Annotated in this window: 60 protein-coding genes (1 of these 60 only partly in view); 38 read left to right on the top strand and 22 right to left on the bottom strand. The window is 44.6% G+C overall.

Features of this window, described 5'->3' with window-relative positions; translation table 11 throughout:
* From QUB11_RS03755 to QUB11_RS03695, 13 genes are all read left to right on the top strand, one after another.
* Positions 1 to 642 carry the 3' portion of an MT-A70 family methyltransferase gene (locus QUB11_RS03755; RefSeq protein ID WP_333389830.1) on the top strand. It extends 12 nt beyond the left edge of the window, so only the last 642 of its 654 coding nucleotides appear in the window; its start codon lies off the left edge, out of view; the stop codon is at positions 640 to 642.
* A gap of 93 nt (positions 643 to 735) precedes the next feature.
* Positions 736 to 1347: a hypothetical protein gene (locus tag QUB11_RS03750; protein WP_333389828.1), complete on the top strand. Its 612-nt coding sequence runs from the start codon at positions 736 to 738 to the stop codon at positions 1345 to 1347.
* Entirely contained in the window at positions 1344 to 1592 is a 249-nt protein-coding gene (locus tag QUB11_RS03745) for a hypothetical protein (RefSeq protein WP_333389826.1), read from the top strand. Before QUB11_RS03750 ends, QUB11_RS03745 begins: the two co-directional genes overlap by 4 nt.
* A gap of 108 nt (positions 1593 to 1700) precedes the next feature.
* Positions 1701 to 2051 carry a hypothetical protein gene (locus tag QUB11_RS03740; RefSeq protein WP_333389824.1) on the top strand — a complete coding sequence of 117 codons (351 nt, stop codon included), beginning with the start codon at positions 1701 to 1703 and terminating at the stop codon, positions 2049 to 2051.
* Positions 2052 to 2286: 235 nt separating this feature from the next.
* On the top strand, positions 2287 to 2511 hold the full coding sequence (locus tag QUB11_RS03735) for a hypothetical protein (protein WP_333339171.1): 225 nt from the start codon (positions 2287 to 2289) through the stop codon (positions 2509 to 2511).
* 14 nt (positions 2512 to 2525) lie between these two features.
* Entirely contained in the window at positions 2526 to 2915 is a 390-nt protein-coding gene (locus tag QUB11_RS03730) for a hypothetical protein (protein WP_333389823.1), read from the top strand.
* A gap of 32 nt (positions 2916 to 2947) precedes the next feature.
* Entirely contained in the window at positions 2948 to 3190 is a 243-nt protein-coding gene (locus QUB11_RS03725; protein ID WP_333176174.1) for a hypothetical protein, read from the top strand.
* Between the two features lie 9 nt (positions 3191 to 3199).
* Positions 3200 to 3439, top strand: a complete 240-nt coding sequence (locus QUB11_RS03720) for a hypothetical protein (protein WP_333176172.1) — start codon at positions 3200 to 3202, stop codon at positions 3437 to 3439.
* A gap of 54 nt (positions 3440 to 3493) precedes the next feature.
* Positions 3494 to 3751, top strand: a complete 258-nt coding sequence (locus tag QUB11_RS03715) for a hypothetical protein (protein ID WP_333176170.1) — start codon at positions 3494 to 3496, stop codon at positions 3749 to 3751.
* A 34-nt stretch (positions 3752 to 3785) separates the two neighbouring features.
* A complete protein-coding gene (locus QUB11_RS03710) occupies positions 3786 to 4154 on the top strand; it encodes a DUF7694 domain-containing protein (protein WP_333389821.1) in 369 nt (122 codons plus the stop codon).
* A 1-nt stretch (position 4155) separates the two neighbouring features.
* Positions 4156 to 4473: a hypothetical protein gene (locus QUB11_RS03705; protein WP_333389819.1), complete on the top strand. Its 318-nt coding sequence runs from the start codon at positions 4156 to 4158 to the stop codon at positions 4471 to 4473.
* 81 nt (positions 4474 to 4554) lie between these two features.
* Complete coding sequence (locus tag QUB11_RS03700; protein WP_333389816.1) at positions 4555 to 4692, top strand: hypothetical protein; 138 nt, start codon at positions 4555 to 4557, stop codon at positions 4690 to 4692.
* Between the two features lie 90 nt (positions 4693 to 4782).
* A complete protein-coding gene (locus QUB11_RS03695; RefSeq protein WP_333389814.1) occupies positions 4783 to 5013 on the top strand; it encodes an HNH endonuclease signature motif containing protein in 231 nt (76 codons plus the stop codon).
* 146 nt (positions 5014 to 5159) lie between these two features.
* Here the strand turns inward: QUB11_RS03695 and QUB11_RS03690 are convergent, their stop codons facing one another.
* The 6 genes from QUB11_RS03690 to QUB11_RS03665 form a co-directional block, all read right to left on the bottom strand.
* On the bottom strand, positions 5160 to 5372 hold the full coding sequence (locus QUB11_RS03690) for a hypothetical protein (protein WP_333176160.1): 213 nt from the start codon (positions 5370 to 5372) through the stop codon (positions 5160 to 5162).
* Positions 5373 to 5858: 486 nt separating this feature from the next.
* Complete coding sequence (locus QUB11_RS03685) at positions 5859 to 7190, bottom strand: Rieske 2Fe-2S domain-containing protein (protein WP_333201309.1); 1332 nt, start codon at positions 7188 to 7190, stop codon at positions 5859 to 5861.
* 137 nt (positions 7191 to 7327) lie between these two features.
* Positions 7328 to 10318: a DUF3854 domain-containing protein gene (locus tag QUB11_RS03680; RefSeq protein WP_333389812.1), complete on the bottom strand. Its 2991-nt coding sequence runs from the start codon at positions 10316 to 10318 to the stop codon at positions 7328 to 7330.
* A gap of 261 nt (positions 10319 to 10579) precedes the next feature.
* Positions 10580 to 11101 carry a hypothetical protein gene (locus tag QUB11_RS03675; RefSeq protein WP_333389810.1) on the bottom strand — a complete coding sequence of 174 codons (522 nt, stop codon included), beginning with the start codon at positions 11099 to 11101 and terminating at the stop codon, positions 10580 to 10582.
* Between the two features lie 2 nt (positions 11102 to 11103).
* Positions 11104 to 11346, bottom strand: a complete 243-nt coding sequence (locus tag QUB11_RS03670) for a hypothetical protein (RefSeq protein WP_333054223.1) — start codon at positions 11344 to 11346, stop codon at positions 11104 to 11106.
* Between the two features lie 357 nt (positions 11347 to 11703).
* Positions 11704 to 11979, bottom strand: coding sequence for a hypothetical protein (locus QUB11_RS03665; RefSeq protein ID WP_333176150.1), 276 nt, complete (start codon positions 11977 to 11979; stop codon positions 11704 to 11706).
* Between the two features lie 198 nt (positions 11980 to 12177).
* On the opposite strand from QUB11_RS03665, the gene QUB11_RS03660 reads away from it, so the two are divergent.
* From QUB11_RS03660 to QUB11_RS03640, 5 genes are all read left to right on the top strand, one after another.
* Positions 12178 to 12525 carry a hypothetical protein gene (locus QUB11_RS03660; RefSeq protein WP_333139828.1) on the top strand — a complete coding sequence of 116 codons (348 nt, stop codon included), beginning with the start codon at positions 12178 to 12180 and terminating at the stop codon, positions 12523 to 12525.
* On the top strand, positions 12522 to 13151 hold the full coding sequence (locus tag QUB11_RS03655) for a hypothetical protein (protein ID WP_333139826.1): 630 nt from the start codon (positions 12522 to 12524) through the stop codon (positions 13149 to 13151). The genes QUB11_RS03660 and QUB11_RS03655 overlap by 4 nt, the downstream gene beginning before the upstream one ends.
* Entirely contained in the window at positions 13148 to 13333 is a 186-nt protein-coding gene (locus tag QUB11_RS03650; RefSeq protein WP_333139824.1) for a hypothetical protein, read from the top strand. Before QUB11_RS03655 ends, QUB11_RS03650 begins: the two co-directional genes overlap by 4 nt.
* Positions 13334 to 13509: 176 nt before the next feature.
* Entirely contained in the window at positions 13510 to 14385 is an 876-nt protein-coding gene (locus QUB11_RS03645; protein ID WP_333176146.1) for a 3'-5' exonuclease, read from the top strand.
* A gap of 48 nt (positions 14386 to 14433) precedes the next feature.
* Entirely contained in the window at positions 14434 to 17313 is a 2880-nt protein-coding gene (locus QUB11_RS03640; RefSeq protein ID WP_333389808.1) for a DEAD/DEAH box helicase, read from the top strand.
* Positions 17314 to 17320: 7 nt separating this feature from the next.
* Here QUB11_RS03640 and QUB11_RS03635 read toward each other — a convergent pair whose 3' ends face one another.
* The 5 genes from QUB11_RS03635 to QUB11_RS03615 form a co-directional block, all read right to left on the bottom strand.
* Positions 17321 to 17686 carry an HNH endonuclease gene (locus QUB11_RS03635; protein ID WP_333054229.1) on the bottom strand — a complete coding sequence of 122 codons (366 nt, stop codon included), beginning with the start codon at positions 17684 to 17686 and terminating at the stop codon, positions 17321 to 17323.
* A 63-nt stretch (positions 17687 to 17749) separates the two neighbouring features.
* On the bottom strand, positions 17750 to 18058 hold the full coding sequence (locus QUB11_RS03630) for a hypothetical protein (RefSeq protein ID WP_333054230.1): 309 nt from the start codon (positions 18056 to 18058) through the stop codon (positions 17750 to 17752).
* Positions 18059 to 18093: 35 nt separating this feature from the next.
* Positions 18094 to 18600: a hypothetical protein gene (locus tag QUB11_RS03625; RefSeq protein WP_333054231.1), complete on the bottom strand. Its 507-nt coding sequence runs from the start codon at positions 18598 to 18600 to the stop codon at positions 18094 to 18096.
* Between the two features lie 227 nt (positions 18601 to 18827).
* A complete protein-coding gene (locus QUB11_RS03620) occupies positions 18828 to 19565 on the bottom strand; it encodes a PEP-CTERM sorting domain-containing protein (protein ID WP_333389806.1) in 738 nt (245 codons plus the stop codon).
* Positions 19566 to 19761: 196 nt separating this feature from the next.
* Entirely contained in the window at positions 19762 to 20112 is a 351-nt protein-coding gene (locus tag QUB11_RS03615) for a hypothetical protein (RefSeq protein ID WP_333054233.1), read from the bottom strand.
* An 843-nt stretch (positions 20113 to 20955) separates the two neighbouring features.
* Here QUB11_RS03615 and QUB11_RS03610 point away from each other — a divergent pair.
* The gene (locus QUB11_RS03610; protein WP_333054234.1) at positions 20956 to 21960 is read left to right on the top strand and encodes an NADP-dependent oxidoreductase; all 1005 of its coding nucleotides are present in this window, start codon (positions 20956 to 20958) and stop codon (positions 21958 to 21960) included.
* Between the two features lie 228 nt (positions 21961 to 22188).
* On the opposite strand, the gene QUB11_RS03605 is transcribed toward QUB11_RS03610, so the two are convergent.
* Positions 22189 to 22920, bottom strand: coding sequence for a tetratricopeptide repeat protein (locus tag QUB11_RS03605; protein WP_333054235.1), 732 nt, complete (start codon positions 22918 to 22920; stop codon positions 22189 to 22191).
* 242 nt (positions 22921 to 23162) lie between these two features.
* Between QUB11_RS03605 and QUB11_RS03600 the strand changes: the two genes are divergently transcribed.
* From QUB11_RS03600 to QUB11_RS03590, 3 genes are read left to right on the top strand one after another with little or no spacing between them, the layout of a single operon-like run.
* Entirely contained in the window at positions 23163 to 23471 is a 309-nt protein-coding gene (locus tag QUB11_RS03600; protein ID WP_333054236.1) for a nucleotidyltransferase domain-containing protein, read from the top strand.
* A complete protein-coding gene (locus QUB11_RS03595) occupies positions 23468 to 23809 on the top strand; it encodes a HepT-like ribonuclease domain-containing protein (protein WP_333139756.1) in 342 nt (113 codons plus the stop codon). Before QUB11_RS03600 ends, QUB11_RS03595 begins: the two co-directional genes overlap by 4 nt.
* A complete protein-coding gene (locus QUB11_RS03590; protein WP_333139754.1) occupies positions 23806 to 23940 on the top strand; it encodes a hypothetical protein in 135 nt (44 codons plus the stop codon). The genes QUB11_RS03595 and QUB11_RS03590 overlap by 4 nt, the downstream gene beginning before the upstream one ends.
* A 251-nt stretch (positions 23941 to 24191) precedes the next feature.
* Here QUB11_RS03590 and QUB11_RS03585 read toward each other — a convergent pair whose 3' ends face one another.
* Complete coding sequence (locus QUB11_RS03585; RefSeq protein WP_333139752.1) at positions 24192 to 24674, bottom strand: Hsp20/alpha crystallin family protein; 483 nt, start codon at positions 24672 to 24674, stop codon at positions 24192 to 24194.
* 263 nt (positions 24675 to 24937) lie between these two features.
* Positions 24938 to 25300 carry a DOPA 4,5-dioxygenase family protein gene (locus QUB11_RS03580; RefSeq protein ID WP_333139750.1) on the bottom strand — a complete coding sequence of 121 codons (363 nt, stop codon included), beginning with the start codon at positions 25298 to 25300 and terminating at the stop codon, positions 24938 to 24940.
* A gap of 132 nt (positions 25301 to 25432) precedes the next feature.
* Here QUB11_RS03580 and QUB11_RS03575 point away from each other — a divergent pair, with 132 nt between their 5' ends.
* Positions 25433 to 26704 carry an alpha-L-fucosidase gene (locus QUB11_RS03575; protein WP_333389804.1) on the top strand — a complete coding sequence of 424 codons (1272 nt, stop codon included), beginning with the start codon at positions 25433 to 25435 and terminating at the stop codon, positions 26702 to 26704.
* Positions 26705 to 26738: 34 nt separating this feature from the next.
* Here the strand turns inward: QUB11_RS03575 and QUB11_RS03570 are convergent, their stop codons facing one another.
* From QUB11_RS03570 to QUB11_RS03560, 3 genes are read right to left on the bottom strand one after another with little or no spacing between them, the layout of a single operon-like run.
* On the bottom strand, positions 26739 to 27653 hold the full coding sequence (locus QUB11_RS03570) for a GIY-YIG nuclease family protein (RefSeq protein ID WP_333389802.1): 915 nt from the start codon (positions 27651 to 27653) through the stop codon (positions 26739 to 26741).
* Complete coding sequence (locus tag QUB11_RS03565; protein ID WP_333389800.1) at positions 27643 to 27768, bottom strand: hypothetical protein; 126 nt, start codon at positions 27766 to 27768, stop codon at positions 27643 to 27645. Before QUB11_RS03565 ends, QUB11_RS03570 begins: the two co-directional genes overlap by 11 nt.
* 53 nt (positions 27769 to 27821) lie before the next feature.
* On the bottom strand, positions 27822 to 28577 hold the full coding sequence (locus QUB11_RS03560) for a site-specific integrase (RefSeq protein WP_333389799.1): 756 nt from the start codon (positions 28575 to 28577) through the stop codon (positions 27822 to 27824).
* A gap of 654 nt (positions 28578 to 29231) precedes the next feature.
* Here QUB11_RS03560 and QUB11_RS03555 point away from each other — a divergent pair.
* From QUB11_RS03555 to QUB11_RS03530, 6 genes are read left to right on the top strand one after another with little or no spacing between them, the layout of a single operon-like run.
* Positions 29232 to 30770, top strand: coding sequence for a class I SAM-dependent DNA methyltransferase (locus QUB11_RS03555; protein WP_333389797.1), 1539 nt, complete (start codon positions 29232 to 29234; stop codon positions 30768 to 30770).
* Positions 30770 to 31837, top strand: a complete 1068-nt coding sequence (locus QUB11_RS03550) for a hypothetical protein (protein ID WP_333389795.1) — start codon at positions 30770 to 30772, stop codon at positions 31835 to 31837. Before QUB11_RS03555 ends, QUB11_RS03550 begins: the two co-directional genes overlap by 1 nt.
* Positions 31830 to 33209, top strand: a complete 1380-nt coding sequence (locus QUB11_RS03545) for a restriction endonuclease subunit S (protein ID WP_333389793.1) — start codon at positions 31830 to 31832, stop codon at positions 33207 to 33209. The genes QUB11_RS03550 and QUB11_RS03545 overlap by 8 nt, the downstream gene beginning before the upstream one ends.
* A 46-nt stretch (positions 33210 to 33255) precedes the next feature.
* Positions 33256 to 33948 (top strand): histidine phosphatase family protein, encoded by a 693-nt coding sequence (locus QUB11_RS03540; protein ID WP_333389791.1) that lies wholly within the window; start codon positions 33256 to 33258, stop codon positions 33946 to 33948.
* A gap of 18 nt (positions 33949 to 33966) precedes the next feature.
* Complete coding sequence (locus tag QUB11_RS03535) at positions 33967 to 37146, top strand: HsdR family type I site-specific deoxyribonuclease (RefSeq protein ID WP_333389789.1); 3180 nt, start codon at positions 33967 to 33969, stop codon at positions 37144 to 37146.
* Positions 37143 to 37841, top strand: a complete 699-nt coding sequence (locus QUB11_RS03530; RefSeq protein WP_333389787.1) for a SprT family zinc-dependent metalloprotease — start codon at positions 37143 to 37145, stop codon at positions 37839 to 37841. Before QUB11_RS03535 ends, QUB11_RS03530 begins: the two co-directional genes overlap by 4 nt.
* Before the next feature lie 425 nt (positions 37842 to 38266).
* On the opposite strand, the gene QUB11_RS03525 is transcribed toward QUB11_RS03530, so the two are convergent.
* From QUB11_RS03525 to QUB11_RS03510, 4 genes are all read right to left on the bottom strand, one after another.
* A complete protein-coding gene (locus QUB11_RS03525; RefSeq protein WP_333389785.1) occupies positions 38267 to 38878 on the bottom strand; it encodes a DUF4276 family protein in 612 nt (203 codons plus the stop codon).
* Positions 38879 to 38882: 4 nt separating this feature from the next.
* Complete coding sequence (locus QUB11_RS03520; RefSeq protein ID WP_333389783.1) at positions 38883 to 40031, bottom strand: ATP-binding protein; 1149 nt, start codon at positions 40029 to 40031, stop codon at positions 38883 to 38885.
* A 6-nt stretch (positions 40032 to 40037) separates the two neighbouring features.
* Positions 40038 to 41681 (bottom strand): Eco57I restriction-modification methylase domain-containing protein, encoded by a 1644-nt coding sequence (locus QUB11_RS03515; RefSeq protein WP_333389781.1) that lies wholly within the window; start codon positions 41679 to 41681, stop codon positions 40038 to 40040.
* Positions 41663 to 42618, bottom strand: a protein-coding gene (locus tag QUB11_RS03510; RefSeq protein ID WP_333389779.1) for an IS630 family transposase whose coding sequence is annotated in 2 segments (ribosomal slippage) — positions 41663 to 42279 and positions 42279 to 42618 — 957 coding nt in all. Because the reading frame shifts where the segments join, the coding sequence is not laid out codon by codon here. The genes QUB11_RS03515 and QUB11_RS03510 overlap by 19 nt, the downstream gene beginning before the upstream one ends.
* A gap of 546 nt (positions 42619 to 43164) precedes the next feature.
* Between QUB11_RS03510 and QUB11_RS03505 the strand changes: the two genes are divergently transcribed.
* A complete protein-coding gene (locus QUB11_RS03505) occupies positions 43165 to 44595 on the top strand; it encodes an MFS transporter (RefSeq protein WP_333389777.1) in 1431 nt (476 codons plus the stop codon).
* Positions 44596 to 45635: 1040 nt separating this feature from the next.
* Positions 45636 to 47993, top strand: coding sequence for a polysaccharide biosynthesis tyrosine autokinase (locus tag QUB11_RS03500; RefSeq protein ID WP_333200334.1), 2358 nt, complete (start codon positions 45636 to 45638; stop codon positions 47991 to 47993).
* Positions 47994 to 48364: 371 nt separating this feature from the next.
* Here QUB11_RS03500 and QUB11_RS03495 read toward each other — a convergent pair whose 3' ends face one another.
* A complete protein-coding gene (locus QUB11_RS03495) occupies positions 48365 to 50824 on the bottom strand; it encodes a CBS domain-containing protein (RefSeq protein WP_333200336.1) in 2460 nt (819 codons plus the stop codon).
* Between the two features lie 269 nt (positions 50825 to 51093).
* Here QUB11_RS03495 and QUB11_RS03490 point away from each other — a divergent pair, with 269 nt between their 5' ends.
* The 7 genes from QUB11_RS03490 (at position 51094) to arsC (ending at position 56086) form a co-directional block, all read left to right on the top strand.
* On the top strand, positions 51094 to 51768 hold the full coding sequence (locus QUB11_RS03490; RefSeq protein ID WP_333200339.1) for a HEAT repeat domain-containing protein: 675 nt from the start codon (positions 51094 to 51096) through the stop codon (positions 51766 to 51768).
* Positions 51769 to 51945: 177 nt separating this feature from the next.
* Positions 51946 to 52200: a hypothetical protein gene (locus QUB11_RS03485; protein WP_333330615.1), complete on the top strand. Its 255-nt coding sequence runs from the start codon at positions 51946 to 51948 to the stop codon at positions 52198 to 52200.
* 97 nt (positions 52201 to 52297) lie between these two features.
* Entirely contained in the window at positions 52298 to 52657 is a 360-nt protein-coding gene (locus QUB11_RS03480; protein WP_333389775.1) for a metalloregulator ArsR/SmtB family transcription factor, read from the top strand.
* Between the two features lie 116 nt (positions 52658 to 52773).
* Positions 52774 to 53802: a PstS family phosphate ABC transporter substrate-binding protein gene (locus QUB11_RS03475; protein WP_333389773.1), complete on the top strand. Its 1029-nt coding sequence runs from the start codon at positions 52774 to 52776 to the stop codon at positions 53800 to 53802.
* 37 nt (positions 53803 to 53839) lie between these two features.
* Complete coding sequence (gene arsB, locus QUB11_RS03470) at positions 53840 to 54991, top strand: ACR3 family arsenite efflux transporter (RefSeq protein WP_333389771.1); 1152 nt, start codon at positions 53840 to 53842, stop codon at positions 54989 to 54991.
* A 6-nt stretch (positions 54992 to 54997) separates the two neighbouring features.
* The gene (arsH, locus tag QUB11_RS03465) at positions 54998 to 55654 is read left to right on the top strand and encodes an arsenical resistance protein ArsH (RefSeq protein ID WP_333389769.1); all 657 of its coding nucleotides are present in this window, start codon (positions 54998 to 55000) and stop codon (positions 55652 to 55654) included.
* A 36-nt stretch (positions 55655 to 55690) separates the two neighbouring features.
* A complete protein-coding gene (gene arsC, locus QUB11_RS03460) occupies positions 55691 to 56086 on the top strand; it encodes an arsenate reductase, glutathione/glutaredoxin type (protein ID WP_190732266.1) in 396 nt (131 codons plus the stop codon).
* Positions 56087 to 56270 lie beyond the last annotated feature (184 nt).

Raw genomic sequence — 56270 nt, 5'->3', positions numbered from 1 at the left:
AAAGTTGACGACAAAATTGGACAACTTAAGTTATCGATCGCCATCAATCTAATCCCAAATCTCCCCCCGGTTCCTTGCAAGGATTATCGCTTGATAGTTGCGGACCCGCCTTGGGATTTCCATTTACGAGAAACAGACCCCAGCCACCGGGGGCGGTGTCCGTATCCTGCGATGACTGACCAGCAGATTTTGGATATGCCGATCGGTGCGATCGGAGGTGATGATTCCTATATCCTTCTCTGGACAACGAACAATCACCAATTCTTAGCCTTCAAATGTCTCCTAGCGTGGGGATATGAACATAAAAGTACCTTCACTTGGGAGAAGGTGACGATCGCTGGAAAACCCCACATGGGAATGGGGCATTATGGTCGCAACTGTACCGAGCAGTTATTAATAGGAACCAAGGGTAATGCTCCTAGCATGAGTACACTCGGATTGACCAATGTTCCTAACATCATTCGTGCCCGTCGCCAACAACATTCAAAGAAACCTGAAGAGTTTTGGGTTCTTGCCAATACTCTTGGTCAGAGACTAGAAAATTGTGAGAGGTTAGGCAAATTATCCCAGCCGTCGAGGATTGAACTATTTGCTCGACAACAACGCCCTAACTGGGATTCCTGGGGCGCTGAGGTTAATTAATTTACCAATGGGAGAGACAACATAACTCTCTCCCATTTGTGCTTCGCTCTACGGTTTTGATTCTTATTTACCATTTGCAGGGGAGTCAACGACATGATAAGCATTGATAACGATCGACTAAAAGCTTTGATGATTGACAAGGATACCTACATCCTTCGAGTCCAAGGTTACAAATACTTGGCTGCTGAAAACTCTTCAGAAACTGTGCTAAGGAATTATATCGAAGTCCTTAAGTTTCCCGGTGACATAGATGTTATAACCTTCACCGGTGAAGGGACACAGCTAGTAGGGTATCTGTGCAGAACCCATGATTTATCTAACCCCAACCCTGATTTGTGGGATGTCCCTAAGTTTATCCCGTTTGATGACCAGTTTTATGATGAGAAACGGGCTACTTACTTTGGTGATACAGGCTTTGAGTTTGCTAAAAAAGAACTAGACAAACTTTCTAAGCCTCGTCTGGCTAAAGGTATTAAACGCTACTTGATTAAGAATTATTTGCGAACAATAACCGCGTTTTTGCAAATGTACAATCCTTGTGGAGAAGGTTTGATTACTGTAGAAGAAGTTGAATTTTTTGCTTTCAAAGCACCAGATATATTGGAGGCAGATGGAGGTGGTAATTATTTCAAATTAAATTTGACTGCCGATGAAGATGACAAAACTACTGCTTACTATATGCTTTCAGGGAAATACCAACGATGAATACAACCATTGAATTGCCAGAGATTGCTGAAAACGGATTTATTCTTGTGACTGACTTCTTTGCATATCAGCATGAGTCGATCGCAACTGCAATGACAAATAGTGGGATTCCGCATGAGATAAAGTTTCATCCATTCGATCCTGATGCGCTCTGGAAACAAGGCGCTTTCAGAGTTTATGTTGCCCCAGAACATCTCAAAATAGCCACAGATTTGTGTATGTCAATCGAATTTGGTAGCAAATAATAGTGTAATAACTGGGTCGCTCCCAGTTTCCTCCCAAGCCAGAACACAAATAAGCGTGCTTCGCTGCGGGATATTGATTGATTTTCTAGATTGTTTACAGGAGCCAAAATGTCACGATTTTACGTTTTAATTAACTCAACAGGAATTCAAGAAGTAGCAGCAACTGAAGTTCCCAAACTCCCAGAACTTCAAAAACTTGTAGGAATTCCAGGGCAAGAAGCTTACTTGGAGCCTGTTTATCAGTGTTATTCTGACCCATTACTCGCGGTTTTGTGTGATGAGGAATTCTTGCGGAAGGCTCATCAGCCAACTATGCTTACTCCCAACCGGGTTGTCCTTCAGGGACAAGTTCTTGTTGTGGCGATCGATCCACAAATTGAAGATTTCTGTCTGTTGACTCAGCAGCAGGTAGAGCTTGTGAAACGAGAAACCAAACTTTATCAAGTAAATTTACGTTAGCCCTAACAAATCATGCCCCTAATTCTGGGGCGTGATGGAAACTCAAAGACAATCAAACTGTACAGGTCTAATTGCTATCACTTTGACTGCTACTGCTACTATCTATTTGCTATAGATAGAGACACAGAATATCAGGAAGCTTATCAAATCGGCATTCAAATCGAAGAATTTGAAGGCAATCGTAAAAAGTCACAGTAATGCTTCGCTGTAAGGTAATGTTGTTTTTTTCAATGCTATGAACTTAAAAGAATTAGTTCGGTTTCTGAAATATGAAGCCGATCTCGCTACCTTTTTCCAGACTTCTGCCAATTACTACCAGCAAAATCAAACACTACCTTCGGAAACTGAAAGTCAGAAAATCAAGGTAGCTTTAGCCGTCAGCGATCAAAAAGAAGGTCAGCAGCCAAAGAGTAATGATCCACTCTATCAACAAGCCTATCAAATCGCTCAGTCTATTTAATTGGAGCTGATAAAATGGAAGGCATTAATATTTGGTCTGGTTCTGATATTGGGATTGGTGCAGCCTTGACCAATCCCACAGAGCTAGCTTTCCGAAAGAACAAAATCAAAAATCATTACCCGGTAACATTCATGGGCGTGAATTTCCGTGATGCTGAATCTGCCTATCAAGAGTACAAAAGCCCTGATATGCAGGAATCGATCGAGATTATGACGGAAATTATTGTGTGCAAATTACAGCAACATCCACGACTGTTTGAAGAAATTACCAAACGAGACGGTGTTGAATGGCTTAAGCGATGCCGTCACATTGTTGGAATCAGAAATAGTCGCTGGGAAGGCTACGGATTGGAAAGCAATTTCATTCTGTGCTTAGTATTTGCCTATCAATTGTGTAGTGAATAGCGCGATTGCCGGGTCGCTCCCGGTTTAAAATTATGTCTAAGCCTAAGTCTGAAATCAAGTTTGCGATTCTTAAGGCGAGTTATTGGGTTGGCGATGCTACTGAATATGGCTGCGTTTACTGGCTTCTCGAAATGAAAGGGAAATGGACTGAAGATTTTGAAGCAGCCCATTTCTTTGATACTCGATCGGCTGCTGAATTACGCTTAGCTGAGGAGAATCAGGCGTCTGAAAATCCTCATTGTTCCATTATTGAGGTTGAACTATACCGGGATTAAGAACCAGCAATGAAAAGTACATTTTACTGGTCAAACTGGAAATTTACAGTCGAAAGCTCTTGTTATTATGACGATTCACCAGGGAATGTATTTTACTTAGAAGTAATCGTTATGCCAGAGCTTGAATTAGTAGCTAAGTCTGAACTCAAAGGTTGGAATCGATCGCTAGCCGAACAAGCAGCTAAGTCAATGGTTGTCTGTGAGAACAAAATTGATGAAAATTATTACTTGAAAACTCTTTTTAGCTAATAATGCTTCGCGTTGAGGTTTTGAGTGAGTTTAATCAGTTAAGGAGTAAGAGTCATGACAATCACAGTCGAACAAATCAAGTCAATAATTGCGGGTGCTGAAGAAAATCTGCGACTTTTGCAGAAACAGCCAGAGTATCAGGCGCTCGAACAGAGCGAGAATTTTGTCACACAAAATGAATTAGGTTTGGCGGATGCTATTCAGGCACTGAGTGAAGTTTATCAGGCAATTACTGAATCTGAATGCGATTTAGTCAATCCTCCAGAACCAGCTACAGATTCTCGCGATCCGTTTGATTTACTAGGATACTAATACGCGCTGTCGCCGGGTCGCTCCCGGCATCTTCATGAAAACTAAAACTGTTGAATGGAATCCCCCGACTGCTGAAGAATTGCCATGTAATTGGTCAGTTCAGGCGATCGGACCTGATGGCGGAGCTTATAGAAGTCGTGACGGTTTGGTTGTAATAATTTCTTGTTCGATTGAAAAAGACGGTTATTCGTGGGTTCATGTCTCCCTGTCTCGTAAAAAATCAGTTCCAACTTGGATAGATTTGGTCAAAGTCAAAGACATTTTTTTGGGTGCAGAGGCTTTAGCAATTCAGATTCTGCCTGCTCGATCGGAATGGGTAAATGTTCATGAGTTCTGTCTGCATCTTTATCAATGTCTCGACCAACGACCAATTCCCGACTTTCGTAAACTAGGAACTATCTAAAATGAAACTCGATCCAACTGACATGAGAACCTACCCCGTTCAAGAGAAACCGTGCAAAACTTGTCCGTTTAGTGGTGAAAAACCATTACCTCTCTCTCCATCAGATTTGGCAATATACTACGAAAACTTGATGGGAAACGGGCAACACATTTGTCACAGCACGAATAACACCAAAATCTGTCGCGGTGGTAGGAATATACAACTGAAATGGTTGTGTGCAATAGGAATGTTAGATGAGCCGACTGATGAAGCTTTCAACGAAGCAGTAGAGTGGGCATTGAACAATAAGGAATCAGCAACGTCAACAACCCATGACTAAATTTTAGCAATCAATTCAAGCTTTATGAACTGAAAAATAACCTTGGGCAGATTAATCAAAAATGCCCGGTTGTATCAATCTATGAGTCAAACGGAACTGGCTGAGGAATTGACCGATGCGCTACGCGCCCGCAAGCTACGAACAGGAAGAAACGTAACTTTCTGTGAAGTCAGCCGAACAGTGGCAAGTGTTAATCCCGGCTCTGGCAGCAGTTTTTGAAGCTTATATAGCCTGGTTTCAGAAAATTCATAACTCAACCCATACCCAAACTTTAGACCCATCTCAAGCCATTTTCCCAATTTATCTACCATGAGTTACAAAGTTGTTTACTTGCACCGGGTTATCGCCGAACAATCGATCGGGCGCAAACTCCGACCCGGTGAAGTTGTCCATCATCTTGACCATGACAAAACCAATAACTCACCAGACAATCTGGTGGTTTGTTCAAGCGCATCAGTGCATCGCCTGTATCATCTCCAGTCTGCGAGGCAGAGAATGGAAGTCGAGCGACTGGTTAGACAAGGCGATTTGTGGTTCTGAGCAAAGTCCACGCATCCCTCAAAGTACCGATGCGTGGGTCTGCCGGGACTTAGCTATCCGAGAAAGAGGAAAAAACGCATGAATACGAAAATGTTGGCAGTCCCAGTTTTCTCTGAAAGAGGGTAAAATTATCTTCAACCAAAGCGTCAACTGAGGTTGCGGAATTGTTGTTTTGCCCAATCCAACAGTTCGTCGTAGGTGGAATAAGCGCACAGTATTCGTGACTTATCGCCTTTTTTCCTTACCGCAATCACTTTGCCTCTCCTATCTTCATAACCAGGTTGTCCCGTTATTTCTTCTAGTTCTAGCTCGAAGAATTTAAGCGCTTGAATGAATTGGGAAATCTTATTGTCTTCCATCAGTCTATTATTCTTTATTTTAACTGGTTGATTGTATCAATACACCCCTGATGAAACGAAACTCGTTGTGCTTTATAGTCTATACTGTAAACAGTTTACAGCATAAGCTTAAGTTTAAATATATGCAACTTTCATCATACCAAGAAAAAATCATCGACTGGGTAAAAAAGGGAGTAGGACACGGATGCTGCAATGCAGTTGCCGGAAGTGGGAAAAGTACCACACTGCGACTTGCTGCGATTGCCCTAAAAGAATCGGCGTTGCTTAATCAGGGTCTGAAAAAATAATTGGAATATCCAGAAGCTTTGTGGCTACTGGTTTATATGACTGGCATTTAGCTTTTCAAACCATAACTCAGCAACGCCAGAAAATGATTAAAAACATAATTTTAGGTAGGATAATTAGTATATTTATCTTGTGAGCATCTGTTGGCTCATTTATTGATTTTTAGCAGGAAACTACGGCAAAAGTGCCTGAAAATTGCCTTTATCTGTGTGCATGGATGTAGTCCACAAAGTAAAATCTAGGACGAAGCCAGAATCTCAGCCAAGTGTATGCTCCTAGACCTAGTAGTGCTATCACAATTAAGGGTAAGCCCACATAAAGTCGCAATTCATCAGGAAAGAGAGCAACAGCGCAAACAGTAATCACAAAGTAGCCTAAAAGCAATACTTGTAAGCGTTCCACGACCAAAAGTGCTTTTCGACAGCTACTACAATGTTGGGTGTGTTGTTTGTAGCGATCTAGCGTTTGTTGACGATCGTTATTGATATTCCGTGTCGGTGGAACATTGATTCCAACTTCGCTCCAAGGGAGTTCTCCATGACAATAGCGGTCAAACCACTTCCTAAACTCAATTACGAAACGGTCTGCACTTGTAGGTAAGTGATAGGCAGTTTTCCAGCTTTGGGTAGATTTGGCTTGTTGGAGAAAATACTCTTGCTGCTGTAGAAGAATCATATCTCCCTCAAGAACAAGATTGCGATTGGTGATGTGATCCCACCAACGGGGTGTGAGACGATAGAGTGTTTTACCAAAGTTACGGGGAAATAGAGCGACAATTCTAGACTTCCCAGGAGACAGAGGTATACAGTAGGTGAGCAATCCAAACTTTTTGCTGCCATCGCCAAAACTGAACGCATACTCTAAGCGACAAGGCGGTTCAAAAGTAATTGTTGTTTGAAAAGGCCCAACTATCGCCCCTTCAATCAAATTGGGTGTTGATTGCACGATTTGGAAGGCAATTGGTCTGGCTTTTTTGCGATTACCCTGGACGCCGTGATGAGCAAAAGGAACATGACTCGGATCTGCCACATTTTCCACAAGGGTTTCCCAGTCATATTCTAAATCTCGTACAAAAGAAGACCAAACAAAGCCTTGAGTTGCATCTATTTGCGGTGATAAAGGTAAGGGTGTATTTGCAGCTTGTTCGCTTGATTTTGCATCTGGCCAAATCCAGAGTAAATCCTGTTGCTGACGAACTGGTAGTGCTACAGCACACAGATTTTCTTTATTCTTGCTTACAAGTTCTGGATTTTCCGCTTGGGGAATATGAGTACAACTTCCCTGCTCATCAAATTGCCAACCGTGATAGCTACACATTAAATTCCCTGTTTCGTCATCAATGCGCCCCTCACTTAGAGGCGCAAGGCGGTGGGGACATCGATCTAAAAACACTTGGAAAGTTTCAGATGATTTGGGCTTCCAGATAACTAAACGCAGTCCCAAAAGTGTTACTGAAGTTGGTTGCTTGGGATCTAAGTCTTCGAGTGGTATCACAGGATACCAATGCTCAAAAAAACTGAATTCTGGTTTCATTTGACAAAAAGTTAGGGTGTGGGGGTAGGGAAAGAAAAAGACTTCCCGGTTCCCTTGGGTTATTATGCGCGCTCGCACAAGAAATGGAGGTGCCTTATATTTTACCTCAGACGTTCGGGAGCGATGCCGACATTAGGTTAAGGTTGACTTTTTCTTTGCTTCCAAAGTTTGACCAATTGTCGGAAATCCTCATTTTCATCGTTGCTTAGCATCGCTTTCACCGCTTCCTTGACTCCCAATTCATGCACTTGGCAATAGACATCATGGGCTGCTGCGGGGTCATTGTCCGCGATCGCTTTGAGTGCACGCTCAACCAGTTCTAGTTCGTTTTCGTTGAGATTTGAGTCGGCAGCGGATTCTAAAATTAAATAACGCCGGTCAAGGTAGAGTTGTTTTTTTGATTTACCAAGAATTGTCACTTCGCGGTCAAGCTCAACAAGCAGGCATTGTCGCCCATCCTTCCACACATCAACTACGGTGGCTCCCTCGCCTCTGTATTCCTCAGCGCCGGGATACTGATCCGAAACTTTCACTCGATCGCCGGGGGTGAATTCGAGTGGAGGGGCGATCGAATTGTTACAAGTTTTTGAGTTGTTACATGGTTTGGGTTCGGGATCAAAAGTGGGTGTAACAGGCGCTGTTACAGGCGTTACATCAGTTAGTGGTTGAGACTCGACTTTATGATTAACACTCTGGGCGATGTCAGGTGATGGTGTTTTTTCAGATTGGCTACTTTCATCTTGTAACGCTGTAACGTCTGTAACCATGCGGGTTTCAGCGTTTTCAGATGTTGTAACAATTTCAGAATTGCTGGTAACGCCTGTAACCACAACGGTTTGAGCTATTTGAGAATGTGCTGGAATTTCTGCAATCTTTGAAGTGCCTGTAACCGTGCGGGTTTGAGTTAATTCTTGCAATCCACCATCACAGCAAATAGTTTTGATGCAAGCCCAGTTCGGGATGTGGGGGCGGTTGCTGCCATCTTCATCCTCCGCGATTGCTACATCAACAAAGCACGGTAAAATCTGAAGTCCCTGCCACTGAGCCGGAATGCGCTTGATTTTGTCGCCTTCTCGCACAACCTCGGAAGCTTTCCAGTGATTTGACAATACTCGCTGCAAGTGGTGAACGAACTTGTTGTAACCGCTTGGCGAGAGATTGTGGGCTTTGCAGTACGCCACATACCAACTGTGCAGATCACTACCAACGTAACTATCGCCACCCGCTCTCAAACAGCGATCGACAAACGAACGGACGCTATCCCCTAGAATCGCGCCATCCTGTTTCAACGCGACAATTGATGGATTGGTTGACGGTACGAGCAAAATGCGGTCGCGTTCTGTCTTGTCCATTGATAACGCCCAACCGGCGATCGAACCTAACTCAGTGGATAACTTGCGTCCTAGCTCCGGGTCTTCAATGTTGGCGATGCGGGCGCGGGTTTGCAACGGAATGCAGCGCCTGTCCCAACCATCGCCACTGTTCTCCGTTTGGATGTGTTCGACGGAGGCGATCGCAAATCGCACGTTCCATTTTTTCTGGTAAGCCGATGCCGAAAATAGAGCCCGTCCCGAAATGCCGCCATTGTCTACCAATTCGTAAAAAGCTTTGAGTCCGCTAAGAAATCCGCCCGCGTCGGGGATGTAAAACAAGGATTTACCAGTTAATAATTGATGCCGACCTTCAGGTTTTGTCAGTTCGGTCAAGCTATTGGAACTAACGCTGTTTTCTTCGCCGAGTAAGTTTGCCCAAGTCCGCAGCATCACGCCTTTCCCGCTACCGCTATCCCCAATCAAGTAAGCAAATTTCCCGTAAGGTGCGGTTGGGTCTAAGTACATCGAAGTCAAAGCCCTGATGACTTCTACTTGCTCGATACCGTAGGCAGAAAGTATGAATTTCTTAAATTCGGCTGGACATTCTGACCCCGGCACATAATCGCAGGGGGAACAAGAAAGCAGGTAATGTTCCTTGTCGTGTGGGAACAGTTCGCCAGTTCTCAAATCCACAGTGCCGTTTGAGAATGATTTGAGGTGGTTCCGAGAAGTGTCAACCTTCTGGTGCAGCACCTTCCGGCAATATTTAAAAGCCGAATCTAAGAATTTGTTAGTGCCGAACTTAAACTTTTTGCCGACTTCTGCTGTTTCGTAGCAATTCTCAGTAAAGTCGCCGATGAGTTTGTTCACATCCGCTTCATCTTGGAATTGCCAATAGCGCCCGTTCCATTGGTAGAAAGCATCATTGATGACTATCCAATCATCTCCGAATAAATTCTTGAGGCAATGTACCTCAAACGTTGTGGACTTGGGGACTAAGTATCTGTCTCTAGTTCCACCACTGCCGCCGTCGCCTCCAAAGGTTTTTGATTCCCAGTCCTTAAAAGTAACGGACGTGGCCAGCACTTTCCTAAAAGCTTCAATGCTCTTTCGTTGAATCAAATCATCCATGCCTTTTGTCTCGCCTTCGATGCCCGCATCCCAACCTCCAGTTGCACTGTAGACCGGAACGTCGAATTTGAGCAACTGTAGACCGAGTTTCCGCTGTTCCCAGGTGACGTTTGGGTTGGTGGCGGCATCGGCATCGAAGGCAAAGATAAACCCAAAACCTGCACGGGCGTACTTTTCTAAAGTTTCGACCAAGTAGCGCTTGCCTTGAATGTCTCCTTTTTTAGAGGTAAGACCCATTGAAACGCCCAGCAGTGCAATAGTTGGGATGTCGTTAGCGCACCCGGCGATTCCTTTGAACGGGCCTTCAGTGAGGACAATGCACGGATGGTCGTTGATGCGGTAGCAGTGCTGCTTGAGATTTTCGGTATCCCAGTAGTTTTTGTCGGTGGGATGCTGGGGCAAGAATGCGTCGTATTCACCAACGGGAGTCCGATATTTGGGCGCTTTCTTGCAGCTTTCTGATTTCCAAGGCTTGTCCGGTCTGAATTGGAATTGTGTTGTTTTTCCCACAAACAGGATACCGCCAGACTTTGCCGTGTACCCCAAGTAAAATGATGCCTCATCCGCAGATACGGTGCGACAGTTGGCGTAACTCCAATCATTCAACAACCCCCGGCTCTCAATGTGGCTCTTGTGTTTGGGGCAAAGGTACGCGGTAGATTGAATTTGCTGTACAACATTCATAGATGCCTCTCTCGCTACTCATAGCGGTGCTAACTGGTTTTTGTACAAAAACCCGCTAAATGTAGAAGAGACGGCTCTGCTGTAACTACCGCTGAGGTGCAAAGGTGCAAATGATGCGGTAGTGGCAGAAATAGACTATGATGAATCTAAAGTTTTTGAAATTTGTTTGTCTGCCGTCTCTTCTAAAGACTGCGGACTCTTTTTTTTGGTCTGGTCTAATCGATGCGGGCGATCGCTTGTCGGCAACAGCCTTTTCAAATTCTATACGCGGACGTATGGCTTAGATTGCTGGGTGGCAAGGAATTGTTGATAAGCTTCCTTATCGCCACCGCATGAATCCACAGAAACCTGGCTAACAATCTCATAAGTCATTGTTTCAGCTTCCTCTGGTGTCAAAGGCTGGCGTTCGCAGTAAGCAATCTGTACATCCCGAAACTCCGGCATATCCCCTTCAACCTCTGATAGGTCAGCTTCGTACCGAAACACTCTGACCACTACCCAGTCCGAGGGAACCACAAGGTAAGCTTTCCAAGGGCTGCCCTCTTTTTTAACGTGGTAGGTGAGCCGTTCGCCAAGTTTGACCTGACGCTTCAGTAGTGGACGCGAATCGTGGGAAAGCTGCAACAGTCGAGTTAATTGCTTGCCAATCACAAGCTCTTTACTCTCGATCGGCACCCATTTTTCTTGCTCTTTGACTAGGTAAAGGTTCAGCGTAGACTTGCTTGCCAATGGGTCGTATAGTTCGATTTCTTCAGTTGGTGTTATCTGTTCAAGTGCTTTCATAACTATTCCTCATCTTTATCTCGATCGTCTTGGTGGTCGCCCCACATATCCCAGAAGCTGGTCTGTTTGCCTTTGAAGACGCAATCGACTTCGAGGTCTGAATCGTCCTCGTTTTGCTCGACTCTTTTGAGTTCCCACCCATACTTCTTTTCCATCTCCTTGCAATCCTCTTCAGATGACGCCGAATGTCTGTTTTCCTTCTGCGAATCGTCATCTCCATTTTTGCTAAATGGCCATCCAATCATTGCAGTCACTCCTTTAAATGGATGTATTTTAAAACGCCTCCAGCTTTTTATAGTAAGGGTTTGGGGTCGTGGAACTCAAAAAGTTTGAAATGCCGTTCTTAGTTCTGGTTCTACCTAAATGCATTCCACCAAAGTTATTGGCAAAAAATCTGAGACATTTTGAACTTTTAATCCAGCACACTTGGCATTATTGTTTTGGGTATACACCAAACGCGAGATCAACAAATTTTGGTGTATACCCGCTGTTCAACCTAGTTTTTTAAGTAACAAGCGCGTTCGCGAGAGCGCGTCAAACCCCTGGAATTGCAAGTTTGTGCCTCGTATCATTTTGTGGTAGCACCAGTTTCTAACTTTTTCTCAATCTGAAACTTCGGTGATATCCTCTGGCTCCAGTTTTTTGGCATCTCCCTTGAGAATTTGATTCCACAGCTCTTTCCCTGATATTCCCCGCTTCGCTGCGAGGTATTCAATTCGCGCTCGAATCCGCTCCTCCCGCTCTTGCAGCTTTACGCAGAGCAGCGAATTAGCTTGGCTGGAAATTGGACGGGCGTTGATCCAGCTATCGATCTTTAATATGTCGTCGTAGTATTCGCCTAATGGTGCTACGTGCAGTCGGTCATCCTTGCGTGCCATAAACTCTACCAATATTTTTTCTTTATTGTCTCATTTCTGTTGCAATAGTGGTGCATTTGTGGAGCAATGTTAAGATTAGCTCACAAAAGGCTCATGTATTTGTACCACTATTGCACCTGTATTGTCCCTATGCAATGATTGGTTTGCGAGCCAGTTAAGAGCCTGGTTCCACAAAATCGCCAGCAACTAGCTCACGCCATGAACAGCCTGCCATTACCGGAGGACATCTCCTATATATCTCGCAACGAAGCGTTGGAATTGCTGTATATCAGTAAATCTCAATTAAAACGAGATGTTGCGGTGCTTCAAAGATTGGAGCCGATTGGCTGGTACTACCAAGCAAACAGTCGCGGGTTTCGCAGAGAGGCGATCGAAATTCTTTGGGAGTTTCGGCAACTGGTTCAAGCTATGGGTCGCAAGGAGGCGATCGCCCAAATCAATCAATTAATAGAAAAAAACTGCAAACAAACCAAATCCCGCCCCTCTGACTTGCAATCTTCTAGGGCGGGGTCTGGCACATCAACAAGGATGCTCCGACCATCATGACACAACCACAGATACCCATACCCATTGAAGCGGCTGCAACTTTCTTAGCAGCACCCGCACCTGCACCTGCACCAGCACCAGCATCAGAATCAGGTACACCAACAACTGCCGCTTTGTACCGCCAGCTCTTGACATCTGTTAATGCGATGCCGCACCAGGAGCTAAGCGCGCTGATGGAAGCGGCAGTTTATTCATTCCGGCAAAACGACACCCTCACCCGCTCCATCAAAGAATGCGGGACGATCGAACTGTTCGGGGATAAGTGGCCCCTGGCTTTCGACTTCTTGCCAACATCCGCTGAAGCTTTGAGTTTGGTGCGAGCGATCGCCGACCAATTCTCGTGCCGCCAACTCCATCTGTGCTGGCAACAACTCCTAACCACCAGTACCCCCACTCAGAAGCTAGCGCTCGTTGAAGCTATTGCCTACGCCCAGCACTACTCCTGCACCGTATTCGAGGCTTTACAAGAGTGCGACCTCTTAAATCTCTTCCCAACGTCTGAACATTTAAATGTTTGGATGTCTGAAATCGAAGCAATTCAAATGATTCACTTACTCTCCGGTTCTCTGTTAGCCCAAAGTTCAGAGACGCTGCCCAATGTCGGTGATGGGAGGGACGATCGATGAGAGCACTCAGAAGCCATCAATTCAAGTGGAGCGTTACCGTCACCCGCAAGTACAATCCACCCCGCCAGATTATAGTGTTCGGGCGATCGCAAGTAGAAGCACTCCAAGGTGCGGTATCTTCTGCACGGGAAGTCTGGGGTATCTGGGATGCCAAATCATTTAGTACGCCGGAAAGGAAATAATTTATTTTGATTCTTCGTTAGCTACTTCGGGCGACTCCGAAAACAGCTAACGAAAGAATCAAAGTTTCGGGTCATGGCACTTCTTGGCAATCAAGCAGTGAAGTAGTGAAGTAGAGCGAGTTAGTGAACTCATTGCCCTGATGCGATAATAAAATGGCAGAGATGGGGAAACTGCAATGGTGGAACTAACAAAATACAGTTGGTGGGGTGAATCCAACGAGCCGCCACCGCACCTCAAAACTAAAAAGCAACTCGGTGAATTAGGACTATCGCCTCTGAAACCTTCAGGCATCATCGAAACGCGGAAATATGATGTGTTCCTTTACGATTCGACTAATCCTGAATGTTGCCGTCCCAAAAGAAAACCATCTCCCAAACAATTGGAAACTTTAGCAGCTAATCGGCTCAAAGCTCAATTTAATCGGGATTATCGGGAATGGTATCGAGAAGTAGGGTTCATAGAAAAAGATAGGGTGAGTGCTGTTCTTTGGGCAAAAGAACAATTAACTCAGGAAGATTGGGTGATTCTGGATACTGAAACTACAGGATTGTACGATGCAGAGATTGTAGAGATAGCAATTATCGATCGTCTCGGTGAAATGTTGCTGGATACGCTCATCAAACCCTCAATTTCTATCCCCGCAGAAGTAACGGAGATTCACGGCATTAGCGATGAAATGGTAGCCGATGCTGCTACTTTTCCTGAAGTCTATCCCCGCATTGTTGAAGTCCTTAAAGATAAACGAGTATTAATCTACAATTCTGCTTTTGATATCAAGATTTTAAATTACTGTTGTCGGCTTCACAGTTTGCCAATTTTGAAGTTGACAAAGCGCTCTGAATGTTTGATGGAATGGGCGGCACAGTGGAGGGGATATTGGAGCTACTATTACGAAGATTATAAGTATTTCCCCCTGCCTGGTGGAGGACACCGAGCGTTAGGAGATTGCATAGCAGCCCTCCAATTAATTAAGAAGATGGCGGCGGATTCGGATCAGATAAATCGCCCCGTGCCGATTCCTGAGAGCGATCGCAAATCCCAAAGTCAATGATGCCGCGCTCTTAGCTAGAGAATACCAGCAATCTTGGAGAAGAAGCTTATGATGAAAATTGGAGTTATCCCCAAAACAATGACCAACCCCGAACCCGTTGACTATGCTGCTCTTATCCGCGCTGTAACTCCCAACAGCGAACGAAAGCATCCTGAGTGGCTAGACCCAGGACAGCCGCTCTTTTCGCCCAAGCGCGGACAAGGCGAGGTTATGTCTTGGATGGGTAACATACTCATAGCAAAGTTTCCCGGATACTTGATTCCCGTTCAATTCAAAAATTGGCAGCAATCTGTCGAAACGGGTGAAATCGCTCCTGTTAGCGCACCAGCATCCTCATCCCAATCTGAAGAAAACGGTGCAGGTGAAGTACAGGCTACAAGCTTTTCTCAGGTAAGTGCAGCAGAAATTGCCGCTATTCCTCAACCTCAATTTAGAGCGATCGCACAAGAGTTAGCTTCAAATCTTAGCGCTGTTCGCATTACGCCTCCCGCATCTGGTTCGTTGTCTGCCATTCCAAAAGACTTACCTTCGCCCTTACAAAATGCTCTTCGGGGATTGGGAATTCACCAACTGTATTCCCATCAAATTGAAGCCCTGGACTGCCTGCGGAAAGGCTGCGATTTGAGTATTGTGACTCCTACAGCATCGGGCAAAAGCCTGTGCTACAACCTCCCAATTCTCGAAGATTGCCTGAACCGCCCTCACACTTCCGCGCTCTACATCTTTCCGCTGAAAGCTCTAGCTTTCGATCAGTTTCGCAAACTCCAGCGTATTGTCGAAACATTTCCCTCAGAACAGCGTGTAAAAGTAGGACAAATGACAGGCGATACTCCACCCGACAAACGTTTGGGACTCTTTGTGCCTCATCTCCCTAATATTTTAGCGGTCAGTCCCGATTTGCTGCATCATCAATTATCCAAGATTCCACGCTCACAATGGGAACCCTGGCGACAATTTCTGCGACGGTTGCGGTGGGTAGTGATTGATGAAAGTCATTCCTATATAGGCGCGTTTGGGGCTCATTTTGCTAACCTAATGCGCCGTTTGCGTAGGGCTGTAGACAGTGTGGGAGGCAACAGCAGCAAGCTCCAATTTATTTGTTCTTCTGCCACGATTGGCAACCCACGAGACATGGCACTGAGATTTAGCGGTAGAATGTCTCAACCCGATCGCCTGCATTTAATTGAAGGCAGCGGGGCGGGCAGTGCTGGAAAAACTGTTTTGTGTTTAGCTCCCAGCGAAAAAGCGAATTTCGATGCTTGCAAGATTGTTTTAGCTTGGCTGCAACAAAACTTGAGCGGAATTGTGTTTTGCAATAGTAGAGGAGCCGTTAAAAAACTTGTAGATTTAATTCACAAAGAAAGTACGCGACAGGGAAATAGTTATTTGGCGCAAAAAGTAACTGCTTTCTATGGTTCTTTAAAAAGCGATCGTCGCCAAAATATCATCAGTCAACTGCAAAGTGGAAAACTTAAAGTAATCATTTCCACATCAGCACTAGAAGCGGGTCTGGATTTACCAGAATTAGATTGCTGTTTGGTCAAGGGATATCCCGGTTCTATTATGTCCTTTCGCCAACGCCTCGGACGTGCTGGCAGAATCAGTCCGGGATTCGTAATTTTCTTGCCAATTGCCCAAAATTCCTTAGACTACTATTACGGTAAGAATCCTGACAAATTGCTATTAGGAGAAGTAGAAAACGCCGCATTTAATCCCAATTATCCCACCATTATGAGCAAACACCTGGAATGTTGCTGCGTCGAAAGCGGTTTGCCTGCTGTTGAGGTAGAAAGTCGATTTGATGCTGTCGGAGGTGCCGTTGCTGAGGCACTGCTGCATCAAGATAGACTTTTCTTCGTTCGCAATAGTACGCTTCGAGGGCGAGGAGAACCCCATCTAAAAGTCAATATTAGAGGCAACGCTATAGATACTATTGAATTAATTGATGACAAAACGGGAGAATCCTTTGAAGAAATGTCGCGTGACATTGCCTATCGAGAAGTCTTTCCCGGTGCAATTTATACGGCTTTTGACGAAAGCAACCGTTTAGTTACTTATCGGTGTCAAAGCTTAGATATCGACCAGAACAAAGCAATACTCCAGCCCTTTGAAGAATACCCCAGCTTGTTTACTGAACCTGATTTAGGTTTGCAAGTCGAACTTTTAGAAAACCTAGAAGCACCCCGCATTATTCCTACCAGCTTACCCGAAGGAAGTTTGACGTTAACTTTGGGATGGGGAAAGATTACATCAGAAGTAGCGGGCTATAAGCTTTTTAAAAGAGAATATCGACAAACTTGCACCAATGTCGAATGCCGTCGCCACCAACAGCCCGTTGAAGGCAAAGTATGTCTGTCTTGCGGTCGGAGTTTGAAATCGATCGAAATAAATAAACTTATTAAATCCGTACCGTTCAATCCGTCTTATCAAATACAATATGAAGCTCCCGTCGTTAAAGTTGAAGTAAATCCGCCTCTAATTGCAGCAATTACAGAGGAAGTTAAGCGTCAAAGAGCTAGTGCAACATCCCAGTATGGAGATGATATTCCTCAAGAGTTGGAATGTTTGTTTAAAATCCCTCCCGTTGCAGTTGCGTTGCACAGTATGGCTCATCAAATTCAACTAGCTGTTCCCCTAGTTGTGCTTTCCTCTACTCACGATGTAAACTGTACGTTAGAGCAAGAGGATTCGGGTATCGTCGCCTATTTTTTTGATACCACAGATGGGGGAAATGGAGCATCTGAAGAAATCGGGAAGCAGTTACCGTTATTCGCTGCTAAAGCGAAGTCTCTAGCCTCCAATTGCGAGTGTTCGGATGGGTGCCCTAAATGCTTGATTCAGATTGGCTGTCCCCAACAAAACCAGGGACTGCACAAGAAAGTCGGTCTGTTTCTGCTTGAAGCAATCGCTACAAATTCTTCAATTTAACAGCAAATCAATTGCCCCGTGCCCATTCCTCAGAAAAACTCATGAGCTCCCAATCGATCGCATCATCGGGGAACAGCGACAACTGCCCCGGCGATACGTTGGACTGACCGCGATTATGATACGAAAGGTGACACGCGGTACACAGGGCGATTAAGTTCTCTGGGCGATTGTCCTCCGGTATCCGATTGCGATGATGTACCGCCAAAGTTAAAGCACATCGTTCAGATTTGGTTAAGCCGCTTTGTTTACCGGGTCGGAGTTTACCGGGTCGGAGACATTGTTGATGGCACTTAGCGCAGCGCCACCCTGCGTTTTCTTTCACCGAGAGCGCAATCTCTTGCCAATTGTCGGGATACCTCTTTGGTTTTGCCACAGCTCATTTCTCCAACAATATGGCGATCGCTCTGTTATCGAAGTGAAAGTAAATTCTAAATTATCAGCAGTCAAGGTCAACTTCAACGCTTTCTTGATTCTCCCACAGGAATTCTGCCAATAAGCGAAAATCTTCATCTGTGGGCTTATACTCGCAAGCTACTTCCCATGCTTCGGTCAAAGCAGCCCATTGTTCGGGAGTCTTAGGTTTTTGGCGCACCCGAGTGAGGAAATTGGTTTTGATGCGGGCTTCTGATGGCTCAATCCCCGACCTTACCAGTTGCAGCTCGAATGGGGGATGGCTGCTGTGGGCGAGGATGTCGGCGTAGTCGGTGTCCAGCAAATTGATTTGTTCAATGAGCGGGTCAGTCATTTGATGTATTTCCGTATTTGATAGGAATTCCTTTGCTATCTAGATTCCCAGCGATTTCTCCAATTGTCGTTAAACTGGTCAACGGTGTAAGGTTCTGACGGCAATAATTCAGTCAAAGAGGAGTAGCAGCGATGGATCAGAAGCTCTTCCCATTTGTTTGCGTACTCTAGGGATAAGAAATCGTCATCAGACCAATCCCGATGGGTTAACCCTTTTTTTAGATGGGAAAACTCCCGCCACTTGTGCTGTTCAAAAGGAAGTCCTAAGTCTTCAATAACAGAACGAATTGCACCGTAAGCACGAGCCCCTTCCCCGCTAGAGCCAAAAGACGTACCCCACACATTGAGAACTGCTGTAATTTGATAAAGAGAGGTCGGTTCTCTAAAAAATGCAATAAAAGTGCTGTTACTTTCTGGATGATCGCGGTACAAGTGTACAACTTTTAAGACTCGTTGGGGATTATCCCGCATCAGTTTTAAGATTGTGCCAATGCCGGCAGTAGTACCGGGTGGCGAAGGTATGACAAGATTAATTAAGCTCAAGGTTCCTCCTGTACAAAATCTTCTTATTTTTTAGCTGTAAAACTGGGCTGACGATCGATTAGCTCGTTGGGCAACCACAAAATCTTGTTTATCAGCCTAGCTTAAGTTGTCCTAAAAATAAACTTTTTGAATTCAATAACTTCCTGCACAACTTCCTCATCAATGCCACCAGCTTCTTGAATGTCTTGCAGGCAAGTCGAATTGACGATCGTAACTGATAACTTTATTTAAACTCTTGTCAAACCGTAGATTAACCGCATCGGCGTTGTTTTATGCTGCTGATTTGATTTCTTTCGTTTCAGCCATCCTCCCAAGCCCAGGGCTAGAGCTGAACCAAAGATTGCGGTAGGTTCGGGAACTGGTTCGGCAGCATCAACGGTTTCAATTACTAGACTGGAACGACCAAGAGCATCAGTACCTCCCAGAGCGACCCCACCAACGTTCAAGAGACTGATGGCAAACCCAGCAAAAGTATCGCCATTGCTAACTCGCTGATTAACAAACGGAGTTACGTCAAAGCTAAGAGTATCACCCGGAGATGAGGATGAGATATCTACAGAAGTTAACAATACTTCATCCCCCAAAAGATCTGATGCTTCGGCTGTCCCGTTTCCTAAATAGCCAAAGATGCCCAGAGTACCAGGACGGCCTCCTTGGAAACTGGATATCTTATCCTGAAAGATAGCACTACGAATAATTGTGTTAGGAGCAAGAAAAAAGTTGCTAATATTAAATTCAGCTAACCTGGTTGTTATACTACCCGGCCCGTATGACACGTACTCATCCCCAGGGATAAGCCTAACGTCCTCATACACACCCATCTGATACATACTTGCAGTGGCTCCAAATTGGATAGTAGGTGTCAAGGTAAATGTAGCTGCTTTAACTTCTTCATTTGCTCCCAGAACAAAACCTAGAGCGGTGCAAACAGAGGCAACGGCAACTTTGTGGTAGAGATTTTTCATGAAGATTAAATTACTTTCTATCGTAAACAACTTGACTGGAAAGCTCATTCAGTAATCAAACTACCTAAATACTAGCTAGCTTACTTAAAAAACCATAATTCTTTATTCAACTTATTCAATCTTAACTAGAAAGCTAGGTGCATCAATGCTCTAGAAAGCAAGTAACGATCGCCATTATCAAAACAGAACCGTCGCCTCACACCGCATCATCCATCCATCCGCACTCCGAACAATCCCAATGCACCGGGGGCGTTTCATATTGGGGATAAGTCATTTCACATTGGGGACACCGACCAGTAAACAAGGGATGGGTATCCAAAAGTTCTAACTGTTGCTCTGATGTCCACCGCTGCCTCGGTTGCAGAATCAATTCGCCGTTGTAGTAGGTCGCGCCCTCGGGTTCCCACAGTTCATCGGGTTCCGCATTAGGGTTTTCTCGAAAGTCAAGGCAAGTGTCGGTGGTGGGGCCTGTGGGATGCACGGCACAGACGAGGTACGGGTTGCGGGCGTACAAAAGGCAACGCTCGCACTCATGGATTTTGGGCATGACGGGGGTTGAGGTTTTGGGTCTGGGTTTAGTTTCTCGCAAATGGGGGTGTTGGGAGCGATCGCCGTGACTTCACTTTTTGGATTGCTAGCATTGTCGGTAGTACAACGGTTGTCTTTTTTGGAATTATTAGCGCTGCCCGACAGCTTCAGCTCGGAGATTTAGCACTATTGGGTTCGATAATTGCTGCTGATTTTGGCTATGCTGAAGGTGAGCGATTAGCTAAGGTTTTAGGTGGGTGGCAAGTTATTGGTTGGGCATTGGTGATTCTCGATTATTTCTAGGTTTTACCCACAAAATTTGTTGTTTAAAAACAAGAGTTAATAGTTTCACCGAGTGCCTGGTTTGGTTTGGCTTATGTGAGTATTTTTAGTCAATTTATCGCATTTTTTGCCTGGTATCATGGTAGGGCAATGGGTGGAGTTGCATAGGTAGGTCAAATTCAGTTGTTGCAACCATTTTTGACGATTATGGCTTCGGCAATTTTGCTTGGTGAAACTCACCGATTAGATCGCCCTAGTCACGGCCTGTTTGGTTGTTGCTAGCGTAGCTGCGGGTAAAAAAGCATCAATTAAGCGGGCAGAAGATTTGTGAGGCGCTCGTTTTCTCAACAGGCTATTGACTCGGATCATTGACTTTCACATATCGACTCCATCTAACGACAGATGTAAAGCCGGGATTATTTCTGTTCAATACTACCAATCAACTGAATTTTTAAGAGAATAGTCAATCGTTAGGATTTGGCGCGAGTGATGTGTGGCATCCATGCCTTTAGTAAATAAAAACAACCGCTAAAACTTAAGTCAATTGAGTTCTGAAAATCTACCCAATAAGGAGAAAATTATGACAGAGATTGTGAGCCGCGAGATTCAGCTAGTCTCTCGCCCCAAGGGGATTCCTACCGCAGATAACTTTGCGATCGCCGAGACCAAACTAGAGCCACTTCAAGATGGGCAAGTGCTCGTTCGCAATCTCTACATTTCGGTAGATCCATATATGCGCGGTCGCATGAACGAGGGGAAATCCTATGTTCCATCCTTCGCGTTAGGAAAAGCACTCGAAGGCGGCGCAGTCGGTGAGGTAATCGAGTCGCGTGCCCAGGAATTCAAGCCGGGTGATGTTGTCACTTCCAACTATGGCTGGCGGGAATACTTCATAGCTGCACCAAAAGATTTGCATCAGGTTAGCCGCGAGATTCAACCGCCCTCAGTTTACCTCGGTGCCCTCGGCATGACAGGTATGACTGCTTGGGTTGGGTTGAATTTGGTAGAAGTCAAAGCCGGCGATGTTATTTTTGTTTCGGGAGCAGCAGGCGCGGTGGGAAATGTCGCCGGACAACTGGCTTCATTGCGCGGATGCCATGTCATCGGGTCTGCTGGGTCAATGGAAAAAATCAAGTTTCTGCGAGAAGAATGCGGATTTGATAGCGCCTTCGATTACAAGGCCGGCCCTGTCCTCGAACAACTGAATCAGGCAGCACCGGACGGAATTGATGTCTATTTCGATAATGTAGGAGGCGAAACGCTGGAAGCGGCGCTCTCGGCATTACGGGTGCATGGCCGGATTATCGCTTGTGGCAGCATCTCCGGTTATAACGATGAAAAACCGCAGCCGGGCCCTTCCAATCTATTTAATATGATTGGCAAACGCTTGACGATGAAAGGGCTAATCGTTAGGGATTGGCTCGATCGCCAGAGTGAATTTGAACAAGAAGTGGGCGGCTATTTCCAAGCTGGCAAACTGAAGAACAAGGAAACAGTGGTGGTAGGAATCGAGCGAGCGGTGGATGCGTTCATCGGTCTTTTTGAAGGCAAAAATGTTGGTAAAATGGTGGTAAAATTGGACTAGATAGCCACTCATTGAGTGGGTACTTGCTTCATTATTTGAGAAGTTGCAATCCGAGAGCGCTTAGACATTATTTGGTTGAAGGATAGGATGCGATCGCTTGCATCAGATTGCGAACTATAAATCTAGCGGTACATTTTACTTTCCCAGCATTGGTCGTACCTGCAATTTCCAGAAGTTCCAATTAGAACCGCTATAAATAGGGTTCCGAACAGGACTCTACTGCTCTTTTTACTGCTCGGTCTGTTCACCTGTTAATAACAAAGCTTTTTGGATGGCTGCTTTTCCTTCTTCCGTTCTGTCTACAGCATTGAGTACAAATCCCAGGTTATAGTAAGCTGCCGCATAGCTTGGATCGAGTTCGATCGCTTCTTCAAATGCTGTAATTGCTGCATCAAATCGACCTTGATTACCAAGTATTTGTCCGAGGTATTGATATACAATAGCAGAATTGGGTGCTAGTTCTGTGGTGTGCTGAAGTACGGTGATAGCATCTTCGTCTCTGCCCTGCTTATTCAAAGCAACACCTAAATGGTAATGTGCTGCTGCTGATTGAGGAGCAACCTGAATTGCCTGTTGAAAATTAGTAATTGCCTCGCCGTATCTCTCTAGATTTACAAGTACCATACCAATACCAACAAAAGCCTGTGGTTGGCTCGAATCAATCTCGATCGCTTTTTGATAGACTGTCATAGCCTCGGAAAATCTTTGCCGCTCTGCTAGTGTGGCAGCCATATTCACGTAAGCTGCTGAATAATTAGGTGCAATCCTAATAGCGTTTTGGTATGCCCAGATAGCTTTCTCACCTTGACCTTGATAATCCAAAGCCATTCCTAGCTTGAGGTAGACATACGCATTATCAGGATCGTGCTTCAGAAAACGCCTCCATATTGACTCAGCCTCAACATATTCACCAGCTTGCTGTGCTAAATCTCCGGCTTGAAATAGTTTTTCCAAATCCATAAATTTTCTCCCATGCAAAAGACCAATAACAGCCATCTTGGTGGTGAGGGTCGTAGGGTTCAATTTGCATTCCCAGATGAACTCCTGTTAACTCTGAAAGCTTATGAGAGCATACTACAATACTCTACAATGTCTGATAGCTTGGCTTTGAATGCTTACAGATTTAGGGGACTTTCGCTGATTAACTAGCAATGACCCCAATGTGGTGGGAGGCACCATCTTAAGGCGTTGAGGAGGGTTTGATGACCAAAACAGGATTAGGCATTCAAGAATTACTGTATTATGAGCGATCGCAAATTCTCGCACTTGCCCAAAAGCACGGAGCCTACAACGTGCGCGTATTCGGTTCTGTAGCGCGGGGCGAAGCGACCCCAGAAAGCGATATTGATTTGTTAGTGGATTACGATTTAGACAAAATCACGCCTTGGTTTCCAGGTGGGCTCTTGCTTGATTTGGAACAACTACTCAATCGCAAGGTCGATATCGCCACAGTAGATATGTTGAAAGAACGCATTCGGGAGCGCGTTTTGCAGGAGGCTGTACCACTTTGAGGCGAGAAGCGGAACGGCTGCAAGATATATTAGATGCAATAACGGCAATTGAGCGATATGCAAGCCTTGGCAGGCAAGAATTTGATAACCAAGAATTAATTCAGATTTGGATTGTTCATCACCTGCAAATTATTGGAGAAGCAACAAATGCGTTATCCTCCGAGTTAACTGGCCGATATTCCCAAGTGCCGTGGGCGCAAATTGTAGCGTTTAGGAATCTTGTAGTGCATGAATATTTCCGAGTGTCGCTAAACCTAGTTTGGGCGATCGTACAAAATAATTTACCTCCGTTGAAGGTAACAGTAGAACAGATTTTACAAGAGTTACCAGAGGTGTGAGTTCAGCAGCGTTTCTGACAGCAGCGTTTCTGGGGCAGCAGCGTTTCTGGCAGCAGCGTTTTTCCCAAAGATTTCTGATGACCGTAAAAGCATCTTTATTCGCCACAGAAGGAGGTGGAACGGAGGACTGAGGGACTTCAATGCCCCTGGACGATCGATTGGGTATTCTGCACATCGACTGCATTTACTGGAAGCTTGCCTTGTAAGCGTTACTGAATTCACTGCGGGTTCAAGTGGTTTTTCGATCGGCTTTCCCAAATAAAGAATACCGAGAGCAATCCTAGCTCCCGGTATCAACTTTTCCAGTTCCGTTGTTGCGCGAGTAAATCCAATCAGGCTCAATGAAAGGAAAATTTGCCTCACGATTAAGCACAGCAGATCGTTATTGGTTAGCCTGTTCCAAAGCTGGATTTGTTGAAGCTCCAGCAATTTCTGCTAAGTTAATCTTGACGACTTTATTGCGAGCTTCTTGTACCTTCGGCAGGGTTAGCGTTAGAATGCCATCTTTGCATTCAGCTTGCACGGAGTCGTTTTGAATGGGTGCGGGCAAGGGAAGCACCCGGTGGAATTTGCCGTAGCGGAATTCAGAACGGACGCAGCCAGATTTCTCGTCTGTGTTTTCGCAGCGGCGTTCGCCAGAGATAGAAATTGCTTCGCGAGTCACTTGAACGTCAACACCTTTGGGGTCAATTCCAGGCAGTTGCGCTTTTAAGATGAAGTTGTCCCCAGCATCAGCCAATTCTAGAGCGGGCATCCAAGTGGCTTCTGAATTATTTCTCGTTGTTGCCCGTCGGTCAAAAACTTTATCGAGTTGCTGGCGGAGGGTTTCAATTTCCGTGAAGGGTTGCCAAGAGCGCATCAACATAATCTGTCACCTCAAAGATTGGTAATGCTTTATGAGTTTGTTTGGTTGAAGCTCATTGCTTACAGTTATTATGATGCCGCTTCCGCGCGTGGCAGGAACAGTCAGGAGAACCCCACTCTGTTGGTCGTATTTGCCCGAATAAGTGCGAAAGAATCAGAATTAATTGGCAGTGAAGAAAACCGTACAAAACTATTCCTAGAAACCGAAAAGTTGTGTCAACGCCATGATGACCCTGCGACCAGCGAACTCTGCATGGCGCGAGCTCACCCGCTGGTGCTGGCCGTTTTAGGTCGCAGAACTTCGACATTCAGCTTTAGTTTTTCTCCCAGCCACAAAGAATGTGTTGTGTGGTCTGCCACATCGTCCCCTGTTTCGGGATGGACGAGAATATTGAGATCCTCGCGGTGGAGCATCAACCAAGGAACGACTTTGCCAAACTCCGAGGGTGAAAACGCAACTTGATACATCGCTTGAGGGTGTGGCCCAATGGGTTTGTCGTGCCAACGTCCTAGCTGCACCTCAAACTGAGCCAATCCTTCGCGTACACGCGCAGCAGCATCACGGCTATCATTGTCAAAGTAAATATGTGCGTGAAAACCAACAATTTCGATGGTGTCTGCTTTCATGATTTTCAGTGGGGTATTATGGGGAGGTTCATTGCAGCCAAATCCAACAAAGAAGTATACCCTAGCTTATTAATTTTACCTGCGAGTAAACATTACTCTTTCACAATACCGCCTATATTTTAGGGTAAACCAATGACTCAAGAAAACAACTGGTTTGAGACAGCACGATTGGGAATGTTTATTCACTGGAGTCATAGCAGCCAGTGTGGGTACGAAATATCTTGGCCATTGGTGGGAGGCGTCTTTAGCTTGCCGTACTGCCAAGATGTCCCGGTAGCAGACTATCACCGCACCGCCCAAACTTTCAATCCGACTGAATACGACCCTCAAACTTGGGCTAATTTAGCGAAACGCTTGGGGATGCAGTATGTGATTTTGACGGCTAAACATCATGATGGATTTTCCTTATTTCATACCCAGGAATCCGACTTTTCTATCGAGTATGCGCCGTACAAAAAAGATATTGTTCGAGAATTTGTGGAGGCGATGCGGGCGGAGGGTTTGCGAATTGGGTTGTATTTTTCCTTGATTGACTGGCATTACCCTGACTACCCGGCTTTTACAGAAGCCGATAAACCGTATCAGTTTGGGAAATTCCGACAGCCGACGAATTCTCAGTGGGAGCGCTACCTTGAATTTATGTTCGCTCAAGTCAGAGAATTGTTGAGCAACTACGGAAAGATTGACTTGCTTTGGTTTGATGGCGGTTGGGAGCGAAAGCCAGAGCAATGGCAAGCTAAGCAGCTACATGAAATGATTCGATCGCTGCAACCGCATTTGTTAATCAACGATCGCCTCAGAGGATTTGGAGACTTCGATACCTGCGAACAATTCATTCCTCCCCAACCGCCTCAACGTACTTGGGAAGCTTGCCTAACTCTGAATGAAAGCTGGGGTTACAACCCGAATGACACCCAATTCAAGTCAGCTCGCCAACTTATTCATACCCTCTGTGAAGTTGCAGGTAAAGGGGGCAATTTGCTGTTGAATGTCAGTCCAATGGGTAATGGGCAAATTCAATCTGAACAATTGGATTTGTTGCAATTGGTAGAAGCATGGATGGCTGTTCATGCCCAGAGTATTGTAGGAACACAGCCTGGACTGGAACCTTGGCAATTCTACGGCCCTTCTACTCGGCTCGGCAATCGCTTTTATTTATTCTTGCTGATGAAGCCCTACGAGTCAGTAACAGTACGAGGTGTACCTATAAAACGGATTCAAGCCGTTTCTCAAGTCGCTGGAGGGGAATCATTACAATACTCAACTCGCTGTGCCATTGTCGATTCTATGTTAAGTGCCGATCCTTTTGGGGAGTTAACGATTCAAGTGCCTGAAGAAGCTCTCGATTCCTATGCTACGGTGATTGCAGTTGATATTGCTCCAGCCAACGATAACGATACTTAAAGCAAGATGTAACCAGTGTAGCGATCGCACTTCTTCACTTCCTACCCCAGTTGCCGATCGCATCCACCTCAATATCACTCAACACTTTGGCTTCCATCCCGTACAAATCATTCAACACAGCCTTGACATCGGGAAACGCGAAATACTCTGTCAGCTTACCAATGCGATAATTAAAAGCTTTGTACCGATGCTTGAAGTACAGCTCGACATTCCCCCGGTGTTCCCAAAGTCCCAGCAAATTAACAACCACATCCGAGTAATGCGCCCTCACATCCCGGTGTACCTCGGCGATTCTCTCCTCGATCGATCGAGTAGTAATTCCAATTTTGTAGAACGTTTGACCGTCCGCTTTGACTTCCAGAAAATAGAGCGCGTTCACCAGAATCCGACGAAGCTGTGCTCGATAAATCAGCAAATCAGCCCGCCGTTCGTCCAAGCAAGATAACCCCGCAGCTTCAGCAATTTCTACAGAACCTTCCAACTTAACTAACTCCGATAGCAGCAAGGGTTCTTGGACTTGGTTGAACAACGCCAGGGGAAGCGCTCCCACTGGGATTTTACCCAAGTCGGTAAAGTGATAAGTGCGATCGCCCGACGACTCCACCAATCCTTTGAGTTCCCACCGAAAGTTTACCAAGTCTTTGGGAATCGATCGCTTTTGAGCCCCGTACTCTTTCCACAGCACTTTCAACTGTTCTAATTCCTCGCCCTTGAGTTCGATGTTGAAATGCTCGTAAAGGGGCAGCGAGGGAAACGCTTTTGTCTTAATCCGCTGCGAGACTGGTTTACAACTTTCCTCAGTGTGCGCGAAGTGATGTTCTTTCACCGAACCCTTTTTTGCTGTCAATCCGCCACCGCAGTAGAGGCAAGTTAGCTGAGTTTTTCCGCGCACAGCTTCATCAATGCCCGTCAGTTCGCCACTGGGAGCAACACCAAATTTAAGCCACATTGTCAACAATTCTCCTTTGAGCCGGTTTTTGGAGATGCACCTGCTCCACACGATCGAGAATTGTAACAAATCCAGGGGTGAGGGCTTCTGCCTTGGGAAAGAAAGCGATCGGCATTCCATTTGGGATGCGTGACTGTCAATCTAAAATCTAAAATCTAAAATTGCTCGTCACCAGTCGGGAATTTCTTCAGGCTCCGAGTCTGATAGGCCTTGTGACAGTTGCTCTCTCGGTAACGGCACAGCGGGCAATTCATCCTCTACAGGGGGAAATACAGATTTCCCCGTGTAGGAAAGCATGGATAAAGAGGCGATCGCTCCTTTGACTTGCTCCGGCTTCACTTCTAAGTAGCGCTGTAACTGTTCGAGGTTGCTGTGACCGCTGATTTCTTGAATAATCCGCAGCGGAATTCCGGCGTTGCTCATCTGAGTCAGGGCCGTTCTCCTAAAACTGTGGGTGGATGCTCCCTCGATGCCGGCGCGATCGAACGCTTCTCTCAAAATCCGATCCGCTGAGTTGGGGTGCAAATGCTTCCAGTGGTGGTTCGGGTAGCGGCCGGGAAATAAATAAGTCTGACCCGCGTTGGGTTTCCAAGATGTCAGGAGACTTCGCAAATCTTCAATGACCGGAATCGTTCGGGTTTGGAGTTTTCCTTTGGTGTTGCGCTTGCGGAAGTTGATTGTAGGCCGGACTGTACCTCTGGCAGTGTAAATATCGATGACTTCTAAGGAACAAGCTTCAGCAATCCGACAAGCGGTGTAGAGACAAACTCCGAAGAGAGCGCGATCGCGTGAGGTTAGCAAACCTTCGTTGAACAAGAGTTCGATTTCCTCTTGCGTGAATATCTTGGCCTGCCCGTGTCCCTCTATCTTCATGCTTGGTGTATACTCGACCCGATACCACAAAGTTTGCCGCAAATACTGCATTGCTGCATCGATCGGGGGGATTTCTTAACGTGGTAGTCCAGTTCACGATGGCGTAGAATACACAGCATCGGTCGCTGGGTTGAAGACGGGACTGAACAAAATTAGCCCATTCCTTCGCTGGCCGTCATACAGCGCGATCGCACAAATTTGTTTGGTAAGCACGATTATGCTTTGCTTCGGCTGCTGTGGGGTAATGCTTTGAGACGAAAAAACCGGGGCCGCGACCAACAAGCCGTTACCGAAATGCTTGACTCTATGTTTTGATGTTTTTACTGGCTTGGATCAGTAATTCGTTGATTAGAGCTTGTTTTTGCCTGCCATCAAGTCGAGGAGTTGGCAGCGTTTGACTTTGTTTGTCTGTGGGGTTGAGTTTTGAGGTAGCGGCGATGACGCGGCAACGGCGAAGGGGAAGGAACCGGAATTTACAAATTCGGTTCCGCTAGAGCGGTTTATGTTGTGCTGGGATTCATTCATGGCGATCGCTTAACCTGGTAGAGTTTGATTGGGAGAGTGCGATCGCATCCTTAAAATCTGGTGAGTCTGTAATTCCTGTCTGGTTAGATCGGATTCATCAAGGGCTAGCTAGTAAGCTGGTGAGTTAGGTGCGATCGCATTTATCAGGAATATTTTTTTCTTAATATTAAGTATTTTTTCATGGGTAAGCTAACTCTGCCACAACTAGAACGACATCTGTTTGCCGCCGCCGATATCCTGCGGGGCAATATGGATGCTTCGGAGTTCAAAGAGTATATTTTTGGGATGCTATTCCTCAAACGCGCTTCCGATGTGTTTGAGCAACGTTATGACCAAATTCTACAAGACAATCTGGCACGGGGACGCACGCCAGAAGATGCGAAACTGAGGGCGGAAAATCCCATGAGTTACCAAGAGGCTTTTTTTGTACCGGAAAAAGCGCGATGGGCTTATATTCGCGATGAAGTACATGAAAAAGTAGCAGATGGATTAAATAAAGCTTTAGGTTCTCTGGAAGAGAAAAACCAAGCTTTAGCAGGAGTATTAGGTCACATTAATTTTAATCGTCAGGTGGGAAAGAGTCGGATTTCTGATACTAAGTTACGCGAATTAATTCAACATTTTAGTAAGTATCGATTACGAAATGAAGATTTGGTGTTTCCCGATTTATTGGGTGCAGCTTATGAGTATTTGATTAAAGATTTTGCTGATTCTGCGGGGAAGAAAGGGGGCGAATTTTATACGCCGCGTGAAGTGGTGCAGTTGATGGTGAGGCTGATGAAACCACAACCAGGGATGTCTGTTTATGACCCTTGTTGTGGTTCAGGAGGTATATTAATTCTGGCACAGCAATATGTTGAAGAGTGCGGCGGCGATGCCAGAAATTTAGCGCTTTACGGGCAGGATAATAACGGCGGTGTGTGGGCAATTTGTAAGATTAATATGCTGCTGCATGGGATTCGGGATGCGGATATTCACAATGATGATACGCTATTTAATCCCTTACATATTGAAGGCGGGGAACTCATGCGGTTTGACCGAGTAATTAGCAATCCGCCTTTTTCCCAAAACTATAGCCGTGAAGGGATGGCATTTCAGGGAAGGTTTACGCATGGATTTTGTCCAGAAACGGGGAAAAAAGCAGATTTAATGTTTGCTCAGCACATGATGGCGGTGCTAAAAGATAATGGGCTGATGGCAACGGTAATGCCTCATGGGGTGCTGTTTCGAGGGGGTGAAGAGAAGAAAATTCGCGAGAGTTTGATTAACAAAGATCATTTAGAAGCGGTAATTGGTTTGCCGCCAAATTTATTTTATGGGACGGGGATTCCTGCTTGTATTTTAGTGATGCGTGGCAGTAAAGATGCGAAACCTGCGGCACGTAAAAACCAGGTACTATTTATTAATGCTGATGCGGAATTTTATGCAGGTCGCGCTCAGAATTATTTGCGCCCCGAACATATTGAAAAAATTACCTGGGTGTTTGAAAATTTTAAGGCTTTACCGGGTTATTCGGCAGTGGTCACAAAGCAGGAATTAGCAGACAATGATTATAACTGCAATATTCGCCGCTATGCGGACAATGCGCCACCGCCAGAACCGCAGGATGTGAAAGCACATTTATTGGGAGGAATTCCTAAAGTTGAGGTAGAGGCAAAGCGTCCCTTGTTAGAGGCGCATGGATTCGATCCAACTAGAATTTTAGTGGAGCATTGTTAATGGATTATTTAGATTTTATTGCCTCTATTACGGAAAGAGGGCAGATTAAAACTTTTATTGAATCTGATGCTGGCGTTCAACAACAAGAAGGTAAGCTTTATAGTGTTTTTGCTGCTTGGTGGCAACTTCATGCACCTGATTTGGGCGAGTTGCCGAAAACGAAGAAGGTGATGGAACTGCGAGGGGAGTTTTTGCATTCGTTTGTTGATAGCCTGGAACCTGTAGGTTTACTTGACCGCTTCAAGGTGGCGGGAGTGGTGGCGAGTTGGTGGGAGGAAGTAAAGTATGAACTCAGAACGCTCTCGGAATCGGATTTTGGCGGGTTGGTTGATAGTTGGGTGGATACGATTCGGGATGCTTTAGAACAGGATGATGAGACGCAGAAAAATCAGACGAAATTCGACCCGCTCAATCATAAGCTGGTGCTGCGGTTGATGCCGGACTATCTGGAGGAAATTGCTGATGCTGAGGCGAGAATTGCTGAGTTAGAGCAGCTTAAGGTTGCGTTTGAAGGGGGGGAAGAGGCCCAGGAGGGAGAAGCCAGCGATGAGGAGGCGGAGGCGGTTAATTTTGCTAAGGAGTTGGAGACAAGGCTCAAGACTCTGAAAGGTTCGATTAAGGAGCCGAAGAAGGAAATTAAGGATTTAAAGAAGAATTCGCCCTTGTTGAATGCGGCTAAAATCGCAGAACTTGAGGCGACGGTTGAGCCGATGGAAGCGGAAATTGCCGAGATTGAGAAACAACTGGAACCCTATAAGGAAATTAAAAAGCAATTGAATGAAGCTAAGGGGATACTGAGGACGCTGAAGAAAGAAGTGGAGAAGCGTTTGTCGGCTAAACGTGCGGCGTTGACGGATGAGGATTGTCAGGGGTTGGTGTTGGCGATTTTCAAGGATGGCTTAATTGCTGAGTTGGAGCGATATGTCTCGGCTCACCGTCAGCAGGTTATTTTGACGGTTGAGAATTGGTGGGATAAGTATCGGGTGACGTTGCAGGATATTGAAGGGCAACGGGATGCGGCGCGTCAGCAGTTGAGTGAGTTTTTGAGTGGGTTGGGGTATGCGTGAGACTGTTGTTAAAACTGTGGAGTTTAAGGATTCGCCTCTGGGGAAGATTCCGACAGGTTGGCAGGTTGGAAGACTGAGTAATTTCTATGCTGTTCCCGCTCGAAATGGTTTATATAAATCTGCCCAATATTACGGTCGGGGTATTTTGATGATTCATATGTCCCAAATGTTCAGAGGCTTAGAGATTGATATATCCGATGCTGCCCGTGTAGAGGTTAACCCTACAGAACTGGAACGCTTCGAGCTAAAACCTGGTGATTTGGTTTTTGCCCGTCGATCGCTAAATCTAGAGGGAGCAGGTCGTTGTTCGCTAGTGCCTGAGCTTCCTGAACCAGTAACCTTTGAGTCATCAATCATTCGCGTGAGGCTATCTAGAGAGCAATTACGTCCTGCTTTTGCGAATTACTTCCTCAACAGTGAAATTGGTTTTCGGCTTCGATTACCTCTGATTAGACAAGTGGCAGTGTCGGGAGTCTCTAGTGAAGATATTGCTAGCATCCCCATCCTTGTACCGCCCATTCCTGAGCAAGAAGGCATTATTGAAATTATTAGCACAGTTGACGAGACGATCGCACATACCTCCTCTCTCATCGCCAAGCTCAAGCAGATGAAGGCTGGACTGCTGTACGACTTGCTGACACGGGGGTTACATGAGAATGGGGAATTGAGGGATGCGATCGCACACCCCGAACAGTTCAAAGACTCACCATTGGGACAAATTCCGAAAAATTGGTCAGTCTCATCAGTAGGTGAAGGCATAGTTAAAATTGAACAGGGATGGAGTCCTGATTGTGAATCAATTAGTACGCCTATAGGCGAGTGGGGAGTTTTGAAAACAACAGCAGTTGTCTGGGAAGGATACCAAGATTGTGAAAACAAACGTCTGCCAAGTCATCTACAGCCCGATCCCAATTATCAAGTAAAGGTAGGAGATGTATTGATGACAAGGGCTGGCCCCAACTCTCGCGTTGGAGTAGTCGCTTTGGTAGATAATACCCAAGGAAAACTAATGTTGTCGGATAAACTATACCGTCTAGTTCCCGGTGAAAATATTGAGCCAGAATTTCTAGTTTCTGCACTTTCAAGTTCTGGAACGCAAAACTATTTATCTAGGCGTAAAACAGGGTTGGCCGAGTCACAAACTAACATATCTCAAGACATTGTTCGCACTTTGCTAATTCCGCTTCCACCGTTAGGAGAACAGGAACAAATCACTAGCGTACTTGATAAGTATAATACTTGCATCCGCACAGAAGAAGCCTATCGCGAAAAGCTAAAACTCCAAAAACAAGGACTGATGCACGACTTGTTAACCGGAAAAGTGCGGGTCAAAGAGGCCGATAAATTCACCCCTGCAAGTGATACAGTTTAGCTAGTCGTGGGATTTTCACCCATTAAATAAGAGGAAATATCAAACCGTGTCTATCTGGCTTATTCGTCATGGTCAAAGTCAATCAAATGCAGGTTTGGCAACTATGGGGCCGCATGAAAACGCCTTAAGTGAATTGGGCGATCGACAATCAAAATGTATTCCAACCGCCGTTAAACAAATTCCAGACAAGATTGTGATTTCACCTTATCTGAGAACACAACTCACTGCTCAACCATTGATTGAAAAATTTCCACATACACCCGTGGAGGTTTGGCAAGTTCAGGAATTTACCTATCTGGGCCAACAGTTCGACCAACCAACCACAACCCAGGCTCGCAAACCTTTGAGCAAAGCTTACTGGGACCGGTGCGACCCTGAATATGTCGATGGAACCAACGCCGAATCCTTGATCCAACTGATGGAACGAGTCCGAACTACCCTGAACCAGTTACAACAACAATCCGGTTTTGTAGTTGTCTTTTCACATGGATTTTTTATCAAAGCAATGCTGTGGCAGATTTTGGCTAACCCAACGGTAATTGATGCCGTTGCCATGACTCGGCTTTTGGGATTTTCGCGAGGCTTTCGAGTACCGAATGCGTCAATTTTGCAGATGGAATTTGATTCCGGTGGGATACCTCACTGGAGTTCCTTCATTACCAATCATCTGCCACCAGAGCTAGAATCGGTAGCACCCGATGCAACTGTGGCGAGCGACGCAGGCGATCAACCCTCGTAACCTACCTTTACTGGAAAAATGCCCCAACTAACGCCAGAGTATATTTACGCTGAAAAGCCAACCATCGACCAACTTATCAGCATGGGTTGGCAGCATATCGAAGGCAGTTGGGATAATCCCCAAATTACCGATCGCGAGAACTTCAAGCAAGTCTTAATTGGCGATCGTCTAAAAACCGCCATCAAGCGCATCAACCTAGATGATAACGGCAATCCTTGGCTCGATGATACCCAAGTGAATGCCGCCGTGAGTCAATTAGAGCATCTGGGCGCACAAAGACTAATGGAAGCGAATCAAGCCGCTACAAAATTACTCCTCAAAGGCACCACTGTTCAGGGACAAGACGGCAAAGACCAAACCGTCCACTTCATCGACTTCGAGCATCCCTACCGCAACGAATTCCTAGCCATCAATCAATACCGAGTAGACCCCCCTTGGGCAACAGGCAAAGGGGGGTTTATCGTCCCGGACATCGTGCTACTCGTCAACGGCATCCCCCTCGTCGTCATCGAGTGCAAAAGCCCCAACCTCGATAACCCCATCACCGAAGCAATCCGCGATTTGTTGCAATATTCCAACCAACGGGGAAGCAGCCAACCCGAAGGCGCAGAAAAGCTATTCCACTACAACCAGTTAATGATAGCCGCCTCTAGAGGACGCGCAGCAGCAGGAACCATCGGCGCGAACTACGAGCATTATGTCGAGTGGAAAGACACCACTCCCTGCCCCCAAACCGAAATAGCCGCAGAACTCGGCGTTACTGAACTCAATTCGCGCCAAATGCTTATCGCCGGGATGCTACAACCCGCCAACCTCCTCGACATCCTGCGAAACTTTACCCTCTTCAAAACCAGCGACAGACGCACGATTAAACTCGCCCCCCGTTACCAACAATATCGGGCAGTCCACGAAGCCATCAGGCGACTCCTCCACAACCCAAGCCACACACAACACGGCACCGATGACCAACGTGGTGGAATCATCTGGCATACCCAAGGTTCCGGCAAAAGCCTGACAATGGTGTACTTGATACGGAAAATCCGCACCATCCCTGCCTTGCGCCGCTTCAAGATAGTCGTCGTTACTGACCGCACCGACTTAGAAAAACAACTGTCCGATACAGCCGCTCTGACAGGCGAACCCTTACAAAAAGCGAAAAACGTCAAAAAGCTAGAAAACTACCTCAAACAACCCGGTGCTGGCTTAGTCTTCGGAATGATTCAAAAATTCAAAGGAGGTGAAGACTCAGAAGAAGAAGAAAAAATTGAGCCTATGCCGAAAAATCTCAATTCTTCTGAAGATATATTAGTGCTAATTGATGAAGCGCATCGATCGCACGCCAGCACTCTCCACACGAACCTCTTGACAGCCTTACCCAATTGTGCGCGAATTGGTTTTACTGGTACTCCGATCGTCCAATCTGCCAAGAAAACGACCAAGCAAATTTTTGGTGATTTTATCGACCAATACAATATCCGCCAATCTCAAGAAGATAAAGTTACTTTACCGATTCTTTATGAAGGGTTAGAAGCCAGAGGTGCAGTCACCCAAGGCGATGACCTAGATAAACTATTTGAAATTGTATTTCAGGATAAAACCCCAGAAGAACGGGCGCAAATTAAAACTAAATACGCGACTAAAACCCAAGTTTGCGAAGCACGAGAACTGATTAAAGCCAAAGCTAAGAATATGCTGCGCCATTATTGTGATCGTATCCTTCCCGGAGGTTTCAAAGCGCAAGTTGTCGCCTCAACTCGCCTCGCAGCCGTCCGTTATCAAGAAGCATTTTTAGAAGCACAAATAGAACTGGTGCAAGAACTCGAAACTCGCGCCCCCATCCTGCGAAGTTTCGACACAGAAACCCTAGAAAACCTGGAGGATGCAGAAACTCGCTTTTTCGCCCAAGCATTACCACATTTAGAAACAATCCGCTGCCTAGAATTCGCCGCCGTCATTTCTGCCGATAAAGATGACGATCCCAACTGGAAGAAGTGGACTGATAAGAGTCAACAAGCAATCAATATTGACAAATTTAAAGATCCTTTAGCCAAAAACAGTTTAGCAGTTTTAATTGTTAAAAGTATGCTCTTGACTGGATTTGATGCGCCGTTAGAACAGGTTTTATATTTAGACCGAGGAATGAAAGAATATGAACTATTACAGGCTATTGCCCGCGTTAACCGCGTTCATGATGATACTAAAGAATATGGCTTAGTTGTAGATTATTACGGCGTGAATCTAGCAGAAGCTTTAGCAATTTACGAAAAGGTAGATACAGAAGCCGCCTGGTTTGATATTCGGGAAGAGTTGCCAAAATTGCGAGATAAACACCAGCTAGTCATTAATTTATTCAGCCAAAGCGGTTGCACGATAGACGATTTAGACGATTGTGTTGACGTGCTTAGGGACGATCGTCTCAGAGTCGAGTTCAACAATTATCTTAAAGACTTTCTCGACACCTTAGACACAATTTTACCCCGTACCGAAGCCCGTTCTCCTTATAACTTTGTCAAAGATGCAAAAAAAATGGGTCTAATTAAAAAATCTGTGGCTGACCTTTATCGAGATGAAAAACTAAACATTGTCAGCGCCAAAGAAAAAGTGCGGGCGTTAATTGACCAATATATTGAATCCCAAGGTATCGATCCAAAAGTTCCGCCTATTGATATTATGTCTCTGGATTTTAAAACTCACGTCCAGCGGCATCGGTCAATTAAAGCCCAAGCAGCCGAAATGGAATTTGCCGCCCGTTACCACATTGATATCCACTATGATGAAGACCCAGTTTATTACAAAAACTTGAGCGATAAACTGCAAGGAATCCTCGAAGCTTTCGCCGAAAACTGGCAAGAAAAAGTAGAAGCTTTGCGGAAATATATCGAAGAAATCCAAACAGGCCGCCAGACCGATGAAACCGGGTTAGACCCGAAAACTCAACTGCCATTTCTAAATATTTTAGGCGAACATTCTGACAAAAACCTCACCGAACTTGCAGCACTAACCGTCGAAATTGTCAACCACATTAGGCAAGAACTTCGACGGGTAAATTGGGACAGACCTGTCGTTCAAGAAGATTTAAGAAAGTGGATAGCCGGGTATTTAGATGATAAGGATGCAGTCAATTACGAACAATTAGAATCAGTAGCCGATAAACTGGTACAACTTGCCCGTAAAAATCGATCTCGCCTAATCTTATGACAACACTAACCTTTGGCAACCTTTCCTTTAAATTACGCCAGAGTGCCAAACGTCGCACGATCGGCATTACTGTCGAACGAGACGGTCAATTAATTTTGGCAACTCCCCCAGAAGTGCCAATGGAAACATTAGAAAAAGTCGTCAACGATAAGCGCTTGTGGATTCACAGTAAACTAATCAAGAAAGAATCTCTTAATCCTCCTACCTCTGCTAAAGAATACGTTTCCGGGGAAGGCTTTTACTATCTGGGACGCAGCTACAGCCTCAAACTGGTGGATGGCGTGGAGGGAAAGCCACCTTTGAGATTGTATCAAAGTCGTTTTGAATTACAGCGAGAAGCGTTGGCGCAGGGGAGAGAAGCTTTTATTCGATGGTATTGTGATCGCCTTTCGTCGATTTTAGATACACAAATTGCTGCTTTTGGCGATCGCCTCGAAGCTTCTCCCCGTTCCGTGCAAGTGCGAGATTTAGGCTATCGCTGGGGTTCCTGCGGGCGCAAGGGAGATTTATATTTTCACTGGCGAGGGGCGATGCTACCGCGATCGATGATTGAGTATCTGGCGATTCACGAAATGGTGCATTTGGTTGAGCCGCACCATAATCATGCGTTTTGGGATAGAGTCAAGCGGATTTTGCCCGATTTCGAGGAACGTAAGCGCTGGTTGGCGGAGAATGGAGTAAATTATGACCTTTAGCGAATCACAGGCGACGGCATCTATCTATAGATTGGTGCAGCGAAGTCAGAAAACTAGCATTGAGAAGCCAATGAGTTCACACTGCATTCGGCAAACCTTCGCTTTCACCCTTAGCTCTCCCACATTTTTGTGAGCTTTTTGTGTGATAGGGCCGAGACACGGGGGTAAATGAGCAATCGTACAGAAACTTACATTAAGGCTGAAAGTTTTACTGGATAAGCATAGATTATTTGGTACAGGTTTATAAGAGGCGATCGCAATATTCAAAACGGCTAATCAAATCCTTAGCGTAAGTTTCTGTACGATTGCTCAGTTCACCGCGCTTTACCCCTGATTGGGGTGCGATCACTTTGGGGTTGAGGGAGGGGTGGTTGGGGCATATTATTCACGCTTAGAACTGCTGAGATGGCATTGCATTTAACAACTTATTGATAATCACAGATTTTTTCCGTAATTTTGGAAAAAAAACGAAGAAAAGATGGACACTTTTTAAGTTTGTCAAAATTAGATATCTTATTTGCAATTTTCTCTGCATCATAAAGGTTGTTATAAACTCTGCCAGTATTTTCTTTAAATAGCTTCGTCAAAACCTTTTTTGGATTTGTTTCTCCCTTCGGTTTTTTTCTTATATTTACAGGATGCGTTGGAGTTGATAAAACAGATGATAGTGCAGATAAATCGTATAAAAGCCATTCTTCAAGTTCTGCCTCAATACATATAAGGTAAACATTATGGGGCGGCACTTTTACATTTGCATTTTGAAGAGAACTTTGAATTTCTTCACAATCTTGTGTGCGACAAGGCCTCTGCCCTTTTTCACGCCATGCTGGATAAAGATCCCAAATGATAAGAACTAGATCACACCCTTGTTCGATTAGTAGACTTGCCGTAGTGCCACAGTTATCAATTAAATCCCGCTTATTGCCTAGAGGTATCGACCGAATATCTATATTAGGATTAAGCTGACGAGCAAACCTTTCACATACTTTCAGGTCTGAACCTTGAGGGCCACCCTCAGTAATCATGCCTATTTTCATAGTCTTATTTCCCACTTAACTGCCCCATTGTATAAAGTTTGCCAAGACTAAATTTCTCAGTCCAAGCTTTTAGAGTTTCTTTATTAGCAGGGCGAGTGAATATAGGTTGTCCATCGCTATCCCGTTCAACTAGAACAAGATGTGATAATTGCAATAGGTCGAGCAGATAGGGTGAATGAGTAGTAATAATGACTTTGGATATACCAGATTCAACAACATTACGAATTTCTTCCACAATTAGATGAATGGTGCGTGGGTCGAGTCCATTTTCAATTTCTTCAATAACTATTAGTGGTGGAGGCGTAGGATGTCGCAATACTGCTAAAAGTGCTAATACACGAAGTGTTCCTGTAGAAAAAAGCCAACCAGGGATTTTAAAATTAGATTCTGTTAGTTGTAGATAAACATTACGCTCTAACTCAGATGTAATGTTTGCTTGTAAATCACGCGCATAAGGTAAAACATATTGCAAGGACTCGACAATCCCATTAAAAGCTGATTTATCTTGCTTATAAATACCCAAAAGATATTCAGCAATATTAGAGCCATCTTTTTCTAAGTTTATTTGCCCACCCGATCGTCTCTGTGGTATCGGCTGCCCCATTCTATTAGGATTAAAATTAAGAAACTGCCATTTATTGATATCCGAATACAAATTAATATGTAATTGATTATCGCAAAAAGGAGAAATGATGGATACATCATCTGATAGGGATATTTCAATTGGCAAACTGTTATTGGGATCTGCAAAATGATAAGCCATTGTTCTATTTTCAGAACGTATTGCTGAGTCTTTCTTAGAAGTTAATATTTCCTCTTTTTGAATAAAAATTTCATTAAAATTAGATGTGCTATTTATGCTCATAGTGGCACGATATTTCTGCCAAGAGAGATCAAACATAGTTGAATGGGATTTAACTATGGTTTTAGATGTACGTCGAACGGTTTGATTTCTGATATGTTCAAACCCTCGCCAAGGAAGCATAGCTTCATGCAAACCAGATTGGACAATATTTTTATATGTTTCTAAGGCTTCAATAACACTGCTTTTACCAGAGCCGTTATTGCCAATAAAAACTGTCAGGGGCGTAAGACGAATAACTTTACTATCGCGAATAGCTTTAAAGTTTTTGATGCGAATTGATTTAAGCATAACTATTTACCTAATTAATCCTCTTTCAACATCACGATAAGCATTGAGAGCAGCTTGTTTGACTGGCTCTGTAACAATGGGAAAAGTAGTCAAGATATATGCAAACTCCTCTTCAGTTAGCCCGTAAATATGGGCAATCATCCCGTCAAGTTCGGCTCTAAGCTTGCCTCTCTCGACTTCATTAGTTACCCCGTTCCTATGTGAACCTAGTCCGACTTCTTTAGCAAGTTCATCAAATTCTGGTGTAGTACAAATTAGCTTAGCAGCACGTTCTACGATTTCCTCAAACCAGCGATCGTCTTTTTGGAGTCGAGGAACTGGGAGTTGGTAGATGTAAAACATATTGATGTTAGCTGATACTTGTTGCCGTATTGAGTAGTCTACACAAAAGCTATTAAGAAAAGAACTTATAACTAGCAGTTGGCTAATGTCTTTAGGTGATGAAGAAAGATTGAGCGAGTTTCCAGCAAATGAGTTGGTTGGAATTGTAGAGGTAATTAATGTTCGTTCATTTGTACTGCTGGCGATCGCTCTATAAGCTAATCTATAACCTTGATAATTTAAATTTTGTCCTTTATCGGTTTCCTTTTTACCTAATAAAGATTTTCTTGCCTCTTTCTCATCAACCCAATAACGTGGTTCTGCAAATTGATGAGTAAATTGATGAATCATTTTACCTTCGTAAAGAGGTAACATTCCTTGTTCTCTATCTTTGTGAAAAAGGAAAGCATCATCTGTCATGTTAAATTCTCTATGAAGCTCAAGATTCCAAGCGTTACTAATATTCTCACCAAGTAATGGATAATGTAGCATTTTTTTAGCAATTTGAACATCAATATCATTCTTAAATTCCATGATTGACAATGAATCAGGTGAAAGTTTGCGAATGAGTGGTATATCTAGTCGAATATCATCGGGAGTAGGGAAATTGCATAACTCAGAGACATCATGACGCATAAAACGAGTAGGAAAAGACTCAGTTCTACCACCTTTCTCAAAAGTTAGAATAATGAACTTGAAACTACGATGTACACTTTCAAATATTTCTTTGCGATTCTCAAAGCAGAATAAACCAGTTATTTGTGTTTCATTAAATAAGCTTTCTCTCAACTTTTTTGCGCCCAAATCACTATATATTCCGCTTGGAATAACGATTCCACATTCGCCTTTATCACGCAATAGGTTTAAACATTGTTCCAGAAAAAGTTTATATAGATTTACATCTTTGCCATGCCGTTTCCCATTAATAACAGGAACCTGATTATTGTATTGCTCTGCAAATCTAAAGTATTGACGTTGATGAGTAAACTTGCTTTGATATTCAAGCCATGCAGTTTCAATTTCTTTATCATTAAGCAATCGTTTTAATTCATCTTCAAAGTCCTTGATATGCATCTTTTTCTTTGAAACCAAGTCGCTGTATTGGGTAAAGAATTCTTTTGCGTTTGGTTGAAATGTTTCCCAGGGCGGGTTGGTAATAATTGCGTCAAATCCACCTCTAGCAAACACCTTGTCAAAGTGATAGCCCCAATGAAACGGCTCTAGGGTGTGGATATCGTTGATGTTTAGAATACGTTTTTTAGGCTTGCCTGTTAGCTGTGCTTCTTCATACTTGATACCTATAGCCTTTCTCAGAAAGATGAGGTACAATAACAGCAGTGTGTAAACCAGTTAAAAATATTTGACGATGTAACTTGTCCGAACGCAAACTCGATGGCTTTTCCTAACTCTTGATAATTAGTAGTCTTGATAGAACGGAGAATGATTTTAAGTTTTGACCACAGATTCTCAATTGGTGAAAAATCTGGTGAATAAGGTGATAAGTATATTAATTTTGCCCCGGTTTTTTCGATCGCTTTTTTCACTTCTTCTCCCAGGTGAATAGGACAATTATCCATCACCACACAAGCACCTTTCCAGAGTTTTGGTACGAGTTTTCTGATGATAAAAGCTTCAAAGGTAATTGCATCAGTTCCACCTATTAAATTAACCGATGTTAAGATTTCATTGACTGACATTGCTCCAATTATGGAGACATTTTTGCCACGTTTAGTTGGTTTTGAGCCCTTAGCCCTTTCACCTCTTAAAGACCGAGCATATAACCTAACCATTGCCAAATTAACTCCGGATTCATCAATGAATATTAAGTCTTTCAAACTAATCTCTTTAATTGTTTTCCAGAACTCACATCGCAGGATTTGAACTCGCTCTGTGCCTTTGCCTGAAGGGAAGAGAGTTTTTTTTTGACAGTAATGTCTAAGAGTTTTATCATTCTTCCTATTGTTGCTCTACTAACGGAAAATCCAATTTTCCCATAAAGTAAATAACGGAGTTCTTCAAGAGTCGCATCATTGTTTGCTTCCACCAATTCCGCCAAGATGAGTAGTTGCTCCGCATTCAGTTTGCCCTTGACTCCACATCTGTCAGTTTTCGGAGTAATGTTTTTTGTTTCACGATATTGTTTAAGCAATTTTTGTACAAAACTTAGAGCCACAGAAAAACGCTTAGCTATTGCTTTTTGTGAGATGGGTTCAGTATGATAAGTATCTAGGATTTTTTGCCGAAAATCAATCGAGTAAGCTTTCATTTTTAACAATGTATGATGTTTGGTACAAGTAAACGTGTTGTGAGTCAAGCAGATCGTGCTTTCAAAAAAATGTTATGATGTGTGGTATCGCTTTCGCGTGGCTTTACTCAACCATATAATTAGAGTTCATTTGAGCTGATTTTCTCTGTTTGACCCTCACGAGTGAGTGTCAGTAACATGATACCTCATCTTTCAGAGAAAGGCTATATATTGATATCGCTCGAATTACCAAAACGTTGTAGGGGCGGGTTCACAAACCATACATAACAATGACCGACAATTCATATAAACCCGCCGCCACCCCACCGTAAATCTAAACGTACATTTGGCTTGTTTGTTGGGTGGGGGCGGGTTTTTGAAATTGTTTTTTTTGGGGCGATTATTGTTGGTGAACCCGCCCCTACAAATCTATCAATTACCAATTATCAATTACCAATTATTCAGAATAATCCCGATCGCTACAAAAAACTTAGTATTAGGGCGTAGCGTGAGTTATACTCCTACTGGAAAGACTGTGACTGTCAAAAAATCTCGAAATCAAAGTTTATGAGCAACACTTCCCCGCCTCAACCAGCCGCCAACAATCCCGCCACACAAAAACTCAGTTTCTCAACAAAATTAGCTTACGGTGCCGGCGACCTCGGCCCGGCAATTACCGCTAATGTTTTGGCATTTTACCTTTTAATTTTCTTTACCAATGTCGCTGGTTTACCTGCCGGCTTAGCCAGCAATATTTTGGTAGTTGGCAAGGTTTGGGATGCCATAAATGACCCGATTGTGGGGGTTTTGAGCGATCGCACTTCTCATCCTTGGGGCCGCCGATATCCTTGGATAATATATGGTGGCATTCCCTTCGGCATATTCTTCTTATTGCAGTGGATTGTACCTAGCACTGATCACACAGTGTTATTTTGGTACTATGTTGCGATCAGCATTTTGTTCAACACCGCCTACACGGCTGTCAATCTTCCCTACACTGCCCTGACTCCAGAACTTACTCAAGACTACAACGAACGCACTAGCCTTAATAGTTTTCGATTTGCTTTCTCCATTGGCGGCAGCATCCTTTCATTAATCTTAGCCCTAATTATCTTTCGTGTATTTGAAAAGGACCCGAATCAACAATATTTAGTATTAGGTGCAATCTGTGCAGTTATCTCTGTCTTGCCTTTGTACTGGTGCGTTTTGGGAACTCGCAAGCACGTCGCAGCCCAACTATTAGAAAACGCCGAACTCGATAATTCTACATCCTTGCCACTGAAAGAACAGTTGCAGATTGCATTTAGCAATCGCCCTTTTTTGTACGTCATTGGAATTTATCTTTTTTCTTGGCTGGGAGTGCAGTTGACTGCTACTATTATTCCCTACTTTGTTGTTAACTGGATGCAACAGCCGCAGTACGTTTTTAGCTTGGTGGCGATCGCAGTTCAAGGCACTGCATTAATCATGCTATTTGTTTGGAGTAAAGTCAGCGAGAGATACGGCAAAAAAGCCGTATATTTTATGGGCATGAGTTTGTGGATTATTGCCCAAGCTGGACTGTTTTTCCTCCAACCAGGACAAGTATTGCAGATGTACTTATTAGCAGTCATGGCAGGTATCGGAGTTTCCACGGCTTATCTAATACCTTGGTCGATGATACCGGATGTGATCGAACTCGACGAACTGCAAACAGGAGAAAGACGCGAAGGCGTTTTCTATTCGTTTATGGTACTGCTGCAAAAAATCGGATTGGCAGGGGGTTTGTGGTTGGTAGGCCAAGCATTAGAAGGAGCTGGATTTCTATCTACAGTTCCGGGACAGCCTGCACCCGTACAGCCAGAGTCTGCACTGTTTGCGATTCGAGTTGCGATCGGACCTCTGCCCACAATTGCTTTAATTGCTGGCATGATTCTTACATACTTTTATCCCATAACCCGCGAAGTTCATGCAGAAATATTGTTGAAGCTGCGAGAAAGAAAAGCACAAAATCAGTAAGCCTTAATAAGGAGTAGTTGGTAATTAGTCAAATCTAAAAATAACCACTACCAATAGCTGATCCGAGCGAGATCAATAGCAATCCTCCCATCTTGTGCAAACTCTTTTTGTATTTAACAATGTGTCATCTTCTTATTGCATCGGTTAATTCAAAAAAAGTCCGTTGCGCGTTTACCGAAAGGATTGCTATAGCTTGCTCGGAGCGCGAATAAAAGCGATAGTTTTAGTAATAGCCCCGGAACCCATAAACCTAGTTTTTTTATGAAAATACATAAATCGCCCAGCGCCATCCGCCTCGGTAGAAAAACCGCGAAGGCTTGAGTTGTTCGAGATGTCGATCGAGCTTGAGAACACAAATCATTAAATTTTATGTCGGTAACGCACTATAGAGATGAGTTGGTGATATAATTTGCACGGTTAGTTAAGTCTATATACTTAATCAGTCATCCAGCTCCTCAAAAAGTTTATAATTAAAAGAAGAAACAGATTTTTATCGGAAATTGATTCGATTAGTTGCCGTTACAAAAAATCTGCTGAATGTGGCTAATTATATCTACATGGGAAATGCAAAACTTTTTAGCCGGTCAGTTAGCGTGTAAGTTAACAAGTGCTTCTGCCGTGGACTGCGAACCGAAAAATGGCATAGAGGGCAAACCAATACCAGCCCCAGCCGCGGCTGAGGTGTTCCGGTCAATTGTAAAAGTTTGGTAAAGTTATTGAACCCCCTGTCGCGAAGCTGAGCGACACCTGAAAAACTTTGCTTCGCCGCCCGGAAACCCCACATACAAGCACAAGGCAGCAGGCCCCAAAAGCAGTCTTATATAACTCTCCAGCAGTTGTAAAAGAACTTTTGGCGCTGGCATAGCATAGGGATTTAGTTATTTTTGTATACTATGTGAAAGTAGTGAGAACTATTAGAAGGAAGTGGGCTCGACCAACCAATAATTTCGTGTGATATCCTTAAGCCAATGCTCAAAGTATCAACCCGAAGGCTCGCAGAAGAAAGCTGATTTTACCCACAAAATATCCAAGAGGTCAACATGGAAAGAGAACAGGACGCTCATATCGTACCCATTAGCAACCAGAGCCGACAGGTGCAGCAATTTTCCGTTGACGAGGGAGAAGAGTTAAGCGCGCAGCCTCAGAAAGGATTGAATCTAAAGCCGTTGTTGAGGACTTTTCAGCGACAAGCCCTAATCATTATTGGGATTATATGTCTAGTAGGTGGTGCAGCTTATTATCAGATCAAGGGAGGCAAGAAAACATATCAAGGCGATTTTCGGCTGCTAGTGGAACCCGTGACAACGGAGGCCAGAATTGCTGATCCCTCTGCCCTCGCCAATCGCGCCGAGGGGGGGGCAGTGCCTAATCGAGATTTTTTTAGTTTGGACTACGCAACTCAACTTCAAATTCTCCAGAGTCCTCAGATGCTGTCGGCTATTGTTAAACAAGTCCAAAAACGATATCCAGAAGTTACCGAGGAAATTCTTCAAAAAGGATTAGTCGTTTTGCGGCTGGGAGAAAATCAGATGACGCTGACTAAAATTTTGGAAGTTCGCTTCATGGGGGCTGATCCTAAATTAGTTGAGTTCGTTTTACAAGAAACTAAAAAGAAATATTTAAAGTACAGTCTTGATGAACGCAAGACTCGCATTGGTGAAGGTGTAAAATTTATTGAAGACCAGCTTCCGGGACTCAATAAGCGCGTAAACAGCCTGAAATCGGAGTTACAGGTGATACAGGAGAAGCAAAAGATTACCAATCCTCAAGAACAAGGCGCGCAATTAATCCAGCAAGTTCGTACCGTAGAAACTTTAGAGTTAGAAACTCAAAGGCTACTGCAAGAACAGAAAACGCTGTACGCTAACTTGCAAAAACAATTAGATTTTACACCAAATGAAGCTATTGCCGCTTCAGCTTTAAGCGAAGAACCTCAATATAAAGAGTTGTTGACCAAGGTTAAGGAAGTAGAAGGTCAGATTGCTGTAGAAACAGCTCGTTTTAAATCAGCTAACCCTATAGTGGAAGCTTTAGAGCGCAAGCGGGCAAATTTAGTAGCTTTGCTCAACCAGCAAACTGATCGAATTTTGGGGCAAAATTTAGTAGGCACCCAAGCCAATTCTAAAGTTCAGAATTTTCAAAATTCTATTCGCATAGGCTTGATTAAACAATTGGTTGATACTGCTAACCAAGTTGAAGTCTTAGAAGCTCGCCGTCAGGCTATCAGCCAAACTAAAAACAATTTAAACCGACAAGCAACAGAATTCCCCACCATAGCCCGCCGCTACAACGAACTGCAACAGCAATTAGAAGTAGCCGCCCGCACCCGCGATCAACTTTTAAGCCAGCGGGAAACTCTGCGCGTCCAAGCAGCTCAAAGCCAAGTACCTTGGGAAATAATTTCTGAACCACGGATACCGCGAGATCCTAAGGGCAACATGATTCCAGTTGCCACGAAAGCTAAAAACAAATTGGTGATGGCAGTTGTTGGGGCGCTAGTTTTGGGTCTGGGAGCTGCTATCCTCATTGAAAAGTTCCGCAATATTTTCTACTGTGCTGATGACGTTAAAGATGGGGTTGAAGCGCCTTTATTGGGAGCAATTCCTCTTGACAAAAATGCTAGAAAATTGCAGCCTTCTATTGCTAATGCCTATGCTTATCTGGAAGGAAAAGAGGGTAATAAGAAAAATGCTGCGGAATTTATAGAAGCTTTTGACTCTCTTTATACTAATATCCGCTTTCTTTCTTCAAATCGAACGATTAGCTCTTTGGCAATTGGTTCGGCTACAGTTGGCGAAGGCAAATCTACCGTTGCTTTAAACTTAGCTCACGTGGCCGCGCTGGCGGGTCAGCGAGTGCTGTTAGTAGACGCGAATTTGCATTCGCCCAGCCTGCACTTGCTGTTGGAACTGCCTAATGTCAAGGGATTGAGCAACTTGCTCGACCATAAAAACGAACCAAATGAAATTATCCAGCGATCGCATCTAGTAGATAATCTTTTTGTATTAACTGCTGGTCTCCCTGTTCCCGGTACTGCCAGACGGCTGGCATCATCTGGGATGCAGTATGTAATGGAAGAACTTCAGGCAAAATTTGACTTAGTTATCTACGATACGCCGCCGCTGGCGGACAGTAAAGATGCGAATTTTTTAGCGGCGCGCACCGATGGCATACTGATGGTTGTAGCAATTCGCCAGGTTCCCTTTTCTTTAGTCCAAAAAGTTTTCAGTCAATTAGAAAATTTTGGCATACCATGCTTGGGCACAGTTGCGAATCATGCCCCTAAACGCAAGAAGTATCCAGCATCAAGATCATCAGTTGTTGAAGATAAAAATGAATATTTGAATTTGACACCAGCACCGTCTCGTATCCGCAAACTAGCTCCCAAAAAAGAGTGACACCCAACAAAGCTGAGGGAGCATCTCAATGAAAGCACCCAAGCTAGAAATTGCAGACAGGAGACAGGAGATAGGAGCCAGGAGCCAGGAGCCAGGAGGAAAGAGTCAGAAGGAAAGAGCAAGAAGAAGTGTTTTTACAAATATGAGATGCTCCCAAAGCTGACCCCCAAAAAAAGGATACAAGCCTCCGACAGGAGTCATGGAACTCCCAAAATTTTAGACTCTTGTTCAATCTCCCAGATTCGTCTGTGGAGTAAATCGAAAATCTCAAATCGTTCGACGCTCGCGCGACTTGACGCTCGCGCTCGCCGAACCTCTTAGGCCGAAGTCTAAAATCTAAAATCTAAAATCTAAAATTGACTGAGGGCGGGCTAATTTCCATCCGGGTTGGTAGGAAATGTGACTATAAAATTAGTCCAGCCATTCCTGCTTTCAACCTCAATTTTTCCCTGCAACTGTTCCACAAGTTTTTGAACCAAAGCTAAACCCAAACCTGTACCTCCTTGTTTCCAAGGATCGGCGTTGGGAACTCGATAAAATTTCTCAAAAATTCGAGGCAATTCCTCTATGGAAATCGACGATTGATTGCTGAGTGTAAATTGGATTTCTGAAGCCACAGCACTTGCTTGTCGCGAATTTGTCCTTTGTCCTCCTTGTTCGCCATCGCCGTTTTTGCACTCGACTTTCAGAGAAATTTCGCCGTCATTAGCCGTATATTTGCAGGCATTGTTGAGGAGTTCGGCTAAAATTCGTCCCAAACTAGCGCGGTTGGAACTGATCGTGGGGAGATGCCGGTCGCACTCTACTCGCAAATCCTGGTGGCGGTCGTGGGCCCGGGTGTAAAACGGGTCGATAATAGTAGGCAGCCAGACTTCTAAGTTTACTGGTTCGAGGTCGATCGGACAAGTTGCGGCTTCGAGCCGCTGCAAATCTAGCAAAGCATTAATCAAATCTGTTTCTCTAGTACATTCTGTTTCTAAAATTTCTAGATAAATCTGGCGTCGCTCTAGTGTGGGAGAAATTCTCAACATATGAATAGCCATTTTTATATTAGCTAAAGGCGTCCGCAGTTCGTGAGAAACTGTGCTGAGAAATTCATCTTTGAGGACGTTTAAATGCTGGAGTTCGTGAACTTTTTGCTGCAACTCGGCCGTGCGTTCTTGGACTTGGCGTTCGAGGTCGGTGTTGAGATTTTGGACTTGCTGATAGAGTTGGGCTTGCTGAATGGCGATCGCGATTTGAGTTGCCAGTTGCAGCAGCAAATCCACTTCCGAAGGTTGCCACTGACGGGATTGGGAACACTGATGGACACACATCATCCCCCACAAATTGCCGTCTTGCAAAATTGGTACAATCAAATAAGCTTTGATTTGCGCTTGCTGGAACCGCGCATATTTTTCGGCGAGCAAACAGGCTTGGTCGATGTCGGGGACGGCATAAATTTCCTGTTCTATCACCGAAGCAGATTCTTGCCAAATATTATCCGGCATGATTTCTCCTAAGATTGAAGGCCAATTTTCGGCAACGGATTCTGCCACTATAATGCCGTAATTGCTGGACTCTAAATGCAGGATTGCTACTCGGTCAGCTTGCAAAACTTGGCGAACTTCATCGACACTGGCGTTGAGAATTTCTTCCAGGTTTAATGATTGGTGAATCCGCAAGGAAATGTGATTTAACAGCCGATCGCGCTGCAATTGTTCGTGGAGTTTTGCAGTCCGTTCCCGCACCTGCTGTTCCAGTTTGGCGTTGCGGCTTTGCAGCAGTTCCACTTTTTCGGCTTGCAGTTGATAAACCGACTGCTGCAACTGTTTGACAACTCGGTACATTTCGGTGGGGTCGAGGACTCTGAGCAAGCTGGTCTGAGTAATAATTCCCAACAGTTCTCCCCGCCCCCCGCACACGACCAACCGCTGCACTTGTTGCTGCTGCATTTCTTTGTGCGCCGTCCATAGGGAATCGGAAGGTTGAAGAAATTGCAGGGGAGTTCTCATGACTTTTTGAGCTGGGGTTTGCTGGAAATTTAGTTCGAGAAACTGTGCCTGCACCAGGTCATATTCGGTAATTATTCCCAGGGGTTGGTGAAAGGAATAGTGAAAAATGGAGGTATAGTCATCTTTGGGCTTCTCCATTGTTAATTCTTTGTTTTTTGTAATCACTACGCAACTGACTTGATGCTCTGACATCAGTTCGGTTATGCTCAGCAGCGAGGCGGTGTGAGGCGCTGTAATTGGCGTAGTCATTAATTCTGCTACCCGCCGCAATTTAAGAATGTTTGAAGGCTGCAATACTTGGCGAATTCTTTCCCGTGTCAGCACTCCTAGCAAGTGGCGAAATTGATTGACGATCGGCAAATAGCGAATCTTGTGCTGGCGAAATAAGGATAAGGCGGTAAACACGTCTTGGTCATCGGATTCTGTGAGGGAAACCGACACCGGGGACATCACTTCGGAAATTGGTATTTTGTGCAGGGCTACTTTGTGCTGGTTGTCTATTGTGCCAGAAGCTATCAGCCTCACTAGGTCGGCGGGAGTTAATATGCCGATTAACAGTCCGCGGCTGGGGTTGTCGGATAAGTTGCCTGTGGTAATAGTCTGCTGGTTCTGCACGACGAACACGCAGCGGGCCCGCACCTTTTCCGGCGTGGATGTTTCGGTCATCCCCCCCCGGTCTGAGGGTACAGGTGTTTTGACGAGGGGACAACTGTTTTGCAACTGACTCATCAGGGCGATCGCCACTGCTAAGGAAGTTTCTGGCCCGGCAGTGAGGGGGTAGCGATCGATCGCTTGTTCTAAGGCTGAGGAGTAAAAGGGCGGGTGGTAGAACGGCATAGTGGATGGCAGGTTGTCAGAGGGCGGCTAACTATCGGGCAAAGCCTTAGGGAACGGCAGAAACACCTCGCCTGTGCTTGGGATTTAAATAATAAACTTTCTCATTGATTATTTCCACGCAATCTGAGCTTTAGATTAATCGTCTCACTAATCCGCAATCTTACTCATCTCAAATTCGCAGGGCGGTTTTTACTGCCTGCTTTTCCCCTGAGACTCCCCTATAATCAAAATAACCCGAATGTAAAGTTTTACTACAAGATTTATCCATAATGACAACTTTAAGCTTAGAGCAAATTGCAGCCAAGTTAGAAAGCCAAAATTCAGCCGATCGAATGGTGGCTTTGGCCAACTTGCGGAACGTGCCTGCTGCAGAGGCGGTGCCTTTGATTAAAAAGGTGTTGAACGACGAAAGTTTGCAGGTGCGATCGATGGCTGTGTTTGCTCTCGGGGTCAAACCGACAGCAGAGTGCTATCCTATTCTAGTCAAATTGCTAGAAACTGACCCGGATTACGGCATTCGCGCTGACGCTGCGGGTGCTTTGGGCTATCTCGAAGATATCAGAGCTTTTGATGCTTTGGTGCGGGCTTTTTACGAAGATACTCAATGGCTGGTGCGCTTCAGTGCTGCTGTTTCTCTGGGAAATCTCAAAGATCCCCGGGCCCGCGATGTGCTGCTAAAAGCTCTCGACAGCGAGCAAGTGGTGATCCAGCAGGCGGCAATTTCGGCTTTGGGGGAAATTAAAGATCTTGGGGCGATTGATCGCATCCTCAATTTTGCTCAGTCGGAAGATTGGCTGATTCGCCAGAGGCTGGCTGAAGCTTTGGGCAATTTGCCGAGTGTTAAGAGCGTTTCGGCTTTGAAATATTTAGAAAAAGATAGCAATTCTCAAGTATCTCAAGCGGCAACAATTTCTCTCGATCGCTTGTCGAAAGCAGAAGCGTGACATAAAACTTTTAGTATGTTAAAAAACCCGGTTTATTCAATAAACCGGGTTAATCCGTATGTTAGCAATCTTAATAAAATTTATAGAGTATTCAGTAAAACCCGAATGTATTATTTAAGCTGCGAGGCTAAATCGCAAGTTAAAATAGTTGTCGATCTCCTTTAACCCAAACTAACCATGAATCAAGCGCCCAATCCCTTTAACTCAAATCCCTCCAATCCGCTAGACCCCTTGGAGCAAGAAGTTGACGAGCAAGGTGAAGCATTGCCGAAACAGTACCACCCGGCAACTAAAAAAACTCTGCAAAAAGTCTTTATCATCCTGGTAGTTGTTGGGGCCATCATTGGGGGAATTCTATCTATAGGGGTGATTTCGCTGATGCAAAAGGCCGGACTCACTGATGTGCCGGCCCGGGTACAGACTCCGAAGTAATCAAGTCCGAAGGATCTGTCGATTCTGAATGCACTGATTTTCTGGGATGAAGCTTGAGAAACTATGATGTTTTGTATGGATGTTTTCTAAATAATTGATGCTTAAAAATTCTACGGCTGCGCCCGATCGCATTTCACAGCGACAGATTTCGGAAAAACTTGTCTCTGCAGGCTTTCACGCTCTTTCTGACCCCCTGCGGATTCAGATTCTGGAGTTGCTGCGGGAACAGGAGTTGTGCGTTTGCGAATTGTGCGATCGACTTTCTGTCCCTCAGCCTAAACTCTCTTTCCACCTCAAAACCCTAAAAGAAGCCAGTTTAGTCCGCAGTCGCCAAGAAGGCCGCTGGATTTACTACAGCCTCAATTTAGCTCAGTTTGTCGCCCTCGAACAGTACCTCGCCGAATACCGCCGCTTCAGCCAGATCCTGCCGGCGCGCCCCTGTTCTGACGCAGATTAACCCATCAACATTTCTTAATGTGTTTATTGCCTGTTTGTCTTCCCTCATACTTGACATATCAAATTTTATTGATATGATTCCAGTGTACCCCTTAGTTATGGCATTGGGTGAGGTCAATGAACCCAGCAGAAAAGCCCAAGGTTTTCGCACTAAGTATAATTGCTTTGACCATAGGTGCGATCGGGCTTCTCAACTCCTGCGGACAAGTCCAGTCGCCAGAATCGCAAAGCATTAAAATAGACGGTTCCAGCACTGTGTATCCAATTACGGATGCGATCGCGAAAGAATATCAAAATACCAATCCCAAAAAAGCATCAATTACTGTTGAATTCTCCGGTACAGGTGGAGGATTTAGAAAGTTTTGTGCTGGCGAAACTGACATCAGCAACGCCTCGCGCCCCATCAGCCAAGGGGAAATGGAAGCCTGCAACAAAGCAGGCATCCGCTACTACGAATTACCTGTCGCATTTGACGCGCTCACAGTAGTAGTCAATCCCAAAAATAACTGGATAAAAGACATTACTGTAGCCGAACTAAAAAAACTTTGGGAACCCGCCGCCCAAGGAAAAATTACCCGATGGAATCAGATTAGACCTAATTGGCCAAATCGACCTATAACCCTTTACGGTGCAGGCAAAGATTCCGGTACATTTGACTATTTCACAGAGGCAACAGTAGGTACTGCGAAAGCCAGCCGTACCGACTATACAGCTAGTGAAGACGACCAAGTTTTAGTGCAAGGAGTTATTAAAGACGAAAATGCTTTAGGTTACTTTGGATTGTCGTATTACGAAGACAACCAAAGTCAATTGAAAGCTGTAGGTATTGACCGAGGCAAAGGAGCAGTGTTGCCATCCCGCGAAACTGTAGAAAAAGCTCAGTATCAGCCCCTGGCACGACCTCTATTTATCTATGTCAACTACAACTCGGCTCAAAATAAAGTAGAACTACGCAACTTTGTAGAATTCTACATGAAAAAAGCTCCGACCTTAGTTAGTTCTGTGGGTTATATTCCTTTACCAAAAGAAGGCTATCAACTAATTTATCAGCACTTCTACAATGGGAAGGTGGGCACAGTTTTTGGTGGTCAAGCTCAGCTTGACTTGACTATTGGCGAGTTATTGCGACAGCAGGCTAAATTTTGAGTTTTTCTCATGAATTTTCACTTACCAGTTAACTAAAATGAACCATCCTCAAGCAACTAACTCACCTGTCCAAGCAGGAAGCAAGCTCAGTTTTTTTGAAAGATACCTCACCCTTTGGGTATTTCTTTGCATTTTAGCCGGTATTATTCTCGGTAAATTATTCCCCAGCGTCGCCGTCACCCTTGATAATCTGAGCGTTTATCAGGTGTCAATTCCTATTGCCATTTGTCTATTTTTTATGATGTATCCCATCATGGTAAAAATTGACTTTACTCAGGCAGCTAATGCAGCGCGAACGCCCAAACCAGTGATTTTAACATTAGTCGTCAACTGGCTCATAAAACCATTGACAATGGTAGCCTTTTCTCAGTTTTTCTTAGGTTGGCTATTTCGCCCCCTCATTACCGGCACCGAAATAATTCGGGGCAGTGAAGTCTCCATCGCTAGTTCCTACATTGCGGGTACAATATTATTAGGAATTGCCCCTTGTACTGCGATGGTTTTAATGTGGGGATATCTCTCCTACGGGAATCAAGGACATACCCTCGTTATGGTTGCCGTTAATTCCCTAGCAATGCTGTTTTTATATGCACCATTAGGCAGATGGCTGTTAGCAGCCAATGATTTAGTTGTTCCTTGGCAGACAATAGTATTGTCTGTATTGATTTATGTCGGTTTGCCCTTAGCCGCCGGAATGTATAGCCGTTTCTGGATTTTTAAACATAAAGGGCGAGAATGGTTTGAACGAGAGTTTATGCAATATCTGAGTCCAGTTGCTACGGCAGCCCTTTTGATTACGCTAATTCTTTTGTTTGCCTTCAAAGGAGAGTTGATTGTCAACAATCCTCTGCATATTCTTTTAATTGCTGTGCCTCTGTTTATCCAGACAAACTTCATTTTCCTGATTTCTTATGTAGCAGCTTTAAAACTAAACCTGTGCTACGAAGATTCAGCACCGGCCGCGCTGATTGGGGCCAGCAATCATTTTGAGGTAGCGATTGCTACGGCTGTGATGCTGTTTGGCTTAAACTCAGGTGCAGCCTTGGCTACAGTTGTCGGTGTTTTAATTGAGGTTCCAGTGATGTTAATGTTAGTAGAATTCTGCAAGCGAACAGCATTTTGGTTTCCGCGAAAACCAGAAACTGCCTCGCTGCGAGACCCTCGTTGTCTTCCCAATTCCCATTGCTAGAATCTCATGAACAAATTTACTCATACACCTCGAATTCTCTTTTTATACGGCTCGTTAAGAGAGCGTTCTTACAGCCGCTTGTTGGCGGAAGAGTCGGCTCGAATTATTGAGGATTTCGGTGCAGAGGTTAGGTTTTTTAATCCTCTAGAATTGCCGATTTATGGTAGCGTTCCCGATACGCATCCGAAGGTTCAGGAATTGCGGGAATTGAGCCTATGGTCGGAGGGTCAAGTGTGGTCTAGTCCAGAAATGCACGGTAATATTACTGGCATTATGAAAAATCAAATTGACTGGATTCCTTTAAATATTGGGGCTGTCAGACCAACTCAAGGTCGAACTTTGGCGGTGATGCAAGTCAGCGGCGGTTCCCAGTCTTTTAATGCTGTGAATACTTTGAGAATTTTGGGCCGCTGGATGCGGATGTTTACGATTCCGAATCAGTCTTCGGTTGCTAAGGCTTATCAGGAATTTAATGAAGATGGGACGATGAAGGATTCGCCTTATCGCGATCGCGCGATCGACGTAATGGAGGAACTGTACAAGTTTACCTTGCTGTTGCGGGAGCAAGCCGACTATTTGACCGATCGCTACAGCGAACGCAAGGAACAAGCAGCTAAAGAGGCGATCGCACTAGCAAATCGCGCCCTTGAAACATCTAACTAACAACCACCAACTAACAACTAACAACCAACAAAAACCATGAAAAAAGTAATGTTTGTTTGCAAAAGAAACTCCTGCAGATCGCAAATGGCAGAAGGATTCGCTAAAACCATCGGAGCCGGCAAGATTGGAGTCACCAGTTCCGGTTTAGAATCAAGCAGAGTTCATCCGACAGCAATTCAAGTCATGTCAGAAATCGGCATTGATATCACCGATCAAACATCCAACCCATTAAACGAATTCAATGCAGAAGACTACGATGCAGTAATTTCTTTGTGCGGCTGCGGCGTTAATTTACCCGAAGCGTGGGTATTGCGAGAAGTGTTTGAAGATTGGCAACTCGACGATCCCGACGGACAACCCATCGAAACTTTTCACCGCGTTCGAGATGAAATTAAAGCACGAGTTGAAACATTAGTTGACTCTCTAAAGTAAGATTAGTGTCAAAATTAGAATTCTTGCCTTGTCGGTTTTAACTCAGCTCTTGCAGTATTGTCAATAAGCCTTTTCTGAACAGGCAAGATGCCTGTTCCACAACAACAAAATTCCTCTTTTGTGGAACAGGCATCTTGCCTGTTATTGAGAATGGTGTAAGATGTCAGCTTTAACTGAGTTGTAG

The sequence above is a fragment of the Microcoleus sp. B6-A1 genome (genome assembly GCF_036705085.1).
Classification (GTDB): Bacteria; Cyanobacteriota; Cyanobacteriia; order Cyanobacteriales; family Microcoleaceae; genus Microcoleus.
This window is presented reverse-complemented; position numbering and strand designations above follow the sequence as displayed.

Excerpts from the sequence above, each read along its gene's own strand:
- QUB11_RS03750 (WP_333389828.1), top strand. The coding sequence starts at position 736 with ATGATAAGCATTGATAACGATCGACTAAAAGCTTTGATGATTGACAAG.
- QUB11_RS03745 (WP_333389826.1), top strand. The coding sequence starts at position 1,344 with ATGAATACAACCATTGAATTGCCAGAGATTGCTGAAAACGGATTTATT.
- QUB11_RS03740 (WP_333389824.1), top strand. The coding sequence starts at position 1,701 with ATGTCACGATTTTACGTTTTAATTAACTCAACAGGAATTCAAGAAGTA.
- QUB11_RS03735 (WP_333339171.1), top strand. The coding sequence starts at position 2,287 with ATGAACTTAAAAGAATTAGTTCGGTTTCTGAAATATGAAGCCGATCTC.
- QUB11_RS03730 (WP_333389823.1), top strand. The coding sequence starts at position 2,526 with ATGGAAGGCATTAATATTTGGTCTGGTTCTGATATTGGGATTGGTGCA.
- QUB11_RS03725 (WP_333176174.1), top strand. The coding sequence starts at position 2,948 with ATGTCTAAGCCTAAGTCTGAAATCAAGTTTGCGATTCTTAAGGCGAGT.
- QUB11_RS03720 (WP_333176172.1), top strand. The coding sequence starts at position 3,200 with ATGAAAAGTACATTTTACTGGTCAAACTGGAAATTTACAGTCGAAAGC.
- QUB11_RS03715 (WP_333176170.1), top strand. The coding sequence starts at position 3,494 with ATGACAATCACAGTCGAACAAATCAAGTCAATAATTGCGGGTGCTGAA.
- QUB11_RS03710 (WP_333389821.1), top strand. The coding sequence starts at position 3,786 with ATGAAAACTAAAACTGTTGAATGGAATCCCCCGACTGCTGAAGAATTG.
- QUB11_RS03705 (WP_333389819.1), top strand. The coding sequence starts at position 4,156 with ATGAAACTCGATCCAACTGACATGAGAACCTACCCCGTTCAAGAGAAA.
- QUB11_RS03700 (WP_333389816.1), top strand. The coding sequence starts at position 4,555 with ATGAGTCAAACGGAACTGGCTGAGGAATTGACCGATGCGCTACGCGCC.
- QUB11_RS03695 (WP_333389814.1), top strand. The coding sequence starts at position 4,783 with ATGAGTTACAAAGTTGTTTACTTGCACCGGGTTATCGCCGAACAATCG.
- QUB11_RS03690 (WP_333176160.1), bottom strand. The coding sequence starts at position 5,372 with ATGGAAGACAATAAGATTTCCCAATTCATTCAAGCGCTTAAATTCTTC.
- QUB11_RS03685 (WP_333201309.1), bottom strand. The coding sequence starts at position 7,190 with ATGAAACCAGAATTCAGTTTTTTTGAGCATTGGTATCCTGTGATACCA.
- QUB11_RS03680 (WP_333389812.1), bottom strand. The coding sequence starts at position 10,318 with ATGAATGTTGTACAGCAAATTCAATCTACCGCGTACCTTTGCCCCAAA.
- QUB11_RS03675 (WP_333389810.1), bottom strand. The coding sequence starts at position 11,101 with ATGAAAGCACTTGAACAGATAACACCAACTGAAGAAATCGAACTATAC.
- QUB11_RS03670 (WP_333054223.1), bottom strand. The coding sequence starts at position 11,346 with ATGATTGGATGGCCATTTAGCAAAAATGGAGATGACGATTCGCAGAAG.
- QUB11_RS03665 (WP_333176150.1), bottom strand. The coding sequence starts at position 11,979 with ATGGCACGCAAGGATGACCGACTGCACGTAGCACCATTAGGCGAATAC.
- QUB11_RS03660 (WP_333139828.1), top strand. The coding sequence starts at position 12,178 with ATGAACAGCCTGCCATTACCGGAGGACATCTCCTATATATCTCGCAAC.
- QUB11_RS03655 (WP_333139826.1), top strand. The coding sequence starts at position 12,522 with ATGACACAACCACAGATACCCATACCCATTGAAGCGGCTGCAACTTTC.
- QUB11_RS03650 (WP_333139824.1), top strand. The coding sequence starts at position 13,148 with ATGAGAGCACTCAGAAGCCATCAATTCAAGTGGAGCGTTACCGTCACC.
- QUB11_RS03645 (WP_333176146.1), top strand. The coding sequence starts at position 13,510 with ATGGTGGAACTAACAAAATACAGTTGGTGGGGTGAATCCAACGAGCCG.
- QUB11_RS03640 (WP_333389808.1), top strand. The coding sequence starts at position 14,434 with ATGATGAAAATTGGAGTTATCCCCAAAACAATGACCAACCCCGAACCC.
- QUB11_RS03630 (WP_333054230.1), bottom strand. The coding sequence starts at position 18,058 with ATGACTGACCCGCTCATTGAACAAATCAATTTGCTGGACACCGACTAC.
- QUB11_RS03620 (WP_333389806.1), bottom strand. The coding sequence starts at position 19,565 with ATGAAAAATCTCTACCACAAAGTTGCCGTTGCCTCTGTTTGCACCGCT.
- QUB11_RS03615 (WP_333054233.1), bottom strand. The coding sequence starts at position 20,112 with ATGCCCAAAATCCATGAGTGCGAGCGTTGCCTTTTGTACGCCCGCAAC.
- QUB11_RS03610 (WP_333054234.1), top strand. The coding sequence starts at position 20,956 with ATGACAGAGATTGTGAGCCGCGAGATTCAGCTAGTCTCTCGCCCCAAG.
- QUB11_RS03605 (WP_333054235.1), bottom strand. The coding sequence starts at position 22,920 with ATGGATTTGGAAAAACTATTTCAAGCCGGAGATTTAGCACAGCAAGCT.
- QUB11_RS03600 (WP_333054236.1), top strand. The coding sequence starts at position 23,163 with ATGACCAAAACAGGATTAGGCATTCAAGAATTACTGTATTATGAGCGA.
- QUB11_RS03585 (WP_333139752.1), bottom strand. The coding sequence starts at position 24,674 with ATGTTGATGCGCTCTTGGCAACCCTTCACGGAAATTGAAACCCTCCGC.
- QUB11_RS03580 (WP_333139750.1), bottom strand. The coding sequence starts at position 25,300 with ATGAAAGCAGACACCATCGAAATTGTTGGTTTTCACGCACATATTTAC.
- QUB11_RS03575 (WP_333389804.1), top strand. The coding sequence starts at position 25,433 with ATGACTCAAGAAAACAACTGGTTTGAGACAGCACGATTGGGAATGTTT.
- QUB11_RS03570 (WP_333389802.1), bottom strand. The coding sequence starts at position 27,653 with ATGTGGCTTAAATTTGGTGTTGCTCCCAGTGGCGAACTGACGGGCATT.
- QUB11_RS03565 (WP_333389800.1), bottom strand. The coding sequence starts at position 27,768 with ATGCCGATCGCTTTCTTTCCCAAGGCAGAAGCCCTCACCCCTGGATTT.
- QUB11_RS03560 (WP_333389799.1), bottom strand. The coding sequence starts at position 28,577 with ATGCAGTATTTGCGGCAAACTTTGTGGTATCGGGTCGAGTATACACCA.
- QUB11_RS03555 (WP_333389797.1), top strand. The coding sequence starts at position 29,232 with ATGGGTAAGCTAACTCTGCCACAACTAGAACGACATCTGTTTGCCGCC.
- QUB11_RS03550 (WP_333389795.1), top strand. The coding sequence starts at position 30,770 with ATGGATTATTTAGATTTTATTGCCTCTATTACGGAAAGAGGGCAGATT.
- QUB11_RS03545 (WP_333389793.1), top strand. The coding sequence starts at position 31,830 with ATGCGTGAGACTGTTGTTAAAACTGTGGAGTTTAAGGATTCGCCTCTG.
- QUB11_RS03535 (WP_333389789.1), top strand. The coding sequence starts at position 33,967 with ATGCCCCAACTAACGCCAGAGTATATTTACGCTGAAAAGCCAACCATC.
- QUB11_RS03530 (WP_333389787.1), top strand. The coding sequence starts at position 37,143 with ATGACAACACTAACCTTTGGCAACCTTTCCTTTAAATTACGCCAGAGT.
- QUB11_RS03525 (WP_333389785.1), bottom strand. The coding sequence starts at position 38,878 with ATGAAAATAGGCATGATTACTGAGGGTGGCCCTCAAGGTTCAGACCTG.
- QUB11_RS03520 (WP_333389783.1), bottom strand. The coding sequence starts at position 40,031 with ATGCTTAAATCAATTCGCATCAAAAACTTTAAAGCTATTCGCGATAGT.
- QUB11_RS03505 (WP_333389777.1), top strand. The coding sequence starts at position 43,165 with ATGAGCAACACTTCCCCGCCTCAACCAGCCGCCAACAATCCCGCCACA.
- QUB11_RS03500 (WP_333200334.1), top strand. The coding sequence starts at position 45,636 with ATGGAAAGAGAACAGGACGCTCATATCGTACCCATTAGCAACCAGAGC.
- QUB11_RS03495 (WP_333200336.1), bottom strand. The coding sequence starts at position 50,824 with ATGCCGTTCTACCACCCGCCCTTTTACTCCTCAGCCTTAGAACAAGCG.
- QUB11_RS03490 (WP_333200339.1), top strand. The coding sequence starts at position 51,094 with ATGACAACTTTAAGCTTAGAGCAAATTGCAGCCAAGTTAGAAAGCCAA.
- QUB11_RS03485 (WP_333330615.1), top strand. The coding sequence starts at position 51,946 with ATGAATCAAGCGCCCAATCCCTTTAACTCAAATCCCTCCAATCCGCTA.
- QUB11_RS03480 (WP_333389775.1), top strand. The coding sequence starts at position 52,298 with ATGCTTAAAAATTCTACGGCTGCGCCCGATCGCATTTCACAGCGACAG.
- QUB11_RS03475 (WP_333389773.1), top strand. The coding sequence starts at position 52,774 with ATGAACCCAGCAGAAAAGCCCAAGGTTTTCGCACTAAGTATAATTGCT.
- arsB (WP_333389771.1), top strand. The coding sequence starts at position 53,840 with ATGAACCATCCTCAAGCAACTAACTCACCTGTCCAAGCAGGAAGCAAG.
- arsH (WP_333389769.1), top strand. The coding sequence starts at position 54,998 with ATGAACAAATTTACTCATACACCTCGAATTCTCTTTTTATACGGCTCG.
- arsC (WP_190732266.1), top strand. The coding sequence starts at position 55,691 with ATGAAAAAAGTAATGTTTGTTTGCAAAAGAAACTCCTGCAGATCGCAA.